This window comes from Apibacter sp. B3919, assembly GCF_026537405.1.
GTDB lineage: Bacteria > Bacteroidota > Bacteroidia > Flavobacteriales > Weeksellaceae > Apibacter.
The window spans coordinates 629,420-687,090 of sequence record NZ_JAFNMG010000001.1 but is presented as its reverse complement, the minus strand read 5'-3'; the positions used below and the strand labels follow the sequence as shown (position 1 = coordinate 687,090).

At 29.5% G+C, this 57,671-nt stretch carries 50 protein-coding genes and 2 tRNA genes (2 of these 52 running past the window's edge); 19 read left to right on the top strand and 33 right to left on the bottom strand.

The genetic code is table 11. The annotated features are described in order from the left end of the window. Both uvrA and rpiB read left to right on the top strand, forming a co-directional pair. Positions 1-2,789: the 3' portion of an excinuclease ABC subunit UvrA gene (gene uvrA / locus J3U20_RS03085; protein WP_160542360.1), read on the top strand. It extends 34 nt beyond the left edge of the window; only the last 2,789 of its 2,823 coding nucleotides appear in the window; its start codon lies off the left edge, out of view; the stop codon is at positions 2,787-2,789. Positions 2,790-3,191: 402 nt separating this feature from the next. After that, the gene (gene rpiB / locus J3U20_RS03080) at positions 3,192-3,653 is read left to right on the top strand and encodes a ribose 5-phosphate isomerase B (protein ID WP_105297045.1); all 462 of its coding nucleotides are present in this window, start codon (positions 3,192-3,194) and stop codon (positions 3,651-3,653) included. A gap of 142 nt (positions 3,654-3,795) precedes the next feature. Here the strand turns inward: rpiB and upp are convergent, their stop codons facing one another. The 8 genes from upp to J3U20_RS03040 all read right to left on the bottom strand — a co-directional run bounded on the left by upp (position 3,796) and on the right by J3U20_RS03040 (position 13,478). Continuing rightward, on the bottom strand, positions 3,796-4,455 hold the full coding sequence (upp, locus tag J3U20_RS03075) for a uracil phosphoribosyltransferase (RefSeq protein ID WP_160542359.1): 660 nt from the start codon (positions 4,453-4,455) through the stop codon (positions 3,796-3,798). A gap of 82 nt (positions 4,456-4,537) precedes the next feature. Beyond that, positions 4,538-5,209 (bottom strand): DUF4919 domain-containing protein, encoded by a 672-nt coding sequence (locus tag J3U20_RS03070; protein ID WP_160542358.1) that lies wholly within the window; start codon positions 5,207-5,209, stop codon positions 4,538-4,540. A gap of 336 nt (positions 5,210-5,545) precedes the next feature. Beyond that, the gene (locus tag J3U20_RS03065; RefSeq protein ID WP_160542357.1) at positions 5,546-6,748 is read right to left on the bottom strand and encodes an NAD(P)/FAD-dependent oxidoreductase; all 1,203 of its coding nucleotides are present in this window, start codon (positions 6,746-6,748) and stop codon (positions 5,546-5,548) included. An 85-nt stretch (positions 6,749-6,833) separates the two neighbouring features. Continuing rightward, a complete protein-coding gene (locus tag J3U20_RS03060; RefSeq protein ID WP_160542356.1) occupies positions 6,834-9,341 on the bottom strand; it encodes an exopolysaccharide transport family protein in 2,508 nt (835 codons plus the stop codon). Positions 9,342-9,360: 19 nt separating this feature from the next. Then, complete coding sequence (locus J3U20_RS03055) at positions 9,361-10,167, bottom strand: polysaccharide biosynthesis/export family protein (protein ID WP_160542355.1); 807 nt, start codon at positions 10,165-10,167, stop codon at positions 9,361-9,363. A 25-nt stretch (positions 10,168-10,192) separates the two neighbouring features. Then, positions 10,193-11,239: a polysaccharide biosynthesis protein gene (locus tag J3U20_RS03050; RefSeq protein WP_160542354.1), complete on the bottom strand. Its 1,047-nt coding sequence runs from the start codon at positions 11,237-11,239 to the stop codon at positions 10,193-10,195. Between the two features lie 6 nt (positions 11,240-11,245). After that, the gene (locus tag J3U20_RS03045) at positions 11,246-12,364 is read right to left on the bottom strand and encodes a DegT/DnrJ/EryC1/StrS family aminotransferase (protein WP_160542353.1); all 1,119 of its coding nucleotides are present in this window, start codon (positions 12,362-12,364) and stop codon (positions 11,246-11,248) included. Then, complete coding sequence (locus tag J3U20_RS03040) at positions 12,357-13,478, bottom strand: glycosyltransferase family 4 protein (RefSeq protein WP_160542352.1); 1,122 nt, start codon at positions 13,476-13,478, stop codon at positions 12,357-12,359. The genes J3U20_RS03045 and J3U20_RS03040 overlap by 8 nt, the downstream gene beginning before the upstream one ends. Positions 13,479-13,849: 371 nt before the next feature. Here J3U20_RS03040 and J3U20_RS03035 point away from each other — a divergent pair, with 371 nt between their 5' ends. Beyond that, positions 13,850-17,551, top strand: coding sequence for a T9SS type A sorting domain-containing protein (locus J3U20_RS03035; RefSeq protein WP_160542351.1), 3,702 nt, complete (start codon positions 13,850-13,852; stop codon positions 17,549-17,551). 134 nt (positions 17,552-17,685) lie between these two features. Here J3U20_RS03035 and J3U20_RS03030 read toward each other — a convergent pair whose 3' ends face one another. The 7 genes from J3U20_RS03030 to J3U20_RS03000 all read right to left on the bottom strand — a co-directional run bounded on the left by J3U20_RS03030 (position 17,686) and on the right by J3U20_RS03000 (position 25,073). Further along, positions 17,686-18,468 (bottom strand): glycosyltransferase family 2 protein, encoded by a 783-nt coding sequence (locus J3U20_RS03030; RefSeq protein WP_255448171.1) that lies wholly within the window; start codon positions 18,466-18,468, stop codon positions 17,686-17,688. Positions 18,469-18,571: 103 nt separating this feature from the next. Continuing rightward, positions 18,572-19,720, bottom strand: a complete 1,149-nt coding sequence (locus J3U20_RS03025) for an EpsG family protein (protein WP_160542350.1) — start codon at positions 19,718-19,720, stop codon at positions 18,572-18,574. A gap of 4 nt (positions 19,721-19,724) precedes the next feature. Beyond that, a complete protein-coding gene (locus J3U20_RS03020; protein WP_185150271.1) occupies positions 19,725-20,690 on the bottom strand; it encodes a glycosyltransferase family 2 protein in 966 nt (321 codons plus the stop codon). Positions 20,691-20,774: 84 nt separating this feature from the next. Then, positions 20,775-21,983 (bottom strand): 3-phosphoshikimate 1-carboxyvinyltransferase, encoded by a 1,209-nt coding sequence (locus J3U20_RS03015; RefSeq protein WP_160542349.1) that lies wholly within the window; start codon positions 21,981-21,983, stop codon positions 20,775-20,777. Beyond that, entirely contained in the window at positions 21,980-22,306 is a 327-nt protein-coding gene (locus J3U20_RS03010) for a nucleotide pyrophosphohydrolase (protein ID WP_160542348.1), read from the bottom strand. Before J3U20_RS03010 ends, J3U20_RS03015 begins: the two co-directional genes overlap by 4 nt. Positions 22,307-22,565: 259 nt before the next feature. Further along, positions 22,566-23,627 carry a hypothetical protein gene (locus J3U20_RS03005; protein WP_160542347.1) on the bottom strand — a complete coding sequence of 354 codons (1,062 nt, stop codon included), beginning with the start codon at positions 23,625-23,627 and terminating at the stop codon, positions 22,566-22,568. 6 nt (positions 23,628-23,633) lie between these two features. Then, a complete protein-coding gene (locus J3U20_RS03000) occupies positions 23,634-25,073 on the bottom strand; it encodes an MBOAT family O-acyltransferase (RefSeq protein ID WP_160542406.1) in 1,440 nt (479 codons plus the stop codon). A gap of 116 nt (positions 25,074-25,189) precedes the next feature. Between J3U20_RS03000 and xerD the strand changes: the two genes are divergently transcribed. Together xerD and J3U20_RS02990 are read left to right on the top strand one after the other, a co-directional pair. Further along, positions 25,190-26,098: a site-specific tyrosine recombinase XerD gene (gene xerD / locus J3U20_RS02995; protein ID WP_160542346.1), complete on the top strand. Its 909-nt coding sequence runs from the start codon at positions 25,190-25,192 to the stop codon at positions 26,096-26,098. A 33-nt stretch (positions 26,099-26,131) separates the two neighbouring features. Then, positions 26,132-26,620, top strand: a complete 489-nt coding sequence (locus J3U20_RS02990) for a YkgJ family cysteine cluster protein (RefSeq protein ID WP_160542345.1) — start codon at positions 26,132-26,134, stop codon at positions 26,618-26,620. Positions 26,621-26,622: 2 nt separating this feature from the next. Here J3U20_RS02990 and J3U20_RS02985 read toward each other — a convergent pair whose 3' ends face one another. Genes J3U20_RS02985 through J3U20_RS02975 form a run of 3 tightly spaced genes read right to left on the bottom strand, consistent with a single transcriptional unit; the run spans position 26,623 to position 30,074 of the window. Next, on the bottom strand, positions 26,623-27,054 hold the full coding sequence (locus J3U20_RS02985; RefSeq protein WP_160542344.1) for a hypothetical protein: 432 nt from the start codon (positions 27,052-27,054) through the stop codon (positions 26,623-26,625). A gap of 6 nt (positions 27,055-27,060) precedes the next feature. Next, on the bottom strand, positions 27,061-27,438 hold the full coding sequence (locus tag J3U20_RS02980) for a RidA family protein (protein WP_267434337.1): 378 nt from the start codon (positions 27,436-27,438) through the stop codon (positions 27,061-27,063). Between the two features lie 23 nt (positions 27,439-27,461). Beyond that, positions 27,462-30,074: a putative LPS assembly protein LptD gene (locus J3U20_RS02975; RefSeq protein ID WP_160542342.1), complete on the bottom strand. Its 2,613-nt coding sequence runs from the start codon at positions 30,072-30,074 to the stop codon at positions 27,462-27,464. Positions 30,075-30,096: 22 nt separating this feature from the next. On the opposite strand from J3U20_RS02975, the gene J3U20_RS02970 reads away from it, so the two are divergent. Further along, positions 30,097-31,383, top strand: coding sequence for an N-acetylmuramoyl-L-alanine amidase family protein (locus J3U20_RS02970; protein ID WP_160542341.1), 1,287 nt, complete (start codon positions 30,097-30,099; stop codon positions 31,381-31,383). Between the two features lie 111 nt (positions 31,384-31,494). Here the strand turns inward: J3U20_RS02970 and J3U20_RS02965 are convergent, their stop codons facing one another. Further along, a complete protein-coding gene (locus J3U20_RS02965) occupies positions 31,495-31,680 on the bottom strand; it encodes a hypothetical protein (RefSeq protein ID WP_160542340.1) in 186 nt (61 codons plus the stop codon). Positions 31,681-31,810: 130 nt separating this feature from the next. Here J3U20_RS02965 and J3U20_RS02960 point away from each other — a divergent pair, with 130 nt between their 5' ends. Further along, positions 31,811-32,653, top strand: a complete 843-nt coding sequence (locus J3U20_RS02960; protein WP_160542339.1) for a glycosyltransferase — start codon at positions 31,811-31,813, stop codon at positions 32,651-32,653. Positions 32,654-32,701: 48 nt separating this feature from the next. Here the strand turns inward: J3U20_RS02960 and asnB are convergent, their stop codons facing one another. From asnB to rlmH, 5 genes are all read right to left on the bottom strand, one after another. Then, positions 32,702-34,366 carry an asparagine synthase B gene (gene asnB / locus J3U20_RS02955; protein WP_160542338.1) on the bottom strand — a complete coding sequence of 555 codons (1,665 nt, stop codon included), beginning with the start codon at positions 34,364-34,366 and terminating at the stop codon, positions 32,702-32,704. A 228-nt stretch (positions 34,367-34,594) separates the two neighbouring features. After that, positions 34,595-35,539 (bottom strand): MBL fold metallo-hydrolase, encoded by a 945-nt coding sequence (locus J3U20_RS02950; RefSeq protein WP_160542337.1) that lies wholly within the window; start codon positions 35,537-35,539, stop codon positions 34,595-34,597. A gap of 166 nt (positions 35,540-35,705) precedes the next feature. Further along, complete coding sequence (rdgB, locus tag J3U20_RS02945; RefSeq protein WP_160542336.1) at positions 35,706-36,278, bottom strand: RdgB/HAM1 family non-canonical purine NTP pyrophosphatase; 573 nt, start codon at positions 36,276-36,278, stop codon at positions 35,706-35,708. Further along, positions 36,263-37,072 carry a CPBP family intramembrane glutamic endopeptidase gene (locus tag J3U20_RS02940; protein WP_160542335.1) on the bottom strand — a complete coding sequence of 270 codons (810 nt, stop codon included), beginning with the start codon at positions 37,070-37,072 and terminating at the stop codon, positions 36,263-36,265. Before J3U20_RS02940 ends, rdgB begins: the two co-directional genes overlap by 16 nt. Next, positions 37,065-37,538 carry a 23S rRNA (pseudouridine(1915)-N(3))-methyltransferase RlmH gene (gene rlmH / locus J3U20_RS02935; RefSeq protein ID WP_160542334.1) on the bottom strand — a complete coding sequence of 158 codons (474 nt, stop codon included), beginning with the start codon at positions 37,536-37,538 and terminating at the stop codon, positions 37,065-37,067. The genes J3U20_RS02940 and rlmH overlap by 8 nt, the downstream gene beginning before the upstream one ends. 490 nt (positions 37,539-38,028) lie before the next feature. Here rlmH and J3U20_RS02930 point away from each other — a divergent pair, with 490 nt between their 5' ends. From J3U20_RS02930 to J3U20_RS02915, 4 genes are all read left to right on the top strand, one after another. Then, on the top strand, positions 38,029-40,059 hold the full coding sequence (locus J3U20_RS02930; protein WP_160542333.1) for a dipeptidyl-peptidase 3 family protein: 2,031 nt from the start codon (positions 38,029-38,031) through the stop codon (positions 40,057-40,059). Positions 40,060-40,391: 332 nt separating this feature from the next. Then, on the top strand, positions 40,392-41,405 hold the full coding sequence (locus J3U20_RS02925; protein ID WP_160542332.1) for a sensor histidine kinase: 1,014 nt from the start codon (positions 40,392-40,394) through the stop codon (positions 41,403-41,405). Between the two features lie 6 nt (positions 41,406-41,411). Continuing rightward, on the top strand, positions 41,412-42,164 hold the full coding sequence (locus J3U20_RS02920; protein WP_160542331.1) for a LytR/AlgR family response regulator transcription factor: 753 nt from the start codon (positions 41,412-41,414) through the stop codon (positions 42,162-42,164). 170 nt (positions 42,165-42,334) lie between these two features. After that, positions 42,335-43,390: an alpha/beta hydrolase gene (locus J3U20_RS02915; protein WP_160542330.1), complete on the top strand. Its 1,056-nt coding sequence runs from the start codon at positions 42,335-42,337 to the stop codon at positions 43,388-43,390. Between the two features lie 182 nt (positions 43,391-43,572). Here the strand turns inward: J3U20_RS02915 and J3U20_RS02910 are convergent. From J3U20_RS02910 to J3U20_RS02895, 4 genes are all read right to left on the bottom strand, one after another. Then, a tRNA-Asp gene (locus tag J3U20_RS02910) sits at positions 43,573-43,646 on the bottom strand. Between the two features lie 53 nt (positions 43,647-43,699). Further along, a tRNA-Asp gene (locus J3U20_RS02905) sits at positions 43,700-43,773 on the bottom strand. A gap of 338 nt (positions 43,774-44,111) precedes the next feature. Further along, positions 44,112-44,741, bottom strand: coding sequence for a YceI family protein (locus tag J3U20_RS02900; protein WP_160549988.1), 630 nt, complete (start codon positions 44,739-44,741; stop codon positions 44,112-44,114). Between the two features lie 48 nt (positions 44,742-44,789). Next, entirely contained in the window at positions 44,790-45,053 is a 264-nt protein-coding gene (locus J3U20_RS02895) for a hypothetical protein (protein WP_160542328.1), read from the bottom strand. A gap of 213 nt (positions 45,054-45,266) precedes the next feature. On the opposite strand from J3U20_RS02895, the gene J3U20_RS02890 reads away from it, so the two are divergent. From J3U20_RS02890 to J3U20_RS02875, 4 genes are all read left to right on the top strand, one after another. Continuing rightward, complete coding sequence (locus J3U20_RS02890; RefSeq protein WP_160542327.1) at positions 45,267-45,821, top strand: TlpA disulfide reductase family protein; 555 nt, start codon at positions 45,267-45,269, stop codon at positions 45,819-45,821. A 24-nt stretch (positions 45,822-45,845) separates the two neighbouring features. Then, entirely contained in the window at positions 45,846-47,231 is a 1,386-nt protein-coding gene (gene glmM, locus J3U20_RS02885; protein WP_160542326.1) for a phosphoglucosamine mutase, read from the top strand. 226 nt (positions 47,232-47,457) lie between these two features. Then, positions 47,458-48,585, top strand: a complete 1,128-nt coding sequence (locus J3U20_RS02880) for a metallophosphoesterase (RefSeq protein WP_160542325.1) — start codon at positions 47,458-47,460, stop codon at positions 48,583-48,585. 142 nt (positions 48,586-48,727) lie between these two features. Beyond that, positions 48,728-49,423 (top strand): formyltransferase family protein, encoded by a 696-nt coding sequence (locus tag J3U20_RS02875; protein ID WP_160542324.1) that lies wholly within the window; start codon positions 48,728-48,730, stop codon positions 49,421-49,423. Between the two features lie 679 nt (positions 49,424-50,102). Here J3U20_RS02875 and rpsJ read toward each other — a convergent pair. From rpsJ to rpsL, 4 genes are read right to left on the bottom strand one after another with little or no spacing between them, the layout of a single operon-like run. After that, positions 50,103-50,408, bottom strand: a complete 306-nt coding sequence (gene rpsJ / locus J3U20_RS02870; RefSeq protein WP_055425679.1) for a 30S ribosomal protein S10 — start codon at positions 50,406-50,408, stop codon at positions 50,103-50,105. A gap of 11 nt (positions 50,409-50,419) precedes the next feature. Beyond that, complete coding sequence (gene fusA / locus J3U20_RS02865) at positions 50,420-52,549, bottom strand: elongation factor G (protein WP_105297011.1); 2,130 nt, start codon at positions 52,547-52,549, stop codon at positions 50,420-50,422. Positions 52,550-52,556: 7 nt separating this feature from the next. Further along, the gene (gene rpsG, locus J3U20_RS02860) at positions 52,557-53,033 is read right to left on the bottom strand and encodes a 30S ribosomal protein S7 (RefSeq protein ID WP_055425681.1); all 477 of its coding nucleotides are present in this window, start codon (positions 53,031-53,033) and stop codon (positions 52,557-52,559) included. Positions 53,034-53,058: 25 nt separating this feature from the next. Next, positions 53,059-53,439, bottom strand: a complete 381-nt coding sequence (rpsL, locus tag J3U20_RS02855) for a 30S ribosomal protein S12 (protein ID WP_055425682.1) — start codon at positions 53,437-53,439, stop codon at positions 53,059-53,061. A 237-nt stretch (positions 53,440-53,676) separates the two neighbouring features. On the opposite strand from rpsL, the gene J3U20_RS02850 reads away from it, so the two are divergent. The 4 genes from J3U20_RS02850 (at position 53,677) to bshA (ending at position 57,403) form a co-directional block, all read left to right on the top strand. After that, positions 53,677-54,591 (top strand): EamA family transporter, encoded by a 915-nt coding sequence (locus J3U20_RS02850; protein WP_160542323.1) that lies wholly within the window; start codon positions 53,677-53,679, stop codon positions 54,589-54,591. Between the two features lie 154 nt (positions 54,592-54,745). Continuing rightward, a complete protein-coding gene (locus tag J3U20_RS02845) occupies positions 54,746-55,396 on the top strand; it encodes a protein-L-isoaspartate(D-aspartate) O-methyltransferase (RefSeq protein ID WP_160542322.1) in 651 nt (216 codons plus the stop codon). Positions 55,397-55,647: 251 nt separating this feature from the next. Continuing rightward, the gene (locus J3U20_RS02840) at positions 55,648-56,277 is read left to right on the top strand and encodes an alpha/beta hydrolase (RefSeq protein ID WP_105297008.1); all 630 of its coding nucleotides are present in this window, start codon (positions 55,648-55,650) and stop codon (positions 56,275-56,277) included. A 1-nt stretch (position 56,278) separates the two neighbouring features. After that, entirely contained in the window at positions 56,279-57,403 is a 1,125-nt protein-coding gene (gene bshA, locus J3U20_RS02835) for an N-acetyl-alpha-D-glucosaminyl L-malate synthase BshA (protein WP_160542321.1), read from the top strand. A 30-nt stretch (positions 57,404-57,433) separates the two neighbouring features. On the opposite strand, the gene J3U20_RS02830 is transcribed toward bshA, so the two are convergent. Next, positions 57,434-57,671 carry the 3' end of a homoserine dehydrogenase gene (locus J3U20_RS02830; RefSeq protein WP_185150270.1) on the bottom strand. It continues 944 nt past the right edge of the window, so the window shows 238 of its 1,182 coding nt (coding positions 945-1,182); the start codon falls outside the window, past its right edge; the stop codon is at positions 57,434-57,436.

Here is a 57,671-nt window from a genome sequence, read left to right as displayed (position 1 = left end):
GAGAACATAACCTCAAAGATATTTCTCTTAAAATTCCCAGAAATCAATTAGTAGTAATTACCGGTTTAAGCGGAAGTGGAAAATCTTCCTTGGCTTTTGATACAATATATGCAGAAGGTCAAAGACGATATATTGAAACATTTTCAGCCTATGCACGTCAATTTTTGGGAACTTTAGATCGTCCGGATGTAGATAAAATAGATGGATTATCTCCCGTTATAGCTATTGAACAAAAAACCACATCGAAAAACCCACGTTCAACTGTAGGAACCGTAACAGAATTGTATGACTTTTTTCGATTGTTATATGCCCGAGCTTCGGACGCATATTCATACAAGACGGGGGAAAAAATGGTTACTTATTCGGAAGATCAAATTACTGATTTAATTTATAAGGATTTTTCAGGAGAAAAGGTGTTGGTTTTAGCGCCTTTAATTAGATCAAGAAAAGGACATTATAGAGAGTTGTTTGCAAATCTTGCTAAAAAGGGCTTTTTACAAGTTAGAGTTGATGGAGAATTATTGGATATTGTTCCGGATATGAAGTTAGACCGTTACAAAATTCACGATATTGAGGTTGTAATAGATAAGCTGATTATAGATACAAAAGAGAATACTCAACGGATCATACAGTCGATACGTTTAGCCATGCAATATGGAGAGGGTACCATAATGCTTTTGAAGCAAGGAGAGGAGCAGGGAAAATATTTTAGTCGTAATTTAATGTGTCCCAGTACCGGGATTTCTTACCAAATGCCGGAGCCAAATACTTTTTCTTTTAATTCTCCTAAAGGAGCGTGTGAGCACTGTAACGGATTAGGAAGAGTTAAGGAAATCAATATAAATAAGTTGGTGCCCAATCCCAAATTATCTTTTGACAAAAATGTTTTTCCAATTTTTGAAGAACTTAGTCATACCGGATGGATCTTATCTCAAATAGATGTTATCCTAAAAAAGAATGGTTTTACAATGTCTACTCCGTGGGAAAAACTTTCTGATCAAGCAAAAGATGAAATCCTCTATGGAATAAATGATAAGGTTACCTTAGATTTAGATTATGCTCAAATTAAGAAAACCTATAAAGTAAATTTTGAAGGAATCATTGATTATATAACTCGTTTGTCCACCGGAAAAGATGAAGAAGAATCTCAAAAATTTAAAACTCAGGTATTTGAAGACAGAATTTGTCCGGTTTGTGAGGGAGCACGCTTAAAAAAAGAAAGTTTATTTTTTAAGATTGATAACAAAAACATTTCGGAAATAGCCCGTTTTTCTTTACAAAAATTAAGTGAATGGATTCATGAACTGCCTTCAAAATTATCTGAAAATAACCAAATAATTGCTAAAGATTTAATTCAAGAAATTTCCAAGAGACTCAGTTTTTTAGTTGACGTTGGTTTAGATTATCTTAGTTTGGATCGGCCCTCGCAGACTTTATCCGGTGGAGAATCTCAAAGAATACGTTTGGCTACACAAATTGGTTCTCAATTGGTCAATGTTTTATACATTTTGGATGAGCCCAGCATTGGTCTACATCAACGCGATAATATTAAATTAATAGACTCTTTAAAAAAACTTAGAGATTTAGGAAACTCTGTTTTAGTAGTGGAACATGATAAAGATATGATCCTAAATGCAGACTATGTAATAGATATGGGACCGTTGGCCGGAAAGGGAGGAGGTGAGGTAGTTTGGGAAGGAAAACCACAAAATATATCAAAAGCAAATACATTAACTGCAAAATATATTAATGGAGAATTACAAATTCCCATACCCGAAGAACGAAGAAAAGGAAATGGAAATCATTTAAAATTAACAGGATGTACAGGAAATAACTTAAAAAATGTAACCCTCGATATACCTTTAGGGTCATTGGTTTGCATAACCGGAGTTTCCGGTAGTGGAAAATCTTCGTTAATAACTAATACATTATATCCTATATTAAACAAACATTTCTATCGTGCTGAAAAAGAACCTCTTCCTTATAAGAAAATAGAAGGCATAGAATTTTTAGACAAGATTGTGGATGTAGACCAATCGCCAATTGGTCGAACTCCAAGATCCAATCCTGCAACCTATACAGGAGTTTTTACAGATATACGAAACTTGTTTGCTCAATTGCCTGAATCAAAGATAAGAGGATATCAATTGCGCAGGTTTTCTTTTAATGTGAAAGGAGGAAGATGTGAAGTTTGTCAAGGTTCCGGATTGAAATTGATTGAAATGAATTTTTTACCGGATATATATGTTCATTGTGAAGCCTGTCATGGAAAACGATTTAACAGAGAAACATTAGAGGTAAGATACAAAGGTAAATCTATCTCAGATGTATTGGATATGACCATAGATGAAGCTGTAGATTTTTTCCAGCCAATCCCTAAAATTCATCGCATCATTAAAACCTTACAAGAAGTAGGTTTAGGTTATATTACTTTAGGACAGCAATCAACAACCCTATCGGGAGGGGAAGCTCAACGAGTTAAATTAGCTAAAGAATTAAGTAAAAAACAAACAGGAAATACCATTTATATATTGGATGAGCCAACTACAGGCTTACATTTTGAAGATATCAGAATTTTAATGGAAGTAATCAATCGTTTGGTAAATTTAGGTAATTCAATTATTATTATCGAGCATAACCTCGATGTTATTAAGGCAGCAGATTATATTATTGACATCGGATTAGAAGGGGGAGATAAAGGAGGTAAAATAATTGCACAAGGTACCCCGGAAGAAGTAGTTAAAAATAAAAGCAGTTATACTGCAAAATTTTTAAAGGATGAATTATAATTATTGCTAAATTATTTATAAACAAATTGTGAATTAATTGATCCGGCTACCCTGTTCATAATTTACCTATTTATCTTAATTTCTATCAAGATTTTTAAAATTTGCTTCCGTGAAATAAAGAAATTTTACTTTTCAATAGTATTAATTTTATTAACATTTATTTTTTTTCTTAAGATAATTTTAAGAAATCAATAAAAAATTTTCATCAGATTTTTACTTGATTTTTTTAATGTATTTAATTGTATTGTAATTTTTTACAAAATATTTTTTTGCTAACTTAAAGGTAAAATTATTTATAATTGTGAATAAAAATTAAAATTTCTGTTGGTAAACTGCTAAATAGTACTTATATTTGTTAAAGAAATCTTAATAAAGATTTAACTAAAACACACAAACAATATTATGAGTAAGAAAAAAATAGCAATAGGCTGCGATGAGGCAGCGTATGCTTTAAAAATTGTCTTAAAAGATCATTTAGAAAAATTAGGATATGAAGTCAAAGACTTTGGTGCTGAAAAAGGAGAGGTGGTTTTATATCCGGATGTTGCAGCTAAAGTAGCAAAGGCTGTAGCAGCAGGAGAATTTGAAAGAGCTGTGTTAACGTGTGGAACGGGTATAGGAATGGCAATAACAGCCAATAAAATACCGGGAGTTAGAGCAGCGGTTTGTCATGATCCCTTTTCTGCTGAAAGAGCAAGAAAAAGTAATAATGCACAAATTATTTGTTTTGGTGAACGAGTAATTGGTCATGAACTTGCGAAAAGTTTGTTGAATACTTGGTTAGAGTCAGAATTTAGCGGTGGCGGTTCTGCTCCAAAAGTTCAACGAATCTGTGATTACGAAGAAGAATATTTCAAAAAATAAATTTTGAAATTTTAAAAAAGATATTTTTATTTATTTTTAAATAGTTATTAATAATTATTCAATCAAAAAAAGAGTAAGTTAAATTAAACGTTACTCTTTTTTTTATTTTATTATTTTAGCTAAAAAAAACAATCCGCTTTATCTATTTGGATAATTTTTTTCCAAAAGCCAAATCACCGGCATCTCCTAATCCAGGTACGATGTATTTGTTTTCATCTAATTCATCATCAACAGACGCAATCCATAATTCTGAATTTTCAGGTAATTTAGTTTTAATGTAATCAATTCCCGGTTTGGAGCCTATGGCTGCAACAATATGTACTTTCTTGGGCTTTCCTTGACTTAATAAAACTTCATAAACATTTGCCAAAGATTCACCGGTAGCCAGCATAGGATCTGAAATTATTAATGTTTTATCTTGCAAAGAAGGAGTTGCCAAATATTCAACCACTATTTCAAATTCTTTATTACTGTTCGGATGATGTCTAAATGCGGATACAAATGTGGTTTCTGCTTGATCAAAAAAATTCATCATTCCTTGATGTAAAGGTAATCCCGCTCTCAAAATAGTACATAGTACAGGTTGCTGGATAATCAATTCTGTAGGCTTACTACCTAAAGGAGTAGTAATGTTAACAGTCTGGTATTCTAGCGTCTTACTTAGTTCGTAACCTAAAATTTCACCTATTCTTTCCAAATTTTTTCTAAATCTCATTCTGTCTTTCTGAATAGTAACATCTCTTAATTCTCCTACAAAATGATTTAAAATGGATTTAGATTTACTGAAATCGTGGACTATCATAAATATTATTTTTGTAAATATAAGTTATTTGCACTAAAAGTTTATAAACTAAGTGGTGATCCACAAAGAAGATTCAGTTATTCTATTTAACAGAAGGTTCTGTAAAAACCTCTATATAAATTTTATTTCTTTTATCTTTTTGATATTTCTGCTCTTTAGTCCAAATATCTAAGATAGTAGTTGAATTTAGCTTTTCAAAATTTCTACTATACATTTCAAGATTAATTCCTAAATAATTTAAAAGTGCAAATTCATCACTTAATGAAATAACTTTAAAAGCGGTTTCCTTATTCTTTCCATCTCCATAATCAGCAATAGCTCTCATTAATATTTCAGCTTGATTTTTTAATAGTTTTAATCTTTCTTCATTTTCATTATTTTCATTATAACATATAATTAGATTTAAAATCACCGTAAGATTAACCGGATCATTTTTTAGTAATTCTTCTCCTAAAATAACTGCTTTAGTATATTTTTTAGCTGCTATTTGTTTCATGAATTTTAAGTAATTGTTTTTTCCTTCTAAAAACTTAGTATAATATGAAGAATATAGTTTACCATAATAAAGATAATACGATTTAACTTTCTCATTATGGAAGGCAGACGTATTATTTAAGAATTCAGATATTAATTGATCATAATAATAGGACGAATTCTTATCCGTTACATTATCTTTTATCGTTTCAAAATTTATCGGTTGTGTAAATGACAAATTAAATACCAATAGGATTAAAATAGAATAGAAAGGTTTCATATAATTTGAGTATTAGTTAGTATAAAAATGAAATATAAATATAATTAGATTGTTACAAATTTATTTTTTAAGGATATAATGTTTTTATTTAAAATGAACGGAAACTTAAAATTCATAGTAGTTAAATTATTTTTTATTAATAAAAGAGCATATAAAATGGTAGCTTGTCGGCACTAACTGTTGTTTGGTATTTAAAATAATAAATAATTTATATGGTAATATCTTTCACATGTTTTAAATAGGTTTCTAATGAAATCATGGTTAAAATCTTTAAAATGCTTTTATAATAGTTAGTTCAAATTTTATTTTTTCAATTTACTAAATAAAATTTAAATTTCAATTATATGAATTAAGATGTTGGCTTATGATATATGCTTCGCTCCAACATGCTTGAAAATTAAATCCCCCCGTTAATGCATCAATATTTAAAACTTCACCCGCAAAATATAAATTAGGTATTAACTTAGATTGCATAGTGCGAAAATCAATTTCTTTCAAATCTACTCCTCCGGCTGTAACAAATTCATCTTTATGCGTATTTTTTCCATTAATGGATAATTGCGTATTGGTAAGTGATTCTGCTATTTTATTAATATCTTTTTTACTTAAATCGGCTAGATTTTTATCGTTAATTTGCAGATGTCCTAAAAGATTATTCCAAAATCGATGAGTTAAATGGTATAGTTTTACACTATAAATCGATTTTTTGGGATGATTTTCTTTTTCTTGAATTAATGCCTCTTTTACCTTATCAAAAGTTTCAGAAATCCAATTTACCCGTACAACAAATTTATAATTAAGATTATATAATTCTCGGGCACTCCATGCAGATAATTTTAATATGGCAGGTCCACTTATACCCCAATGAGTGATAAGTAATGGCCCGAATTCTTTGTATTTTAATAAAGGAATATGTATTTCTGCTTCAGGAAAAGAAATTCCTTGTAAATTGTGAATCAGTGGATCATCACATAAAAAGGTAAATAAGCTAGGGACAGGAGGAATGATGGTATGACCTATTTGATTTAGGATTTTCCACATTTTTAAGGAACTTCCCGTTGCAACTACTAAGGCATCAGCATAATATGTGGAATGAGTAGTAATTATTTCAAATTTATCATTTATTTTTTTAATGTTAATTACAGTTGAATTGTAATTAATTTCAATATTTTTTTTGGTTGCTTGCTCAATAAATGTATCTATAATGGTTTGAGAAGAATTAGTTTCGGGAAATACTCTATTATCATTTTCAATTTTTAAATTAACGCCTTTTTGAGCAAACCATTCAAATGTATCAGATGGTTGAAAATGATTAAATACACTTAAAAGTTCTTTGGACCCTCTAGGATAGAATTTTACCAGTTTTTTAGGTATAAAACAAGCGTTAGTAACATTACATCTTCCTCCGCCCGATATCTTTAATTTCTGAAGGGGGCTTTTAGCTTGTTCTAATATAATTGTTTCCCATTTATTGGAATTAATGTTGGATGCTAAAAAAAATCCGGAAGCTCCGCCTCCTATAATGATAAGCTTTTTCACTTAGGATTAATTATGTTATATACGAAAATTTTGAGGTATATATATTTATAATAAAGGTTGGAATATATTCCAACCTTTTTGATTATTATTTTTTAAATAAACGTTTTATTCGAGTAAATAATGAATTGTCATAGTTTTCATCTTCTTCAAAATACCCGTAGCCATAACCATAACCATATCCGTATCCGTAGCCATATCCATAACCATATCCTCCCGGATTAACGTAATCATTGAAAATAATTCCAATGTGGTTTACTTCATCATTATTATATTTCTCGTTAATTCCCTTTAAAAGCTGTTTATACGTATAATTGCAACGGGCAACATAAATTCTGGCATCAGAAAGAGATATTAGATCGTATGCATCAATAACTAAACCAACCGGTGGAGAATCTATAATGATATAATCATACATAGTTCTTAATTTTTTAATCAATTCTTCATTTTCCATACTAATCAATAATTCACCCGGATTTGGAGGTATAGGTCCTGCCGGAATAATATCTAAATTTTCATATTCTGTTTTTTTAATAATGTCTTCTAGTGAATTTGATCCGGAAAGATATCCTGATAATCCGACTTTATTACTAATTTTAAAGTCATCAAAAATTCTAGGTTTTCGCAAGTCCATTCCAACTAAAACCGTTTTTTTACCGCTTAAGGCTAAAACCGAAGCTAAGTTAATTGCTATAAAGGTTTTTCCTTCACTACCTATAGAAGAGGTTATTAAAAAAACTTTTCCCCCCTTCACATCCTTTTCATTATATAAAAACCTCAAATTGGATCTAATAGCTCGAAAACTTTCAGAAATACTCGATTTAGGGCGTGCCAATACAGCTAAATTATTTTCGGTATTTTTAGGTCCGATAGTACCAATAATTGGGATTTTAGTAACCGATTTTAAATCCGAAATTAATTTTATTTTATTATCTAATAGTTCAATTAAGAACAACAATATAAAAGGAATAACCAATGATATCCCTATATATTTATATTTATTTTTTTGAATGTTTGGAGTTATAGGAGCTTGTCCCGTATTTTTTGCTTTATCTAATACAGTTATATCAGAAATTGTAGTAGCTTTCCTCATTTCTGCCTCAGATAATTTATCCAAAAGAGTATTGTATATTCCGTCATTTAGTAAATAACCTCTTTGCGCATTGACAAATAATCGTTCTTTTTCCGGAAGAGATTCAATATCGAGTTCTAAATTACTTATTTGATTATTTACACTTTTTAAATTGGTAGCGAGATCTTTAGATGAATTATCTAGTATGGATATAACCTTATTTTTAGCATTATTAATTTTGTAATTTATTTCATTAATAGGTTCTGAATGGTCTCTATATATTAATAATAAATCTCTTTTTTCTTGTTCTAACGTTTGAACATTTTGCATCAAACCATCTATATTATTATCCGATATCCCTAAAATATCTCTATTCAAATAAGTGTTATTATTGAAAGATGATTTTTTAAAATTATTTAAAGCCTCAATTTTAGATTTTAATTCTTCTCTTTTAAGATCTAAACCTTGTATTTTAGATAAGATAACATTGGTACTAACATCAGATTTTGAAAAAATCTTATTATCCATTTGTACTTTCTGAAAGATAACCGTAGCACTATCTAATTTTCTTTTTGTTATTATGATTTGTTTTTTTATAAAATCAATGGTATTTAAATTAACTTTATTTTTATCTTCAAGTCTTCTTTTTATTAATTCATCTACCGATTTATTTAAGAAATTAATAGTTCCATTTAAACTTAATCCTTTCTTTGTCATAATCATGATGGATGGAAGGTCTTGATCAAAGTCTATAGAAACTAAAGATTTAATTTTGGATACAGAATAATTTATGGTCGATAAGTAAAAATAAAAACTGAGATCTGTGATGTTATCGCCAAATCTGCTACCGTATTCATTATTTTTAACAAACTTAAATTTTAAATTATTTGTTTGTACCCATGTATTTAAAGGAACAATGAGCTCTTTTACATATTTGTCTTTACGTATATAATAGTTTTCGTTCGCGTAAAGAAAACACGTTTCATTTAAATTATCAGGAAAAGTAAGTTTAAATTTATGATCAGGGAGTATATCTACTTTAATATCCGTATACAAAGATTGGGGATAATTTGTATCAACTACTATTTTGAAAGGAACATCCACATAGTCAATTTCCGTTGTTTTAAAATTACCTTTTAAATAATAATTTATGTATAAATTAAGCGATTTGACTAAATTTTCGTTATGAGTTCTGGAAGTCAGTAATTTTTTATAATATATACCTTGCGTAGCCCCTGAATTTCCTCCCCAAATAAAGTTTATGGATTGATTGGGAGCCAGAACGCTTGATGTACCGGAAGATATACTGACTGTAGTAGAAGATTGGTAAAATCGATCAGAAAATCGATTGACAAGAAAAGCTATGGTCCATCCAAATATAAAAGCGATTAAAAACCAATACCAATTTTTTATAAGCCTTCGAATAAATCTTTCAAGACTAAAAAAATTATTTTCGAGAAAATCGGAATTTTTATTTTTTTGTGTTTTATTTTGGTTAGTATTTTGCTGGTCAGTGGTATTCATGTTTCGATACTAAAATTTATTATAATGTTTTGAAAAATAAATACGTTGTAATTGCCTGAATACCTACAGATAGGAATTGGGTAACATCTCCAATAGTAGTACCTCCTCCTAAACCAGATATTTTCTCTTTTAATGGGTCTATAATAATTTGATCTCCAGATTGTAAATAAAAATAGGGAGAGTTTAGAATATCATCGCGGGTTATATCAAGCACAATGTTTTTTTTACCTTCCGGGTATTCTCTGATGATTCTAATATGGCGCCTGTCAGCGTATCTTGTTAAATCTCCCGATTTAGCTATCGCTTGTAATAAATCGACACGGTTAGACAACTCTGTTTTTTCTCCGGGTGATGCAATTTCGCCTACCATATAATATTTGATGGCTCCAATATTCATTCGAACTTCAGCTTTTCCATCATTATATAATACTTCATTTAGTTTAGACTGAACTAAATCTGTTATTTCATTTAAAGTTAACCCATATACATAAAATTCACCTAATCCATATATGGTTATATATCCATTGGCATCAACGATTAATCCACTAGTTCTTAATCTTCCATCTCCACTGTTAGCACCTCCTTTAAATGCCGTTGTATTTTCTTCACTTAAAAATCGGGAAGCGTTTTTATCCGAAGTGATAAGGGTCATTGCTAAAATATCATCTTTTTTTACCCTGTAGTTTTCATAGATTACTGGAACTAATCCATATTCATTATAATGTAGGTTTTCGCTCGGTTGAAGATATTTTAAATCTTTAACACCGATGCAAGAACATAAAAATAAAGCAAAAGAAATAATAAAAATAGCTTGATTAAATTTCATATAATAACTTAAACTGCAAAAATAGTTAATTTTTTAATATTTGCATAAGATTTGTAATTTCTGTTTCAATATTACTTATATCATAATTATTTAAAATTATTTTTTTATAAATAGATATATTATTTTCAATTCCTTCAAAAGGAAAATATAATTGTTCTTCAAATTTTTCAAAATTTGAAATTCTATTTAAATAAATAATTTTCGGCTTATAGTCGAGATTTAATTTTTGTAAAAATATGTTTAACAAGTCATCAATATTATAAGAATTCCCCATATCTAGAGTATATATACCGGAACGGTTAATAGGAGAGGCTATTTCAATTAATCCTCTGGAGGCTTGATATTTGGAAATAAAATATCGGTTCATGTTTTTATTTGTAATAGTAATAGGCAACTGATTTTCAATTTGATATTTAAAGATAGTGAAAACCGAGCCGCTACTATTGAAAACGTTTCCAAATCGAATAATTTTAATTTCTAAAGTGGTAGGAATTTCTTTTTTTATAATTTTTTTTAGAAGATTTAGTTCCGCAATTCTTTTAGATATTCCCATAATATTTATGGGTTGAACAGCTTTATCGGTTGAAATAAAAATAAACTGTTCGACATCATGATTAGTCAACGCAATATCCAATAAATTCAATGTAGCATCTATATTTACAGATTGAGACTCTTCTATGTTATTCTCTAAAATATCAATATGTTTATAAGCTGCGGCATGATAAATTATTTGAATAGAAAATAAAGAAAATAATTTTTTTAATAATTCTTTATTTCTAATATCTCCTAAAAATAACTGTAAACGATTATTGTCAATTTCATCTTTAAATTTTAACTTGATTTTAAAAATTGCATATTCAGAATGATCCAAGATTATAATTTTTTTACACGAACTTTCCAATAATCTTTGTATTAGTACGCTTCCTATAGAACCTCCTCCACCGGTAACTAAAATTACTTTTTGATTTAAATAATCATATTCTTTATTTGAATAATCTATTTTTTTATTAAATAATTCTTCAAAAGAAATTTTTTGATTTTGAATTTTGATTACATCTTCTTTGTTTGGCATTATTTTTTAAATATTTTTATCGATAATAGTAATAATCTTATTTAAATCTTCATCGTTCAAATTATCTCCGGAGGGTAGACACAGTCCGTTTTTGAAAAGCCTATTCTCAAAAAAAGAATCACCATAATATGAAAAATTTTTAAAAACTTTATGATTATTTAGTGGATTCCAAAGAAATCTTGATTCAATATTGTTTTTATCAAGCAAACTTTTAATTTTTTTATTTAATGAGGTTGGAAATATAAAAGAGCTTAACCAACGATTAGAAAAGCTGTGATTTAATTCTTTTTGATAGTCTATGGTGAATCGTTTTTCCAGATTTGAAAGATAATAATCGAAAATAAGTCTTCTTCTTTTTACTTTTTTTTCCAATTTATCAAATTGTGCACAACCTAAAGCGGCTAGAATATTACTTGTAGAGTAGTTATATCCTAATTCATTATGTTTATAATAATCGACTTTTTCTTTTGCTTGAAAAGCTAATTTTTCAGCATAGATGTAACTTTTTTTATTGGGTAATATTAGAGCTCCCCCTTGAGAGGTAGTTATAATTTTATTTCCATTAAATGAAATAATTCCATAGTTACCCATCGAGCCTAAAGGCTTATTATGGTAAAAGGAACCTAACGCCTCTGCTGCATCTTCAATGATTATGATGTTATTATCCTTGCATATATCAATTATTTTATCCATTTGTGCAGGCATTCCGTAAATATGTGCAATGATTAAAACTTTGGGTTTTATACCTTTTCTATTTAAATCTTCAATTGCGGAGTGAAGAAATTCAGGAGACATATTCCATGTTTCTTTTTCAGAACCTATAAATACAGGAATAGCTTTTTCATATAATATAGGAAAAGCAGTAGCAGCAAAAGTAAAATTAGAACATAAAACATAATCACCTTCTTTAATTTCGGTTACTTTTAGAGCAAGGTGAATGGAAGACGTTCCACTATTGGTTAATAAAATATTTTTTTTAAAATATTTAGATAATTTATTAGTAAAATCAATTGTGTAAGATCCAAAAGGTGAAATCCATCCACTTTTTAGAGCTTGAACTACATTTTCTATTTCTGAATGATCAATGTTGGGAGGAGATAAATATATTTTGGTGTTTTTATTCACGTTTTTTGTGTATAATTTTAGTTAATAATAAGGGGAGAAAAGAAAATATGATTCCCAATAATAAAATTATGATAAGTAGTAGATGAACATTAATATGTCTTAAAAAGTAAGCAACTAATATAACTATAGCATTTTCTGCAACTATAACTAACGTAACTTGTTTGTGAGATAAACCTAAACGTAAATATCTATGATGCATATGATTTTTATCTGCATTAAAAGGAGAGCGTTTTTTGTATATACGTATCATAAAAACACCTAACGTATCAATGATAGGAATAATTAAAATGGCAATAACAATTATTGGAGCTGTTTGAATCCAATATACCGGAGTACCGAATGGGTATTGCAATAAAAATAAATTTAGGAATTTAATACCCATAAATGAAAGTAAAAATCCTATAATCATAGATCCGGTATCACCCATAAATATTTTATACCTTTTGGAAAAATTATAATGGAGAAAGGCTAAAAGACTTCCTATAATGGTTAATGCTAAGACAATCATAGGATAATTAATTGATCCCAATCTCCAAAAAGTAATTATGAATGCACAACAAACTAAGATTGCGACACCTGAAGCTAAACCATCTATTCCGTCTATTAAATTGAAAGCATTTATTAAAAAAATAAAAATTAAAACGGTAAATAAAATACTAAACCAATAGGGTAGTAGATTAATACCGAATATGCCAAAGAAATGACCTATTCGAACGTTGGATCCCACAGAAATCATTAGAGCGGTAACAATTTGTGCATAAAATTTTTTATTAGGTGCAACAACTAAGATGTCATCCATTAATCCAATGAAGAATAGAACAATAATTCCGGAAAATAAAAAAATATAGGAAGAAAATAACTCATAAGCACATATGGAAGACATAATCGTAACAGAATAAAAAATTGAAATTCCACCTAAATTAGGAGTTTCCGTGTGATGAGAACTTCTTTCCTTAGGTCTTGCCATTAAATTTTTTTTATAAGAAACTCTAATAATTTTAGGAATAGTCAAATAGGTTAATAAGAATGAGCCTATAAAACCCAATATACATTTTAGATAGAAACTATCAATTCCCAAAAAATACTTAATATTTCTTATATCAACTTCTTCCATATTTACATTAAGTCGAATTAATAACTAACGTTATTGTACAATTATTATGAATCTAACAAAGATATATTTAAAAAGTTAATATTTATAAAGTTTTTTTGTTGAATTAAATAAATTTTTATTTATTATTTTCAAATAAAATGAATTAACTCAAATTCTTCTAAAAAAAATGAGTTGAAAGTTTTATATGGGATAATATTAAGTTTATCGTGAGATAAATTATTGTTTAAAAATAATTTAAATTTATAATACGGTATAAATTAAATATAATAATTGTTTTTAAATTTATAATATTTAATATTCTTTAAGTATACAAAATAAAATATTTCAAAATTAAATATATATTTGTATTCTAAATTTATTAAATAAATACTATGAGAAAAATTTACTGGCTTTTTATTTTTTTATTTTCAGTATTAAAAGCCCAGGTTAAAGTAATTGACCTAAGTACGGGACGTTTCGATGACGGCTCCGTTATGCCAATCGAGATTGAAGACCCGGATTGGAAATGTATTCGTCCGGATGGTTCAGAACACACCGCTCGGACAAGGCATACCTATTCGGGTTGGTATCTTCCACAATTTAAAGATAATACTTATAATGATAGATGGATTACAGGTGCGCCAGGTGATCCGGGGGAAGGATATTTTATTTATAAAAGTAAATCCTTTGTGGTACCTAAAGGTTCAAAAGCGAACTTAGAAATAAGGACATTAGCTTTTATGAGGCAATGGACCTATGTTGTTAAAGAAAATCCCAATGGAATAGATCAAGAATTTCAAATAACTCAAACTACCTGGATGAATGATGGAGCTAAAGGATGGTTCAATTCTAGGAACCCATTGGCTGAAGAAGTATTAAAATCGGGAACTTATCACATAAAAGTGAAGGTGTATGTGAATAGTAGTAGAGCTAGGCAATCTATAAACGTAGCATCAAAAGTTTATATTTCTCCACCTAACGAAAAAAATTATACTTTAGCACCCAATAGTTATATTTTTGATATAGATAAAGCTAAAAAAGAAAATTTGGGAGGTATTTTTATACCGGTAAAGAAAGCTTATACTATGTGGGAGACTAATGAAAATTTAAAAGAGCCTATCCCATTAGGTAAATTATCTGCTTCTGTATATTGGGAAGATAAACCAGGATTAGTTCGTTCCGCTAAAATAGAAGGAGAAGGAGAAGACTCCAATATAAAAGTAATGATAGATAAGGCGCGAGGAAAAGGAAATGCGTTAATAGCTTTTCATGTAGGACCTAATGGAAATCATTTGGATCCAATATTTTGGAGTTGGCATATATGGGTAACCGATGATCCCTCAAATGGAGCTCAATTTGGTCATAAAATTCCTTTAAGTAACGGAAAATTTGGTGATTATCAAGAAAAAAATTTGGAAGGAAAAACTTTTGAGATGAAATTTATGGATCGTAATCTCGGAGCATTGAGTGCTAATTTAGTAGGTCATGGTTGGACTAAAACAGGAGGCTTAATGTATCAATGGGGACGAAAAGATCCTATCCCCCCGTTAACATACAAAGATGGTAGTAAATATGAAGTATCAGGAAGTGTATCTTCAAATCCTGTAACATACTTAGATTATGATAATAGTAATAAAAAATTTGTTGTTTTTAGAGAGAATTTAAGCAATTATACTTTCCCGGAAGATATGAAATTCAATATTGGATATTCAATTAAAAATCCGCTAACATATATTAATCGTGTATATAAAGGTAATAGTAATAATAATTATACTCATTGGTTTACCAGTGTAAGGAAATTTGATGAATTTACAAAAGAAAGTTTTAATCTATGGGGAGATAATACATCTGGTAAGTTTAAAAATTCTTTCACCTATCAATTAAAATCACCATTTGATCCTTGTCCACATGGATGGCGAGTTCCATCATATACAGCTCAATCAGGTTCAGTTTCAGATAATTCTCCTTGGGGGCGTCAAAGAATTGATCTTCCGGGTGTAACAGGGAATCATCAATATGGTACAGATTTTTTTAAAAGAAATGGGAATGATTTGTATAAAGGTGTGAAAATTTATCCTGGATTTGGTATGGATTTTACTGATGAAACACGCAGAAGTATAGGAAAAATTCCAATGACGGGTAAATTTTTTAAATATACAGAGGATGGAAGAGCTCTGTTTCAAGATGAATATAATCAAGGGTATTTGTTAAGTGCTACCATGGGGGAAGACGCTAATATTAGAAGTCTAATTGCTACGGCAGATCCAGTTGAATTATTGGATGGGGAAAATAAAATAAGAGGTAGATCAAGATTTGATTCTCATACAGAACATGGAGAAGCAGGAGCTATACGTTGTATTCAGGATCCTAATTTATTTAAAATTAGTGATTTTTCCACTCAATATATAGAATCTGATTATATTGATTATTATACAGGAATAAATAATCCCAATACTTATATTATTAAAGAGGGAGAAGATAAAGAAATACCTGTTAATAAAGCTTATGCTATGTATAATCAATATTTGACAGACCATGAGTGGCCACAAGGTAAACAATCAGTTAATGTTTATTGGACAACTAATAAGCAGTTAATTGATAAAATATATTTAGTGGGAAAAGGTGAAAATGCTAAAATTTATGTAAAAATAAACTCCGGGCAATTTGGAAATGCTGTAGTTTCTCTACATATAGGCTCAAGAGGTAATTCATTAGATCCTGTAATTTGGAGTTGGCAAGTTTGGGTACCTAATGGCGATCCAGAACAAAATACCTATACTTATGTAACTGAAAAAGTGTTAACGGAAATTTCTCCACAAATAGTCAATCCAACTAATTCAGGTTTACCTCCACTTACAACGGAATTTATGGATAGAAATTTGGGAGCTATAGAAGCTTTTCCAACTAATTTAGATCAATCTCCCAATGATAATAGTTTAATAGCTAAGGCAAAGTTATCGGGAGGAATGCATTACCAATGGGGGCGAAAAGATCCAATACCTACCTTCGAAGCTGATCAAACAAAAATTTATTTAGGATCAACTGTTAATGGAAGTTTGAATTATTCAGAAACATTAACTGAATCTGCGTATAATAATAATTATATTCAAAAATATTCAGAATATAGCAACAAGGCCGATTTAAAATCTAATGATAGTCAACATCAGAAAATAAGCAAAATTTTGAAGTATTCGGTAAATAATCCTATCGATTACTTATATAATGATGATAAAAATTTAATAGATTGGATATCTGATAAAAATGGCGTTGCAGCTGATCGTTGGGGACATGGAGAAGAAAAGTCTCCATTTGATCCATGTCCGGATGGATGGAGAGTACCGGATTTCACTTTTATTAGACACATGCGTGGTAAAAAAGATTATAATCAAGGTTTTTCTCCTTGGTATAATGGCCACTACACTTATAAAACAGTTGAAGGAATAGAGCAGTCTTTACAATCTTTAAATAATTATGGAGGAAAACCATATAATCTTAATGGAAAATGGGGAATAATTTTTGATGATCCTGATTATAAAATTGGGGGATATTTAACTACAGGAATACGAGGTGCAGATAATTCTCCAAGTATTTATAAGTCAAATGAAGCACTTGGATTATGGTCTTCAACTATGTATATAGAGGTTAATCAGATAAAGGCATTTAATGCTAGAGCAGAATATAAAAAAGGAAACGATAATTATTTTGTATTTTCTTCAGCAGATAGATTAAATGCTTATGCTGCTATGAATGTACGTTGTGCTCGCGATATTCCAAGATATGATGGAACTGTAGGAAAAGGTAGTTTTCCGATTTCCCAAAAACAATCAAATTTTGAAAATGAAAATAAAGACCAGTTAATAAAATCTCTAATACAAATATATCCCAATCCTACTTCTGGTTTATTTACCATCTATTTAGAAGATAAAATAAATGGTGTATTACAGATAATGAATTTAAATGGAAATATAGTATATACTAAAGAAATAAAAGAAAAAGAAATCCATGTGGATATTCAGGGACAACCTGCCGGTATTTATATAGTTAAAATTCAAGCGAATCAAAATATAATTACTAAAAAAATAATTAAAAATTAAATTTAGATATTTTAATAAAATGACATCTCCCTACTATTTTTAGTAGGGAGATTTTATTATTTAAAATTTTAATAGTTAAAATTATTCATTTACTAATCAAATAATTGTGTGTATTTTAGGTATATAAAAGTATATTACATATTGTGATCATTAAGTGCAATACTAAATTTATTATATTTTTTTAACCCATTAAAAGCCCAATGTCCGGTATAAAATAAAGATTTATATAATGGTAGATTTAAAAAATTATGATAAACTAAAAATTGGAGTTTTAACATTAACCACTTATTTCTTGAATAAGAGTTATGTCTTATTCTATAAATCACCATAGGCAAAGTTAATGCTCGTATGTTTTTTATTTTTTTAGATAAGTTTAGGATCATTGCATAATCCTCTCTTCTATAAACATTTGGAAAAAAAATTTTTCCTATTCTTTTAGAATCATATATTAAAGTTGAAATAAATACAGGGCAATTATATAACAGACGATTATAGTTAATAGAATCTTCAGCAATAAAATCAGTAAGTCTGGGATTTAAATTTTCATCAACCCTTTTATAAGAGGTGTATACAGCTTCCTCATTATTTCTTTTTAAGTAATTGATTCTTTCCTCTAAAGCATTAGGTAGCCATATATCGTCACTATCAATATAAGCTATATATCTTCCTTGAGCATTATTTAAACCATGATTTCGAGCAAGAGCTGCTCCGGAGTTTTCTTTTAATGCAATAAGTTTAATTCTTTTATCGTCATATTTTTTTATTATTTCAATAGATTGATCAGTACTAGCGTCATCAACAATCAACCATTCCCAATCGTTATAGGTTTGATTTAAAACGGACTCGATGGTATCAACAATATAATCGGCAGAGTTGTAATTTGCTGTAATAATTGAAACGGATGGCATATTATCCATTAGATAATTATTTATTAATTAATAATTTTATAAGTAGCCGATGGCTCTAATATAATTTAAACTTAAAAGATCAAATATTTTGATAAAAAATTTATCGCCTAAATTAATTTTCGTTAATGAATTCATATGGAATAAAATATTTTATATCAACATTTTCACTAAATATAGTAGACATTTTATCGAATCCTAAAGCAACAGAATTAGTCCAAAATCTCCAACTCATCAAATAAATATATACAACTAAAAAATAATATATCATAATTCGATAGCTATTTTTAGAATATTTTATGATCATCGCTATAAGTATAGTCCAAAAATCACCGTATACAGTAGGAAGTCTTATTGAAAATATTGAATTTTCTCGTAAAGAATAGTATAAGAAATAATAGGTTACTACTAAATTTCTAATCATTTTATAATTAGGATTAGTAGTTGTATTACATATATATTTATCGTTTACTAATAAAATAGTTATAAAAATTAGTTTTACAATATCATTTAATCCCCATCCTGTTCCTTCCAAACTTCGATAAGAATAAAATCCTCCTGTAGCTTCAGATATAAGATCAGATGAAATATTGGAAAATAAATTTTCAAAAATTAAATAAGGTTTAAAAGGAGATATAATTATAGCAAAAATTATGATTAAAAAACAGGAAAAAGTTGAAAGATTTAATCTAGTTATCCAATAGGCCGGTATAAATATTAAAGATGTTTTATGAAAATAATATCCAATAAAAACACAAATTAAAAATTTTAATAATTTTCTTTGTTCAATATATTGATAGGAATATAAACAAAATGCTATCGACACTGCTTGTCTAATATGCCCGGAATCACTAAAAAAATAACTGGGCATAAAAAAATACATTAGCGATAACATAGGGTAAGGAGAATATTTATAATAGGTATATGTTTTTAAAGAAACTGAAATAAGTCCAAAAATGAATAATAATGCAAAGAAGGGCATTTTAAAATACCCCAAAATTTTTGATATTATCACATAAGTTACTTCAATATCTGCATTAAAAACTTTGTCCCATTTTACATATTTATTGATACCCATATATAGCTTAAAATAGGGCCAATAATCGGCACCTTGGGCAACACGTATTCCACACAGAAATATTAAAAGTGAGGAAATAACAATATAAGGTACTTTTATTTTAGCCTTAGTACCATTATTGAATATTTCAATATATGAGAAAAAAGTTATTACAAATAAAATAATATAATAGACAGGATGAAGCATTAAATTATAATTTAATTAATTGTAATACATAAAATACTATTTTTTTTAAACTTAATGAACATAGATAATTTTTTTTAAATCTGTTATAAGTAAAAATTTGCTTTTTGGTTATATGTTCACTTGTTATTATTTTTCTGAGTTTAGCAAACATTTGGTTTCTACTAGTTGAATTTTTTACATACGCATAATAGGCTAAAAAACAATAAAATCCTTGAAAGATAATAAACTTATGCCAATCTTGAAGGTTTTTAACGTATACACTTTTAATAAAATCACGCTTGACCATATCTATTGCATCAAATATATTTATACCTTTAATTGTATAGTTTCTGGTTATTGAACCTTTCCTGACTAGATATTGATAAAAATATTTATTAGATTTAGCAATAGTTCGGGCTTTTAAAAATAATCGAGGAATCGTAGCTACATCTTCAAAATGCATATTTTTAGGAAAAGAGATGTCGTTAAAAAGTTCCCTTTTAAAAATTTTATTACATGCAAAACAAGACATTTCCCCAAATATTGTGAAATCTTGTGTAAGATCAATCCTTTCAGGAAGTTGGTGTAATTCAGGTAATTTTTTTAATATTTTGCCTTGATCATTTATATTTTGAAGACTACATAAAACTATGTCTGCTGAATGTTTTTTGGCTAGATTGATCATTTCATGTAGCATATCTTTTTCAATCCAATCGTCACTGTCAACAAATGCCAAAAACTCTCCGGATGAATGTTTTATCCCGGTATTTCTAGCTTCGCTTAACCCTTTATTATTTTGAACAATAGTTTTTATATTATCATATTTTAACGCATATTCGTCAATGATTAATTGTGAATTATCTGTAGATCCATCGTTAATAATAATTATTTCTATTTCTTTACATGTTTGATTTATAAGCGAATCTAAACATTTACGAAGATAGGGTTCAACATTATATACAGGTACAATTACAGAAACTTTATAAATCATAGATATATAAAAAAACCAAAGGTACTATTTTAATTTTATATTAAATATTTTATATAAAAGCATTCAAATATTGAAATGTATTAATTATTTAGATTGTATGTGATTTTTTATTCCATAAAATTTCATATCATTCCAGAATTCCACATAGGATTTTACAACTACATCCGGATTTTTGATTTCTAAAGGAAACAGTAATTTTAAAGGAGCAAAACTCATTGCCATTCGATGATCATTATAAGTTTCAATTTTTTGATTAGCATTAAAAGAATTGACATTAAGAAGAGTAAAAGAATTATCAGTAATTTCTACCTTACCTCCGCATTTTTCTATTTCATTTTTTAGTGCAACTAAACGATCGGTTTCTTTGATCTTCAAAGTTTCAAGTCCCGTAATTTTTATAGGAATACGTAGACCAAAGGCAGTTAAAGCTACCGTTTGCGCAATATCAGGACAATCATTCATGTCCAATTCTATAAAATTAGGATATTCAAAATTGGGTTGCTTACATAAGGTTATTTCGTTTGTATTAAAGGTAGTATTAATGCCAAAAAATTTTTGATAAATATCCACTGCTCTTCTATCTGCCTGTAATGAATCTTCAAATAAATATTTTAACTTAATAGTTAAATTTTCGCTTAAAGCACATATAGAATAATGATAAGACGCAGAGGACCAATCACTTTCAATTATAAATGGTTGATTTTTTATCTCACTGACCGGGTATATTGTAATTTTATTTTGGTTAAACAAGGTTTTAATTCCTATTTTATTCAAAATCTGGAGAGTCATAGTAATGTAAGGTTTTGAAGTAATTTTACCTTCTAACTCTATAACTAAACCTTTTTCTAATTTAGTTCCTATCAAGCATAAAGCAGTTATATATTGACTACTTATATTAGACGGTAAATTAATAATATTACTTTTAATTCCTTTCCCCTTTATCTCTAACGGAGGATATCCTTCATTTTCAACATATGAAATATTTGCTCCTAACTGATTTAACGCATCCACTAAAATTTTTATAGGGCGTTCTTTCATTCGATGAGAACCGGTAAGGATAGTTTCCCTATTTTCTTGAATTGAAAAAAATGCAGTTAAAAACCTCATAGCTGTACCGGCATGATGTATATCAATGCAATGCTCTTTAGAAGAAAGAGCTTCTTTCATCATTTGGCTATCTTGGCTTTTCGACAGGTTTTGTAGTTGTAGAGAATTATTGAACAATGAATTAAGTAGTAATACACGATTTGTTATACTTTTTGAACCGGAAAGATTGATTGAAATTTCCCTCATTGTAATTTTTTATTGTTATGATGTCTTTCACTGTCGCGTTGAGTAGTCGACTTTAATTTTTTTTGAAAAGCTTTTTCCAAATCAATTCCAGTTTGATTGGCTAAACAAGCTACAACGAAAATAACATCAGCTAATTCTTCACCTAGATCTTTGTTTTTATCGGACTCTTTTTCAGATTGTTCTCCGTATCTTCTGGATATAATTCTGGCAACTTCTCCCACTTCTTCAGTGAGTTGAGCCATGTTGGTTAATTCGTTAAAATACCTTACGCCATATGATTGAATCCATTGGTCAACTTGTAATTGTAAATCTTTTAAACTCATTTTATATATATAGAAACTATAGAAATTATAAAATTTTTTACTTTATCTTTATTATGAACATTATTTTTTATTTATCAATTATTCTTAACTAATAGAGCTCGGATGATAAGATAAAAATGTACTATTATAAATTATTTAATATCATTATTAATAAAATGTATATCTATATTGTACTTTCAATTAATTTTATTATTTCTAGAAAATCACAAAAAAATTAATTTCTTAAATTATTTTCGAAAGCTAATTTAATTATATTTTGTTAATGTTTATTGAGAACCTTACTCAAAATAGGATCTAAATCGTTTGCTAATTTTTTAGAGAATAGTTCAGCGCCATTGGCATTTAGATGTAACGAATTAAAAAAATAGCTTTTATTAAATGACATAGAGTCTTCTGAATAGTTGAAAAAAGGAATGTTATATTTACTTGAAATATCTTTATATATTTTAATTACTTGATTCCTGTTTTTAACAAATTTTTGTCCTTCAATGTATTCAGGAGTATATACTAAAATAATATATATATTTTTACTTTTCAATTCATTAATAATTTTTTCAAATAATAAAATACCCTTTTTATTTATTGAAACTTCGATATTTTTTTCAGAAAATAAGGCTTTTTCTAAGTCATTATTCCAATGTGAATCGATAGGGAGGAAACCTTTAATTCTTCCAACAGGAATTTTAACAACATCATCATTAATTGATAGTAATTTTTCAGTATCCTTTGTATTTTTTTCGTTTATTTTTAAATAAAATTTATTAAAAAATGAGTTGCAAAAATTGTTTCCTATTTCAAATATTTTTTTAGCATAAAATGAATCTATATATCTTATTAATGGAAAGTTATAATCATAAAAAGTAAAATGAGGGAATTTAAAGACAGACATTTGCTCTTTAATTTCTTTATGTTCGGGCCAAAATAAATAGGGTGAAAATTGATCCGGTTGATAAATTCCTTCAGGATTACTAAAAAACAAATCATCTAAAGAATAGATTACAACTTTTGGAATTTTATTGAATTTTAAAAATTCTAAATGTCTTAAATTTTGCAACCAAACATGTTGTCCGGCCATTCCTAAATTATAAGAAGTAGTATTAAATTTATTTTCTAAAATAATAGGATCGATATGATTCAGAGCTCTCGAAGAACCATAAATTACGATATCTGAATTTATTTTGCCTTTATAAATATCTTCCCAAACGGAAAAATCACCTATTCCTGATTCTCTGATTTTTTTTGATACGATATAATCTATAATATAAGAAAAAAATATTATAGGTATAAAAAAAACAATAAATTTATAGATGAATTTTATCATTAGCAATTAAAACTGAAAATATATGAATTCTTGAGAATTTTTTTGCCCAAAAATAATTAATAAGATTATTATAAAATAATAAAAGCTCCATCGAAAAATAGTTTTAGATTTATAAAACAATTTTTCAATAGCATAATTATTCTCCCTACCTAACCATTCCACCCCCATAAAAAATATTAAAAGTGGAAAAATAAATATATTCAATGAATTTAAATTCGGTAAACTAAGGAAGACAATCATTCTATTTATATAACTAAATGCTTGATTCAAAGACTCTGCCCTAAAAAAAATCCAAGCAAATGAAGATAGTAAAAATGTAAATAGTATTTTAAAAGTTTCATTAAAACTGGGTAAAATTTTACCTTTTGCAACAATATCTAAATTTTTTCTGTTAGTTTTAAGAACAATAGATGGCATAATAAATAGAGCATTTAATCCTCCCCATACTAGAAAAGTCCAATTTGCTCCATGCCAAAAACCGCTAACTAAAAAGATTATAAAAGTGTTTCTAATTCTCTTAATTACTCCACCTTTACTTCCACCTAGAGGAATATACAGATAATCTTTAAACCATGATGATAAAGAAATGTGCCACCTTCTCCAAAATTCAGCTATACTTCTTGAGAAATAGGGATAATTAAAATTCTTAATCAACTTAATACCAAGAAGCTTTCCTGAACCCAAAGCTATGTCAGAATACCCTGAAAAATCACCATAAATTTGAAATGAAAACAAAATAGCACCTAAAAAAAGAGTTCCACCCGATTGACTCTCATAGGAATTAAAAATTAAATTGACTGCTTTAGCACAATTGTCAGCAATTACTATCTTTTTAAATAACCCCCATAAAATTTGTTTTAAACCGCTTACAGCAAGTTCATAATTGAATTTTCTTTGTCTTTCAATTTGAGGGAGTAAGTGAGTGGCTCTTTCTATTGGTCCGGCAACCAGGAGTGGAAAAAAGCTTACGAATAAGGCATATTCAATCCAATTATGCGTAGGTTTGATTTTTTTGTTGTAAATATCAAATACATAAGATAAGCCATGAAAAGTATAGAATGAAATGCCGACCGGTAAAACTATATTTAAAGTTGAATAATGAGCAGTAAAACCCAATTTTTGAATTAAATCAGCAAAAGATTCAATAAAAAAATTATAATATTTGAAAAAACCTAAAAAACCTAAATTAATAGATACACTAACTATTAACCATATTTTTTTTTTTGTTTGTGTATTTGACTCGTAAATTTTGAGTCCACTAGTAAAATCAAGTATCGTTGAAAAAGCAAGTAAAAATAAAAATTTCCAATCCCAACAAGAATAAAAATAATAGCTTGCAAGTAAAACAAATAAATTTTGAACCTTTAAATTTTTATTTAAAATAGACCAATAAATAATAAAAATAGTTGGGAGGAAAATTGCGTATTCAAAAGAGTTGAAAAACATTTTTCTATATTTATACATCAAAATTACAAAAATGTATTAAAATAAGGATAATTAAATTGATTATTTAGGTTGATTATTTATTAAACATATTTTTATAAAATTTTAATTTTGTTACCATGGAGTGGAACTTAGCAATAAATAATTTTCAAGAATATTTATTATTAGAAAAAGGCCTTTCTCAAAATACACAATTAGCTTATATAAGAGATATTAAAAAACTAATAAAATTTACCGAACATGATACGTCCATTACCCCATATACTATAGATAGATTTTTAATTCAAGATTTTATTTATGATTTTGCAAAAAAATCTTCCTCAGCCAAGTCTCAAGCACGAGTAATATCATCATTAAAATCTTTTTTTAAATTTTTGCAAATAGAAGAAAAAAGGCAAGATAATCCGGCAGAATTGCTCGAAAGTCCTAAAATTGGACTGTATCTTCCCGACGTGCTAAGCCATGAAGAAGTATTAACTATAATACAGTCAATAGACTTATCCCAATCAGAAGGAGAGAGAAACCGTACCATTATTGAAACATTATATGGATGTGGCCTTCGTGTTTCAGAATTAATTAATTTACGACTTTCCGATTTATATTTAGATGAAAATTTTATTAGAGTTATCGGAAAAGGGAATAAACAAAGATTAGTACCTGTATCGGATTGGACGATTAAATATATAAATCTTTATAAAGACTCAATTCGTATTCATTTAACTCCAAAACCTAAATGTGAAGATATACTTTTTCTAAATAGAAGAGGAGGGCAGCTAACACGTGAAATGATTTTTATAATAATAAAAAATATTGCAGAAAAGGCCGGAATCAAAAAGAAAGTTTCCCCCCATACATTCAGGCATTCTTTTGCAACGGTGTTACTGAAAAATGGTGCCGATTTACGTTCAATTCAGCAAATGCTGGGACATGAAAGTATTACCACAACAGAAATATATACCCATTTAGATAATCAACAACTAAGAGATACGATAGAAAAATATCATCCTTTTTCAATTAAAAAGGGCTAATATTTTAAATTAAATAATATACATAAAAGTTTAATGAATTTAGATAAATATAAAAACGAAGCATTAAAAAAAGCTTCAGAACACAAAAAATATTTAGAAAAACTCAAAAATAAGAAGCCCAAAAAATTGGATCAAGAATTAATCGAAATTCATGATAAAGTTTTCTCACATATAGAATGCCTACAATGTGCTAATTGTTGCAAAACTACCGGACCTTTGTTTTTGGAAAAAGACATTGAAAGAATATCTAAATATTTACGAATGAAACCGATTGATTTTATAGATCAATATTTGTATAAAGATGAAGATAATGACTGGATATTTAAACAATTGCCTTGTCCCTTTTTAGACAGTTCCAATTATTGTTCCATCTATGAAGTACGTCCAAAAGCATGTAAAGAATATCCCCATACGGATCGTAAAAAATTCTATCAGATAAATAAATTAACGTTAAAAAATACAGTCATATGTCCGGCTGCTTATGAAGTAGTGGAGCTGTTGATGAAAACTATACGAATGTAGAATTACTTGTTTTTTTGTGAATCTATTATTTTTTTATTTTGTAACCATTCCACTATTTTAGCCCCCAGCCAAGAGAATGGAAAAAATATAAAAAACATACTTATTATATACCAGGTGGGATGTCCTTTAAATGTAAAAACAGAAATAATAGCAGTTAATAAAAGTATAAATCCGATCAACATAGCATAAGCAGTTTTTGCTGTTTTTACTAATAAAGCGCAAACTATTCCACCTAATAGAGAACCAATCCCGGAAGAAATTAATAAAGCTATAAAGAATTCGCCTTTAGCAGTACGAACAATGGATCTCCAATATTCTATAGGAAGACCTTTATAATTATAAGGTATCCAATAAGAATTTATCATAACAGAAAGAGTAATTATTGTAATGGCTACTATAAGCCCGGATATAACTGCAAGAGTATTTCTTATCATTTCGTTTTATAATTCTGTAGCAATAACTGAAATTTCAATTAAAACATTTTTGGGTAAGGCTGAGACTTGTACACATTCACGGGCCGGATATGCATCAGAAAAATAAGAAGCATATATTTCATTAACCGTGGCAAAATCAGATAAATTTTGAAGAAAGATGGTAGTTTTAACCAAATTATTCCAATTTAAATTAGCTTCACTTAAAATTGCTTCAATATTTTTCATAACTTGATGAGTTTGATCATCAATGGAAGCAGGAATTTCTCCGGTTTGCGGATTTACCGGTATTTGTCCCGAAACAAATAAAAAGTTGTTAACCTTAATCGCTTGAGAATAAGGTCCAATAGCTGCAGGAGCTTTTTCAGTATTTATTATTTTTTTAATCATGAATTAAATATACAAATTTTTTAAAAACTTGCATTGTCATTGAAATTTTTAGCCTCGTATTTTACCGCATCTTTTAATATGGCTGCTTTTACTCCTATATAAAAACTCCATGTCTTGTTATAACTTGAAGAAATGGGAACCCAATTAAAATTAATATTAAAACTTCTCAAATCTCTCATAAATCCTAGTCGAGTGTATCCGAATTCTTTACTTTCCAAATCGTAATTAGTAGATGCAGTAATTTTCCAATATGGAGAAGGGGAGATTTCTCCCGAAAGATTTACCGTAGCAGTAACATTAGTATTTCTATTATACTCTTTCGTAGAAGCATAATTCAATCCTACGTCCAATTTCCAAGGCATATCGAAATGGGCGTAATTTTCATCATCAAAGTAGTATTTTTCATATCTAACCGTTCCTTGCTTCTTATATTTAATTACTTTTTTTTCACCGAATAATGATTCATCCAAAGAAAAGTTCAATCCCATCGTATAACTGGCAATAGTGAAATATCCAAACTTATCAATAGCATGACCTACTGTTGATTCGGGAGTATCAAATACTATTTTATAAGGATTTACCCTCATGGCATAATTAACACGTAATTTAGAATTAAATAAAGAAGATGAACCCGAAGCATTAATAGGACTCCATTTCAAAGAATCTGCAGCAAAATTATAAGATGTATTGATATTTAAAGATTCGAATATTTTTATCTTTTTAAAACCGCTGGATTCTTTTTTATTTCTAACCTTCATTTCAAGATTGTTAGCAAGGGAAATATTTATGGCACTGTTTTCATAATTGGAAGGATTACCCATGACATTTCCTTCAAAATAAGAATATTTTACTTTTTTTCCATCTTTATCCGTATACGTACCGTAATATCCCCAAGAATCTTTAGAGAAGTCAGGCATAAAACCATAGCTGATCGTAGGAGATATCATATGACGAATTGCCTGAATCATACTTCCTTTTTTAAAGTTGGCGATACCATACAAAGTCGTTGTTAAATTAAGGGACCCGTCAAAAGTTCGGAAAGTTTTAAATCCATCTTTATTAAATGTTTCAACCTTATCCGAAGAAGCATTATAGTCCCTTCTTATAGTCTTTGTAGTCCAGATTTCTCGATAATTACCATTGATACCTAATTGAAAATAATTAAAAAGCGTGGAAGTAGTACCAAAACTGGTGGAATTTTTCATTCCGTTGTTAGAGTTTTTAAACATTTTTGACGTAAACATATCGTCAGTAGTCGTATTCAATGAATTTTGAAGATTCATTTTATAATCCATATAGATATTGTGCCAAATGGTTTTCTTAGGTCCTGATTTAGGTTTAAAAGGATAAATTTGAGGCATCGTAACCGTTACATTAGGAAGTACCATGGTTACATCACCGGTTGAAATATTTTGCGAAGCAGAGGTATTAAGTGAAATAGTTAAGGGATTATTATTAAATCTTTTAACCAAAGAAATTGATGATGAAGTCTGATTATTATTTACATTACCATGTAAAGCATTTTGATTATATATGCTGTTGTTATAGTAATTCTGACTCATAAAATTTACCGATGCGTTAAAGGACAAATTTGGATTAGCTTTGGCATCTTGTAAATGAGACCAGGTAATACGATAATTTTCAATTTCTGAATAATCATCCAGTCCTTTGGTACTGTTTATATTTTTTTCATAAATAAAATTTAAATTACCGGAATATTTGTAACGATTCAAATATCTTAATCGATTATCGATCATCCAGCTTCCTTTAGTATAAAATCCAAAACGGCTTTCTAAGTCCAAATATTCACCAATGGGAACATAAATTCCCCATCTTTCCAAATAAAATCCTTTATTTTGCCGTTCACCGAACGTTCCGATTAAAATTCCCGCTTGTCTGTTGCTGCCCGTTGAAGGCAAATATAAAAAGGGTAAAATGAATGGAGTCGGGACTTGCTCAATATACATCGTGGTAGGTCCTGCAATGATGGTTTTTTGATTTTTACCGGTAATAACTTTCATTTTATTGGTCGATAAACCATAATCAGGAATAGAATCTTTTTTTGCTTTAAAATATTCATCCGTAGTCATAAATCCCCCCCTCATATAATATTCTTCATCATTCATTCTTTTGGCTTTTTTAGCAATAATTGCCATTTCATCTTCTTCCGTTCGAATATTAAAAGCCGTACCCTGTTTGGTATTCATATTAAATTGGGCTTCTGTATATTCATACTCTTTTCCTCCTTGAATAAATTTTATATTATCAATAATTCTTCCTAAACTGTCAACTTTTCCACGAGCTAAAATGTCTCCGGTATTCCAATCCATAACAATATAATCTGCCTTAATGGTCATATCCTGATAGCTGACTTGTGCATTATGGATCAGATAGGTTAATTTTTTTGAAAAAACATTACGAATTTCATCCCCTTTAGTATCCACAATATTTTCAAGCTTTTCTTTATTGACTGGTATAGAATCAGTAGGGATTTTTACAGTGTCAGAAAGGGTTTTAACTCTTTTTTCCTGTGCTAAGAGAATGTTAAAAATTAGAAAAAATAAATAAAGTATATTATATTTGAAACTTGAATTGATCAAAGCATATAAATTCAGAAAAAATTTTGCTGTCAAAATTAATCAAAAAAAAGAATTAATGAGAGTTTTAACAATATTTAACTTAAAAAATATACTACTAATAACTTTAATTTTTTTCACCGGCTCTTTATCTTCACAAAAAAAAGATTTTACCTTAGTTTTGGATGCCGGACATGGCGGGCATGATAATGGTGCTAGAGGAGCCTATGCCAATGAAAAAGATGTAAATCTTTCATTGGTTTTAAAAGTTGGAGCCATGATTGAAAATAATAATAAAGATGTAGAAGTTATTTATACTCGAAAGACAGATGAATTTATTCCATTAATGACCCGCGCAGATATTGCCAATAAAGGAAAAGCCAACTTATTTATTTCCATACACTGCAATTCAAGCCCTAAAAGTGCCCCGTACGGTACGGAAACCTTTGTTCTGGGAGCTCATCGAAATAGAGATAATTTTGATGTTGCAAAAAGGGAAAATGAAGTTATTTATATGGAAAAAGATTATCAAACGACTTATGAAGGATTCAACCCCTCATCCCCCGAATCGGTAATAGGCCTCACATTGATGCAAAACATATACTTAGAAAACAGTTTAAAAATGGCCAGCTATGTGGAAAATAATTTTAAAAAAGAAAATCGATTTTCCAGAGGAGTAAAACAAGCCGGTTTTTTGGTGTTAGTTCAAACAGCCATGCCTTCAGTATTAATTGAAACCGGTTTCATCTCTAATCCTCAAGAAGGACAATATTTAGCTTCAGAAGATGGACAAAATACTATAGCTAAAGATATTTACGAAGCTTTTTTAAGCTATAAAAAAGAATACGATAAAAAATCAGAGAAAAAAGCGGAGGAAGAAATTCAACAAGTTGTTGAAAATCCGGTGGACAGTAACTTATCACTAAAGGTACAATTCTTAGCATCATTCAACAGATACAGTCCTAATTCCTTGCAACTTAGAGGTATGAAAAATGTTGAAATTGTAAAATCAAACGGTAAGTATATATATTATGCAGGAAGTACCAATTTACGATCTGAAAGTGAAGCGACATTAAAAATTGCCAAAGAAGCCGGGTTTACAGATGCTTCTATAGTTGAATTTAATGAAAAAGAAGTGGTAACCGGTCTATACTATACCATTGAATTATTTGTATCACCTAAAAAATACAGAGAAAGAGATGCTATTTTCAGGGGATTAAATAATGTAATAAGACAAAAAACGGATAACAATTTATACATATATACCAGCGGGAAAGTAAGTAGTTACGATTCAGCCAAAAAATTATTGGAAATCTATAAAAAAATAGGATTTTCAGATGCTATCATTTCGAAAACTTTATCGTAATTTAAATCAGTATATTAAATAAGATATAAATTTTTTCTACTCATAAATTCATGACATGAGTTAAAAAATATCCATTATAAAAGATTTCTAAAGTTTCCCAATAGATCCCGTTTATTGAGCTAATTGATAACTATTTAAATTTATAACGTTGATCAGATTTCTTAAAAACCAAGCCTTGTCAAATGGTTCATTCAACCCATTATTTAAATAAAGCTCGGTTCCAATTATCCTTATTTTACCAATTGCACAATCTAAAAGATAGTATAAAGTATATGAATCAATTGTAAAAATATTCATACTTATATTGTGTTTAAAACTAATAAAATTAAGGGTCACTAAAACAGATAATTTATCGTCATGCTAATGATCTTAATTTTATTTTGTTGGAATATAAAATTCAATCCCATAAAAAAATTACTTTTGTAATATGAAAGAAAATCCTATTTTATCTATAATTGTTCCGGTTTTTAATTCAGGAATTTATTTGAAGGAAACTATTAAAAGTATTGAAGAGGTAAATTTTTCATATCCTTATGAAGTCATATTAGTAAATGACGGATCAACAGATTCGGAGACTTTAAAAATATTGGAAGATTACAAAGAAAAATATACAATTATAAATCAAGAAAATGGAGGAGTAGCCAGGGCAAGAAATACGGGTATTGAAAATGCAAAAGGTCAATATATATTACCTTTCGATTCGGACGATATAATGAATGGAAATTATTATGATCAAGCTTTACATAAGATTATTTATGATCCAACTATTGACATTCTCTATGGAGATTATATAATTTTCGGAAGTGAGAACAGGTACAATAAATCAGGAAAATATAATCGTTTACGCTTAATAAATAGCGGATGTTTTTTACCCAATTCAAGTATCTATAAAAAAAAGGTATGGGAGGATAATGGAGGCTATGATGTAACTTTATCGTATGCAGAAGATTGGGATTTCTGGTCAAGATCTGCAGTAAAAAATTATAGCTTTTATTATTTCAATCAACCCTTATACAAATATAGAAGAATCCATGACGGAAAATCATTAAGTCAAAGCAAAGTAACTAATTATAATGAAGCCATTAAAACTTTAAAAAGTAAAATTCCGGCTTCTGTATTTAATCAAGAAACCATAAGTGATTATGTTGTGCAATCCGTTAGAGAAAATAGAAAATTAAAGATAAAACTCTTTTTACGCATTTTTTTTCCAAAAATATTTAATTATCTAAAAAAGAAAAACTTATTTCCAAATGGGATAGTAGTAGAATAGAATGGCTTTTATTATGAATAATAAAAGCCATGAAAGAGAAATTTTGACCTAAATAGCATCAGTATGCACCGTTTTTACGGCTCTACCTGATGGATCAGGGTTATTTTTAAATGCTTCATCCCATTCTAAAGCCACGGCAGAACTACAGGCTACAGAAGGTACAGAAGGAACCGTTTGTGCTGCTGCCTGAGAAGGGAAATGATCTTCAAATATGCTTCTGAACCAATATTCTTCTTTTGACATTGGTGGATTAATTGGAAAGCGTTCGGATGCTCTTTCCATTTGTTTATCAGAAACTTTTTTATCAGCCGTTTCTTTCAATGTATCAATCCAGGAATAACCCACTCCGTCTGAAAATTGTTCTTTTTGTCTCCAAGCAACTTCTTCAGGTAAATAATCTTCAAATGCCTCTCTTAAAATATGCTTTTCAATTTTTCCGTTTCCGCACATTTTATCTTTAGGATTTAAAGTCATGGCAATATCCATAAACTCTCTGTCCAAGAAAGGAACCCGCCCTTCAACGCCCCAAGCCATTAAGGATTTATTGGCACGAAGACAGTCGTAAAGGTGGAGTTTATCTAATTTTCTGACGGTTTCTTCATGAAATGCTTGAGCATCAGGTGCTTTGTGGAAATATAAATATCCGCCGAAAAGTTCATCGGATCCTTCTCCCGATAATACCATTTTTACTCCCATAGATTTTATATATCTGGCTAATAAGTACATGGGGGTAGAAGCCCGAACCGTTGTAACATCGTAGGTTTCAATATGATAAATGACATCACTGATCGCATCTAAAGCTTCTTCAATGGTAAAATGAATTTCATGATGTACGGTCCCGATATGGTCTGCCACTTTTCTGGCAGCCAACAAATCCGGAGCACCTTTTAGTCCGACAGCAAAAGAATGCAGTTGAGGCCACCAAGCATCCGAATTATTGTTATCTTCCACTCTTTTACTTGCATATTTTTTTGCAATAGCTGAAATAATGGATGAGTCTAATCCACCGGATAGAAGAACCCCGTAAGGAACATCAGACATCAACTGTCTGTGTACAGAATCTTCTAATCCTTTTCTTAATTTTTGAATGTCAGAAATGTTGTCTTTCACAGAATCAAAATTCATCCAATCTCTATGATACCAAGTTTTTATTTCACCGTCCGGACTATATAAGTATTTTCCGGGTTCAAATTCTTTGATATCCGGACAAACTCCTTCCAACGATTTGAGTTCACTGGCTACATAAAATTGCCCTTTTTCATCATATCCCATATATAAAGGAATGATTCCCATATGATCCCTGCCAACTAAATAAGCATCTTTTTCTTGATCATATAAAACGAAGGCATAAATTCCTGTAATATCTTCAAATAATTTAACCCCTTTTTCTTTATATAAAGCTAAAATAACTTCACAGTCAGATAAAGTTTGGAAATCGTATTTTCCTTCAAATTTCTTTCTAATTTCTTTATGATTGTAAATTTCACCGTTTACGGCTAATATCAATTTTTTATCGCTGCTATATAAGGGTTGACCACCGGAAGCAATATCAACGATGGATAATCTTTCATGAGCAAGGATTGCATTTTTATCGCAATGGATTCCTGACCAATCCGGACCTCTATGACGAATTTTTTTTGCCATTTTTAAAGCCTGAGGCCTTAATGTTTCACCGGCTTCTTTTAAATCGAAAATTCCTACAAATCCACACATTTTTTTTGTTTATTAATTTTTGTAAAATTAAAGTAAATTAGCTTAAATGTAAATATAATTTGTAATTTTTATTTTTAAAATAAATTTATTTATTGTTTTTAATTTATTTTATAAACTTTTTGAAGGTAAAACACAAAAATAAGTTTAGATTGAGAATGTGAAATGTTTGAAATAATAAAATGTAAAAATTTTTTTCAGAAAGATGTAAAAGGTTCTTATTTTTATCAACTATTTCAAAATGATACGCTCTCCTTGTTTAGGAAATATATAATTGATAGAATATGGATTATTGTTTACTAATTGTTCCTTAATTATTTGTTCATGATTTCCTTTAGGTTTGATATGGGTAACAATAATTGTTAGCTTTTTCATATTTTTTTTTCCTACTAATTGAGCTAATTTTTTCATTTCTTCATTTAGTAAGTTGGGCGTTAAATGACCAAACAATAATTCATCAGGTTGAGAATTAGGAAAAGAAACTTCAATCAGAAAGGTTTTTAATTTTCCTGATTTAATTTTAGGAGCCATAAGGTTCCAGATCTTATTGAGATTATCGGATTTTTCAATTCTGTCTGCTCCGGTATCGCCAAAATATAAAACTGCTTTGGTATTATTTTCCACTAATATGGCGGAGCTTTTAAGAGGTTTTACATGACTTAATTCATAAACCGTACCCGTTAAATGGGTATTAAGAATAGGGAATGCATTTCCTATTTCTGTGTATACATATTGATATTTATTTAGAATCGGACTTTCGCCTTCATTGGCAAAATTGATCCAAGCAGCATTGGTAAAATATTTATTTTTTAAAACTTCAATGGTTTCTTTACTTGCATAAATTGGCTTGGAGGAATCTTCGGGAGAGTTAATCAACATTCCTGATAAATGGTCTAAATGGCCATGAGATATAAAATATCCTTTGATGTTATCTTTTAATACATTTTCAATTGTAGTATTGGTAAAGGTTCCTTTTTCAATTGCCTTATCAATACCACTATAAATAGTTCCGGCATCCAGAGCTAAATAATTGGATGTTTTTTCTTCAGCAATTAGATAAGAAGAAAGATTACTTTCGTCACTTCCTCCGTAAACTCCTAATGGAACGATCTCTAAATTCTGAGCCGAGGTAATTATAGAAATCGTTAGAAATATTATTAAAAAAAATTTTTTCATGATCCTACTTTTTTAAATCAAATTATAATTGATATATTTTTTCAGAAGTATCGCTCATTTTTCATGAATTGAAATATTAACGTATGCTAAGAAAATGAAATTCAGTAATTGCTTAAATTAAAGTAAAAAAAATAACGGATCATTTATAGTATAAATATAAAGTTAACTAATATAACTTTAAAAAATTGGTAAATCTTCGTAAAGCAATAGCTCTGTGACTTATCATATTTTTTTCTTTAGGTGAAAATTCTGCGAAACTTTTCAAATATCCGTCAGGAATGAATATCGGATCATATCCGAACCCACCATCACCCTTGATTAAAGTAGTAATAGTTCCAAAAATTTTACCTTCAAAATATTTAACTTCCTCATTATTTACCCAACAGATTACGCTTATAAAATATGCTTTTCTATTGGTACTATTTTGCATACTTTTTAGCACTTTAGAAATATTATCTTTAAAAGATCCGGTGCCTGCATAACGCGCAGAATAGATTCCGGGTTCTCCATTTAATGCTTCAACTACTAATCCGCTGTCATCAGCAAAACAAGGTATATGAGTTAAATCATATCCGAATTTAGCTTTAATAAAAGCATTTTCACGGAAAGTGGTCCCTGTTTCTTCAATTTCGCCTTCAAAATTATAATCAGCAAAGGTTTTAAGTTGAAAATTTTCGGGTAAAATTTCAATTATTTCAGCTTTTTTATGTTCGTTTTGTGTAGCTAATAGGATTTCCATGATTGATTTTTTGTTAATTTCATATAAATGCATCCAAATATAGCTATTATAATAATACCAACAATAAACAGAGTAAAATTACTAAAACCTAATTCGGGTGATTCCAATGATTTATATCGTATAAAAAATATAAAACCTATCGTATTATTAATGCAATGAAGCAGTGTGCAGGTAAGCAGGGATCCTGTTTTATAGAATGTAATTCCCAAGACAATTCCGGCTAAAATTCCACCAACTGCTTGCCAAGGAAATATATGGATTCCACCAAAAATTAAGGCTGATATTAATATAGCTTTTTGCGGTTTAATTTGATTATTGAGCATTCCCTTTAAAATAAATCCCCTAAAAAATAATTCTTCAAAAATTGGAGCAACGATACATACCGATATAAAGGTAATTATGGGATAATTACCCGCATTACCCAATAAGGCATACGACATGGTTTTATACATTTTTTCGAATATTCCGCCTTGAGTAGGTATTAATCCGGTTAAAAATTCTGAAACTAGATATTGTCCAAAAAATAACAAAAGGGCAATTGGGAAGAGTTTACTATTCTTTAGAGAGTAACTGATTGTAAAACGTTCTTTTCTGGGTTTCAATCCCACCAAATAATAGACTAAATAAACAATTAGATAATTTCCAATGGTTAGAATCGGGGTAAAAACGTAGGGATTGGTATGTAGTTTTTTAGCTAGAATTGAAAATAGAGGACTTAGTATCAAAGCTCCCAAAAAAAATAAAATAAGAGCTAAAACTATGTCATACCATTTTAATTTAAGATAATTATTCATTGTGATAAGGTTTTCCTTGTAAAATACTAAAGCCTCGATATAATTGTTCAACGAAAAACAAACGCACCATCTGATGCGTAAACGTCATTTTGGATAAAGCTAGTTTTTGAGGATTTAGATTATAAATTTTGTCAGAAAATCCATAAGCTCCTCCGATACAAAAAACTAAATGTTTAACAGAATTATTCATTTGCTTTTCCAGAAATGAAGAAAATTCAGTCGAAGTAAACTCTTTGCCTTTTTCATCTAAAATTATGAGTGTATCTCCCGAATCCAAAAAAGAAAGAATGGACTCTGCTTCCGCATTTTTTAATTCATTTTCTGATAGATTTTTGGAATTTTTTACATCCGGCAATTCTTTACGTTCAAATTTTATGAAAGCGGGTAAGCGTTTTTCTAAATTTTCCATTAGAGATACTAATTCTTTAGAATTGGTTTTGCCAATCGATAATAATGTAATTTTCATGCCACATTAATAACTGCAAAAATAGAAGATTATTTATAAATAAAGTCTTCATTTTGTTAAGCCTGTATTTAATAAAAAAATTTAGTAATAATATACTTACTCACTTCCATATAATATAAGTTTTAAACGTTTAAAAAATTAAATTCAGTTAATGAATACTCGTTTGTAATATATTTTTCTTGATTGAGATAATAACTTTCATTTTTAAAATAGCTTTCGTCCTAAATTTAGAAGAGTATACCGGTTTTTACCCGTTTAGAAAATTTAGATATAAATCCCAATTGTAGTGGTAAATAGTTTTATGGAAGGTTCTTATATCAGTTTTATTAAAAAGTAATATTCTTTAAAGGTTAATATATAACGTATTGAGTATTATTTTTTTAATTATAAACTTATCCCATTCATTTTATAATAAATTTGAGAACTATACTCTCCTTATCATATAGTTTTTTATCTTTGTTAACATAATTAACATATAAACATTATAAAGATGAAAATTAATATTGTTGCGGGTATTCTTGCTGCCTCAATAATTTTGGGGTCTTGTGAATCAAAACATTCAGAGCAAACCGAAAAAATTAGTGAAGAAGATTTTAATTATAAAGTCGATCGTTTTGCCGATATTGAAGTTTTAAGATATCGAATACCTGAATGGGATAAGTTGTCTTTAAATGAAAAAAAATTGGTCTATTATCTTTCTCAAGCCGGATTAGCAGGTAGAGATATCCTTTGGGACCAAAACTATAAATATAATTTGAAAATAAGAAAAGCATTAGAATCCATCTATCAAAATTATAAAGGAGATAAAACCTCTAAAGATTGGAACCATTTTGAAGTATATTTAAAAAGGGTTTGGTTTTCAAATGGGATTCATCATCATTATTCTAACGATAAAATTATGCCTGAATTTACCCAAGCATATTTTGAGGAGCTAATGAAAGAAACTCAAACCTCATTGGATTCTCAGATCGTTTCCATTTTATTCAATGAAAAAGATTCTAAAAAAGTAAATCTTGATGAATCCAAAGGGTTAATTTCAGGATCTGCAGTAAATTTTTATGGAGAAGGAATTACCGAAAAGGAAGTGGAGAAATATTATTCAGCTAAAAAAAGTCCGGATGCTTCTCGTCCCTTATCTTTTGGTTTAAACTCCCAATTAGTTAAAGACAGTAAAGGTACTTTAGAAGAAAAGATTTGGAAAAGCGGGGGAATGTACGGTTCAGCTATTGATCAAATAATCTATTGGTTGGATAAGGCTGTTACCGTAGCTGAAAATAAAGAACAGGGAGATGCCTTGAAACTTTTAATTGAATATTACAGAACAGGAGATTTAAAAACTTGGGATGATTATAACATAGCATGGCTTAAAGCAACTAAAGGAAATATAGATTATATAAACGGATTTGTAGAGGTGTATAATGATCCGCTTGGTCACAAAGGATCCTATGAGAATATTGTTCAAATCAAAGATTTTGACATGTCGGCAAAAATGGAAGTTATATCCAAAAATGCACAATGGTTTGAAGATCATTCTCCTTTAATGCCGGAACATAAAAAGAAAAATGTAGTAGGGATATCGTATAAAACAGTTAATGTAGCATCAGAAGCGGGAGATTCTTCACCCAGTACTCCGATTGGAGTAAATTTACCTAATGCGGATTGGATCCGTGCGGAATATGGCTCAAAGTCGGTTTCTTTAGGAAATATTATAGACGCTTATAATTTAGCCGGAGGAAGTGAAAAGTTAAAGGAATTTGCATACAGCCAAGAAGAAATAGAATTATCAGAAAAATACGGAGAATTAGCAGATAAACTGCATACAGCTTTACATGAAGTTGTGGGTCATGCTTCTGGACAAATTAATCAAGGAGTCGGAACCCCTAAAGAAACTTTAAAAAGTTATGCATCTACAATGGAAGAGGGAAGAGCAGATTTAGTAGGATTGTATTATTTATATGATCCGGAATTACAAAAGCTTGGATTAGTAGATGACTGGAAAAAAGTAGGAATGACAGCCTATAATGATTATATACGAAACGGATTAATGACTCAATTAGTTAGAATTGAACCGGGAAGAGATATAGAAGAAGCACATATGAGAAATCGTCAATGGGTTAGTGCGTGGGCGTATGAAAAAGGTAAAAAAGATAATGTAATTGAAAAAGTGGTTAAAGATGGTAAAACCTATTTTAAAATTAATGATTACGAAAAGCTTCATAATTTATTTGGAGAATTATTGAAAGAAACTCAAAGAATTAAATCTGAAGGAGATTATAATGCTGCAAAAAATTTAGTGGAAACGTATGGAGTTAAAGTGGATAAAGAATTGCATGCAGAAGTTTTAAAAAGAAATTCTAAATTTAATACTGCAGCATATAAAGGTTTCATCAATCCTATTTTAGTTCCTAAAACTAATGATCAAGGAGAAATAACTGATATTGAAGTTACTTATCCGGAATCATTTGCAGTTGAAATGTTGTTCTACTCTAAAAATTATGGATTCCTTCCTCTTGAAAACTAAAAATTAAAATACTTACCATACAAAACGACTTTACTTACAGACTGTAAGTAAAGTCGTTTTATTTTATGATAAGCTTTATTACATACACTTATTTATAAAATGGAAATCCTATTTAATTTTCAGACAAATTATTTATAAAGTTTTCCTTTTTATTAGTATAATATTCGGATTAGAGATAAAATATTTTTAAAATAATTTATCCTAAAATAAAATTCATTCTTAGATTTGCTAAATATATCTTATTCCGGTTTTTTTTTATATAAATTACCTAAATGAAAATTTGATTACTATTTATACAAGTTAACAAGTGTAATGATTATTATTTATAAATCATGCCTAAATATGCTACTCTAAATACTCCCAGTAATTTATTAATATTCAGTTTAATTTGCACTTTATTTATTCTTTATCCTGAAATTACATGGATACCTTATGAAATGAAAATTTTATCTCAAGATAAACGTTTAAGATTTACGATATTCTTTTTTTTTCGTTATGGTTATTATGTTTCCATTTTGTGTTATTTAATTTGTTGGAATTTAAATAATTGTCTAAAAAAAACAATTAAATTCAGATTAGTATATACTTTATGTATATCGGGAATCGCTTTTAGTTTTTATGGACTAATTACATTTATTATATATTGTAAGGTTAAGCATTTTGGAAGTTTAGTATTATTCCAGTTTTTCTTTATTTCAATGTTGGCTATATGTATTGGTTATATTTCACGGTTATACCAAGAGCGTAGGAAAAAAGAACATGAAATTGAATTACTTAAATTAGAAAATCTGCAAAGCAGATACGATGCATTAATGAATCAAATAAATCCGCATTTTTTTTTCAACTCCTTAAACGGGTTAACATCATTAATTAGAAAAAAAGAAGAAAAGGCAACACTAACCTATATAAATAAATTATCGGATGTTTTTAGATATATTCTACAAAATAATAAAAAAGGATTAGTAAGTATACAAGAAGAATTAAAATTTTTGGAAGCCTTTCGTTATTTAACGGAAATACGTTTTGCCAATAAATTAGAATATACAATACAAGTACGTAAACAATCATTACATAAAAAATTACCCTATTTATCTTTAATGCCTCTTCTTGACAACATTATTGTACATAATCGGATCGATAGTGACCATAAAATGCTAATATCCATATATATAAATCAAACAAATGAATTAGTAATTTCAAATCCCATATATCCAAAATTAACCGTTCAGGTAACCAACGGTACAGGTTTAAATAACTTGGATAAAAGGTTTTATTTATTATGCAATCAACATATAAGAACAAAAATACATGAATCCCGATTTTATGTCTATTTGCCACTTAAATAAGCTGTGATGAACGTATTAATAGTTGAAGATGAAACAGCTGCATATGAAACACTTGAAGCATTATTGAAAGAGATTGATTCAACTATAAAAATAGTTGGTGTCACAGAAAGTGTTGATCAGACTATACATTGGCTTACCAATAATCCTGAACCTGATTTAATCTTTCTGGATATTCAGCTTTCAGACGGAATTTCATTTTTAATTTTTGAACGATTAACTATAGAAATACCCATTATTTTTACGACAGCCTATAATGAATTTGCCATTCAAGCTTTTAAGCAAAATAGTATTGATTATTTACTAAAACCCATTAAACAAGAAGAACTAGAAAATGCTTTACATAAATATAAAAGAAATACTCAGAATACTGTTTTTAAGTATTTATCAAGACTTTCCCGGTTAGCTCCTAATCCCAATTATATAAATAAATTGTTACTTCCTTACAAAGATCAATTAGTGCCCGTCAAAATTTCAGATATTTCCTATTTCTACAACACAGATAAAAACACAAAGGTAACCTTGAAAAATGGTAGAACATATCCTATTTCCAAAACTTTAGAGCAGATTTATCTTAAATTAAATCCTAAAGATTTTTACAGAGCCAATAAACAATATATTATATCCCGAAGCAGTATTGAAAATATAACGATTTGGTTTGATAACCGGTTGTATATTACACTTGATGTAAAAATTCCTGAACGAATGTATATCAGTAAAAATAAAGCTGCTGAATTTAAAGAATGGTTGGTAAAAGACTAACAATTTCCTTTTCTAGACAATAAATTGATTTCCGCCGATTGGATATACATTTTAATTTTATTCGTTTTTATGCCCAATATTTCGCTTTAAGTCCAATAAAAAACTCAGATAAATTGGTATTTATGAAACTTTGTGGAACACGATAATATTAACAATTATTATATGACATAATGAAAACAGTTTTTTTAATGACAAGTGTACTTTTGCTAGTATTGGTTTATGGTCAAAAAAAAGATGATAAGTTTGAAGAAAAGCCTATACTAATTAAAGAACAGGGGGCATTTTCGGCAGGAGGTAAAATTAGTAAGAGCGAAGGAGTATTTGATCCTAATAAGCCCTGGTTCGAGCCACAAGGAGGACAAACAAGACATTGTGATCATGCCGATGTATGGTATCAAATTCCTGTTCATCCTAAGCATACGTCCATGGTTTTTCTACATGGGTATGGGCAATCCAGACGAAGCTGGCAAACGACAGCAGACGGGCGAGAGGGATTTTCCAATATATTTTTAAGAAAGGGGTATAGTATATACCTGGTAGATCAACCCGGAAGGGGAGAAGCAGGACAAACATGTAAGCCCCTAGCTATTTCAACAGCACCTGATGATCAAACCTGGTTTACACAATTTCGGATAGGAAAATATCCAAATTATTATGAGGGAGTACAATTTCCAAAAGATAGTATATCAATCGATCAATTTTTTAGAATGATGACACCCAATACAGGCAGTATAGATGAGGAAACTCTTGTAAACTCATTATCAGAAGTATTGAATAAATCGGGAGATGCTATTCTTTTTACACATTCAGCCGGAGGATTGCCCGGATGGAAAACAGCTATACAGAATGAAAAGGTAAAAGCAATTATTGCCATTGAACCGGGTGCGTTTAGTTTTCCCGAAGGGAAAGTTCCTGTAGGAAATAGGGGAGGGAGTATACCCATGAATCAATTTATGAAATTAACCCGTATACCTATACTCATATATTATGGAGATTTTATTCCCAAAGAAAAAACTACTGCTTATTCGCAAAATTTTTGGAGAGAAGTACTGATTTCTGCTAAAGAATGGGCGAAATTAGTAAATGAAAGCGGTGGAGATGTCACTGTTATTCATTTGCCGGACATTGGAATAAATGGAAATACGCATTTTATTATGTCAGACCTTAATAATCTTGAAATTGCGGATCATATACAAAAGTGGTTAAAAGAAAAAAAATTAAATTAATGCTTTACTATAGTAATTAGTATAATAGGGTAGATATCCATGCAAAAAACTCTTATAATAATTAAATTCTAAACAAAAATAAGATATTTAGAGATCTGTATTAAGAGTCTTCATAGTTAAATACTAATAAATAAAAAAGGAGATTAATAGGAATTAATATGAAAATGAAGTTTAAATTTTAGCGATCCGGACGGGACTCGAACCCGCGACCACCTGCGTGACAGGCAGGTATTCTAACCAACTGAACTACCGGATCAGGGTAGATTGCATAGTGTGCAATAAAAAAATAAAGAAATTTATGTTTCTTAGCGATCCGGACGGGACTCGAACCCGCGACCACCTGCGTGACAGGCAGGTATTCTAACCAACTGAACTACCGGATCTTTTCTGAAGACTTATTTTTAATAATTTCAGTGGTGCAAAGATAAACTCATTTTTCAATTTCACAAACTTTTTTGATTGAAAAATTCATATTTTTTGCTACAAATAACGATTTTTAAAGTAATTAATCTCATTTAATACTATTAAATCTATGAATTTCAATAAAATAATAAATGAAATAAACACTAATTTTTTTAAATTTAATTCTTTATCGATTAATAGGTACTGAATCAATCATATAATGTATCTAAAAATTAATTACGTATTGATTGTTTAATTGTGATTGATACTATTATAGGTTTAACTTGTCGCAAACAAACTTAATTGTAAATAACAAGTATTATTTAGAAATAAAAATCATTAAATCAACTTCTGTCCAAGTTTTACCTTCATGCAGATCAAAACAAGCTCTATGCAAGCTGGTATATGCTTTTTCAGAATTAAAATCTTTTAATATGTCGATTGAACCTTGAATCATCATCGTTTTTTTGTCCAGTTTATATGAAAATTCTTTGGTTATTGTTTTTCCATTTAAAGTTAAGGAGATCTTCACCTTATTGTTTTCAAATTTCCCAAATGATCCATAAATTTCAGGAGAGGATAATCTTTTAAAAAAAAATAAAGTTAAGTTTCCATCTCTGGAAGTGTCACCGGTAGAAACCGTTGTTCCATCAATATAAAATTTTGCTCCTTCCAATGATTCATCCAACGGTTTATCTTCTTTCGTGTTGATTAAAGAAATATTATTAAAACTACCACTTACAGGTACTTTTTTGGGAGTTTTATAAGCCGTCCATACTAATTCTTTTTTGAAACCGGATTCTTTTCCTTGAGGTTTAATTTGTTGTGTTGTAGTTTCAACGCTTTTTACTTCAGAAGTCAAGGTAGATTTATTACTCTTATTATCTCCGCAAGAAAACAAAATAAGTTGAACGGATAAAATTAAACTAATATATTTATTATATAACATCATAAAAGCTTTAATTGTTAGTATAAAATTATTTAAAAAATCAAATAATTAATTACCTTTTTTTATAACAGTTTTCGTAGGATGCAATGAATCTTGGGTAAGATTTTTTTTCGATAGGGAATCTTTTGTAGATTCAATTTTTAAAGAATCAATAACAATAGAAGATTTTTTTAAGGTATCATTTGATTGTGATTGTGAATTTACATTTTGTTCAATATCGGCAGGAATAATATTTTTATTACCGCTAGAATATTTATCACATGAAATCAATCCACAAGTAAGGATTGCTATAACATAAAAATTTTTTTTCATAAACATTTAATTTTATCAAATATAAAAAAAATAGCAATTACGGTCTATTTTATTTATAAAAATAAAGAGTAGTATTCTGCGATATAATTTATAAACAATACGTGTAAAAACACTTTAAAAAAATATGTTTCTTTTTACGTAAACTATATGATTGATTTTATAAAATAAAAATTTGAACTTTTAAATGATTACTTTTGTAAATAAAATAGTTAAATGAAAAAAATATATGTAGTACTATTCAGCCTTGCTTTACTAGTTTCCTGTAAAGAAAAAAATACTGGTAAAGAGCAGAGTTCAAAACAAACTCATGAAACTACTGTAGATCATTCCGAAATTGAAGTAAGTAATCAAGAAACTAAAATAATCAAATCCGATTTTTCAAAAATTCAAAGTTTATTAAATACAAAGAGTGATACTATATATATTACCAATTACTGGGCAACTTGGTGTCCTCCTTGTGTTAAAGAAATACCTGATTTTGTGGCTCTTCAAGAGAAATACACCCATGAAAAAGTAAAGTTTATCTTTGTAAGCATCGATCAAATAGATACCGAAAGTACATTACAATCATTTGTGCAAAAAAATAAAATGAAAAACGTATACAATATATCCTCTAAAGAAATGAGAGACCATATTGGTACGATTAGTCCTGATCTAGAAGGGGGTATACCGGTAACAGTTATACAAAAAGGAAATAAAAAAGAAGGATTTTTAGGAAATCTTTCCAAAGAGTTCATTTTAAGTAAAATTGAAGAATATTCAAAATAATTATAAGAATAAAAGAAAATATCTATGCCGTTAATTAAAAGTATATCCGGAATTCGAGGGACAATAGGGGGTAAAATAGGAGAAAATCTTACACCGATTGATACCGTAAAATTTGCTTCGGCTTATGGAACTTGGTTAAAAAGAAAATTAAATAAAGAAAAAATTAAAGTAGTACTTGGGAGAGATGCACGGATTTCCGGTCAAATGATCTCCGAGTTAGTTTCATCCACTTTACAGGGAGTAGGAATAGATGTTGTTGATTTAGGACTTTCGACAACTCCAACGGTGGAAATTATGGTTCCATATTTACAAGCAGACGGAGGAATTATTTTAACGGCAAGTCATAATCCTAAACAATGGAATGCGTTAAAACTATTGAATGCTAAAGGTGAATTTATATCCGATAAAGAAGGTAAAGAATTATTAAACATAGCTGATACGGAAGATTTTGATTTTGTTGAAGTGGATTATTTAGGATCGTATGTAAAAGAAGAAAAAGCAATAGAGCATCATATAAACAAAATATTGGAACTGCCTTTAGTGAACGTTGACTTAATTAAAAAAGCAGGATTTAAAGTGGTGGTTGATGCCGTAAATTCTACAGGAGGTATATCGGTTCTTCCCTTATTAGAAAAATTAGGAGTTGAAGTAGTCGAAATGTATTGTACACCCAACGGCCATTTTCCACATAATCCCGAACCGTTGGAAGTTAATTTAGGCGAAATAATGAAAAGAGTTCCTAAAGAACAAGCGGATTTAGGAATAGTTGTGGATCCGGATGTAGATCGCTTAGCATTTATATGCGAAGATGGAACCATGTTTGGAGAAGAATATACATTAGTTGCTGTTGCAGATTACGTTTTAAGTAAAACTCCTTCAGCTACGGTTTCTAATTTATCATCTTCACGGGCATTACGAGATATTTCAGAAAAATACAATCAAGAATATCATGCTTCGGCAGTTGGAGAAGTTAATGTAGTAACAAAGATGAAGGATATCAACGCGCGTATCGGAGGCGAAGGTAATGGAGGTATTATATATCCGGAATTACACTATGGTCGTGATTCTTTAGTTGGAATTGCCCTTTTTCTATCCTATCTTGCTGAAAGAAAGATTACAATAAAACAACTTAGAAATACGTATCCTTCCTATTTTATGGGAAAGAAAAAAATTGATTTAAGTCCGGAAATTAATACAGATGTTATTTTACAAAAACTAACCGAAAAATATAAAAATGAAGATATAAAAACTTATGATGGATTGAAAATCGATTTTTCCGATAATTGGGTACACTTAAGAAAATCAAATACAGAACCTATCATCCGTATATATACTGAAGCTCCTACACAACAAGAAGCCGATCAATTGGCAAATAGGTTTATAGAAGAAATAAAGCAGGTATCTGACTAAGATAATGATTATCCAGGTGATTAAAAAATTAAAGTAGAAATCCATTTTTAAATAAAATAGACTAAACAAAACGTCTAATTTATACTGATTTATATAATTTTTTAATCTATTAAAATCATTTAATCTGCATTAGTTAAGTATAGTAAAATAGGTTTGATCTATAAAAATTAAATTTGATTGAAATGGAAGTTAGCTATCTTTATAAAAATTAGAAAAAAAAGATTCTATGAAAAAAATTTTTTTATTTTCGTTTACCATATTTTTATACTTTTTAGCTAACTTTTATATTTTTTATCATATATATTCCTTATTATCTGAACAATCAATTATACTAAAAAGCATTTTTTTCTTACTGGTATTTTTTCTTCCCTCATCTTTTATATTATTTTTACTTTTCTCAAAAAAATTATCTTTAGCATCTGCAACGATTTTATATAAAATTTCTACAAGTTGGCCGGTTGTTCTTTTATACTCTTTTTTACTTTTTCTTGTTTATGATGGATTGCTTTTATTAAATAAGTTTGGTGAATTTATACCTGAAAGTTTCTTTAATAACAATTATGGTATTATCTTGATTTTATGCTTAGTGGTTTGTATAGGTTTCTATGGATATAGAAATTATTTTAATAAAAGGAGAATTTATTTAAAATTAACAACCAATAAAAAGTTAATTAAACCTTTAAAAATTGTAATGATCAGCGACCTTCATTTGGGTTATGCCATTCAAGGAAATGAACTGAAAAGCTGGATTAATAAAATTAATAAGGAACAACCTGACTTAGTTCTTATAGTAGGAGATATCATTGACACTAATGTTAAGCCTTTACAGCATTTTTTATTGGAAAAGCATTTTAAAAAAATAAAATCCCGTTTAGGTATTTACAGTTGTTTAGGAAATCATGAATATATAAGTGGAATTACTGAAAGTATAGATTTTATTAAAAATGCCGGTATTCATTTACTTAGAGACTCTTCAATTTTAATTGAAAATAGTTTTTATATTGTGGGAAGAGATGATCGTACCAATAGCTCTAGAAAGCTTCTTAATGAATTAATTAAAGATCTTGATTCCTCTAAACCTATAATCGTTTTAGATCACCAGCCCTATCATCTGGAAGAATCCGAGCTTAATCAAATAGACGTACAATTTTCAGGACATACCCATCAAGGACAAGTTTGGCCGATTTCTTTAATTACTAAATCCATATTCGAAAAATCTCACGGTTATCTAAAAAAGGGAAAAACTCATATCTATGTAAGTTCAGGAATCGGAATTTGGGGAGGAAGATTCAGAATAGGAACCAATTCTGAATATGTGGTAGTAGATTTTTTACAAGATTCAACCCAAAATTAATTTTAAATTTAAGTGTTATTTTTAAAGTTTTAAACAATAGAACGTCCTTTTCCCGTTCATTATATAATTATTTATATAATGCTTTAAAATAACACACTTTTGTAAATCTCATTTGAAATAGTTAATTTTTAAAATATTTATTATGAATAAAAAAATAGCTGTTATTTGTTATGACCATCCCACAAGGAAAACACAAGAAGTATTGTTGCGATTAAAAGGGAAAGGATATCATAAAGTTGATGTATATGCAATACCATTTGTTCCTAGAAAACCTATACAAGCACTTATTACACATCGTCCCACCGAATTACTTCTTACCCTGGAAAATGAACAGTTAGCTAAAAATTTAGACTATACCTATATAAAAAAAGAAATAGGAGAGTTGGATAACTGTTTTACAGAAAATTCCTATCATTCTATCTTAATAGCGGGAGCAGGTTTATTGCCCGAACAATTAGTTACCAATCATAAAATTATAAATTCTCATCCGGGATATCTTCCCTTTGTTCGGGGTTTAGATGCTCTGAAATGGGCGGTATATGAAGATTTACCGATAGGAGTAACAGTTCATTATGTAAACAAAGAAGCAGATGCGGGGCTTTTAATTATTCAAGAAAAAATAGAAATAGCTACAGAAGATACGTTTCAAACTATATGCTTTAAACTTTGGAATTTAGAAATGCAGCTGTTGGTAGATTCTATTGAAAAGGTCGATACCATTAAAGATTTTATTTCCTTACCAACGGATGTGACAGAGCCTCATCGAAGAATGCCTCGAGTTAAAGAAGAAAAATTATATTTAAAATTTGAAGAATATAAAAATAAAAATATAAAATAAGCAGGCTTAAAAAAGCCTGCATCACTAAATAGAATTTAACATGTTATTGAATTTAAATTAAATGAGTTTACAAATTTAATTGGTGAATTTATACATATACTTATAATTAGTCTTTAAATTTTCTGATTCTATTCTTTTTTATCTTATAATTCATTCATAATTAAAATTCTAAACCATTCAAAATATTCAATAATATTTTAATTAATTTTTATAGCAACAATCGCAGTAAATTACTGATTGTGATCTTGAAAAATATATATTTGGATTTATAAAAAATATAAATCCGAATTCTTTTAAAAAATATCTTAGAAAGTTAGATAGATATACTAAGCTAGTTAATTTTACTATTGAAAATGGAATTATAAATGTGCTGAAAGTTACAATTGGCAATAAGTTAGAATGACTAATACTACTTTTTTCAGTTGAGAACAATATACTTTTAAAAAAATAAGCCAAATTATTTTTCATAATAGATTTATTTATGCTTTTATTAAACACTAATTTCGTGCCAAAATTTATATAATAATAAAGTAAATACTTAAAATATATTCCGAATACTGTATAAATACATATTAAATTTAAGTGGTAATGTGCGTTTTTGTTATACTATATAAAAGAAAAAAACCTTCTGAATTTATAATTCAGAAGGTTTTTTATATCTAAAGTTTCGTTTAAAAACTTATACTTTAATCTCTACTTCAACACCGCTAGGAAGCTCTAATTTCATTAATGCATCAACAGTTTTAGAAGAAGAACTGTAGATATCCATTAATCTTTTATGAGAGTTTAATTGGAATTGTTCACGAGATTTTTTGTTAACGTGTGGAGAACGCAATACGGTAAAAATTCTCTTATGAGTAGGTAATGGAATAGGACCATTAACTACAGCACCGGTTGCTTTCACGGTTTTTACGATTTTTTCAGCTGATTTATCAACTAAATTATAATCGTAAGATTTAAGTTTTATTCTTATTTTTTGACTCATTGTTTTAAAAATTAAACGTTTGTACCCTTAGCTTTAGCAATTACTTCATCAGCTATATTCTGAGGAGCTGCTTCATAGTGGTCAAATTCCATAGTTGAAGTAGCACGTCCTGAAGATAAAGTTCTTAAGGAAGTTACGTATCCGAACATTTCAGATAATGGAACAAATGCTTTAATAACTTTGGCATTATTTCTGTCATCCATTCCGCTTACTGTTGCTCTACGACGGTTTAAGTCTCCTACAATGTCCCCCATATATTCTTCCGGAGTTAAAACTTCCAATTTCATAATAGGTTCCATAATAACCGGTTTTGCTTTCTTAGCTGCTTCTTTGAATCCAAGTTTAGCTGCCAATTCGAAAGATAACTGGTCAGAGTCAACCGCATGGTAAGATCCGTCTTTCAATGTGATCTTCATACCGTCAATCTCATATCCTGCTAAAGGACCATTTTTCATAGCTTCTTTGAAACCTTTTTCAACAGATGGTATAAATTCTCTAGGAATGTTACCACCTTTGATTTCGTTTACGAATTCTAATCCGGTTTTTCCTTCATCAGCAGGTCCGATTTGGAATACAATATCAGCAAACTTACCACGACCACCGGTTTGTTTTTTGTAAACTTCTCTGTGATCAGCAGATCCCATTAAAGCTTCTTTATACTCAACCTGAGGTTGTCCTTGATTTACTTCAACTTTAAATTCTCTTCTTAAACGGTCTACAATGATGTCAAGGTGAAGCTCACCCATTCCTGAAATTACAGTTTGTCCTGAAGCTTCATCTGTTTTTACTTGGAAAGTTGGATCTTCTTCCGCTAATTTTGATAAAGCCATACCCAATTTATCAACATCCGCTTTAGTTTTAGGTTCTACAGCGATACCGATAACCGGATCAGGGAATACCATGCTTTCCAAAATAATCGGAGATTTTTCATCACAAAGTGTATCTCCTGTTTTAATATCTTTAAATCCAACTGCTGCACCAATATCTCCGGCTTCGATATATTCGATAGGATTTTGTTTATTGGCATGCATTTGATAGATTCTGGAAATTCTTTCTTTATCTCCGGATCGAGTGTTTAATACATAAGATCCGGCATCTAAATGACCGGAATAAGCTCTAAAGAAAGCTAAACGACCAACATAAGGATCGGTAGCAATTTTAAACGCTAAAGCTGCAAACGGTTCTTTTGCATCCGGTTTTCTTGCGATCGGTTCATCAGTTTTAGGATCTGTACCTTCAATAGCTTCTTTGTCCAGTGGAGAAGGAAGATAACGGCAAACAGCATCTAACATAAACTGAACTCCTTTATTTTTGAATGATGATCCGCAAACCATAGGTATAATGCTGATATCTATAGTTGCTTTACGAAGCGCTTCGTGGATTTCTTCTTCCGAAATTGAATCCGGATCTTCAAAGAATTTTTCCATTAAAGTTTCATCGTACTCAGCAACTGCTTCGATAAGGTTTTGGCGATATTCCATTACCTCCTCTTTCATATCTTCAGGGATATCTACAATATCAAAAGTAGAACCGAAGTTATCATTATGCCATACAATAGCACGGTTTTTAACTAAGTCAACTACCCCTTTGAAATCTTCTTCAGATCCGATAGGTAATACGATAGGAACCGCATTAGATCCTAACATTTCTTTAACCTGACGGCATACATTAAGGAAGTCAGAACCTTGTCTGTCCATTTTGTTTACAAATCCCATTCTTGGAACTTTGTAATTATCCGCAAGTCTCCAGTTAGTTTCAGATTGAGGCTCAACACCGTCAACCGCACTAAATAAGAAAACTAATCCGTCTAATACCCTTAATGAACGGTTCACCTCAACAGTAAAGTCAACGTGTCCCGGAGTGTCGATAATATTAAAGTGGTAAGACTGTGTATCCGGTAGTTTTTTACCGTCATCAGTTAATGGGAAATTCCAATTACATGTAGTAGCTGCAGAAGTAATAGTGATTCCTCTTTCAGCTTCTTGAACCATCCAGTCCATCGTTGAAGCTCCATCATGAACTTCTCCGATTTTATGGTTTACTCCGGTATAAAATAAAATTCTTTCCGTTGTAGTTGTCTTTCCTGCATCAATGTGAGCAGCAATACCTATATTACGTGTATATTTTAAATCTCTAGACATATTTTCTTTAGAATTTGAAATGTGAGAATGCTTTATTAGCTTCAGCCATACGATGCGTATCGGTTTTCTTTTTAACTGCAGCACCTTCCTCTTTAGCAGCGGCAATAATTTCAGCAGCTAACTTTTGAGACATGGACTTTTCATTTCTATCTCTTGAATATTTTATTAACCATTTCATCGCCATAGAAATTTTTCTATCCGGACGAATAGGCATTGGAATCTGGAAGTTAGCTCCCCCAACTCTTCTGCTACGTACTTCAACGTGTGGCATTACGTTTTCTAAAGCATCTTTCCAAATTTCCAGAGATGTTTTTTCCTGATTTTCTTTTTTAGTTTCTACGATTTCCAACGCATCGTAAAAAATTTTAAAAGCTATGCTTTTTTTACCGTCTTTCATTAAGTTATTAACGAAACGAGTTACTAACTGATCGTTAAACTTAGGATCCGGTAAAAGCGGACGTTTTTTTGCTTTCGTTTTTCTCATTTTACCTGAATAATTTCGTTATTACTTATTTTTTCTCTTTAGGTCGTTTAGCTCCGTATTTACTTCTTCTTTGTAAACGTCCTTGAACACCAGCTGTGTCTAAAGCACCTCTGACAATGTGATAACGAACACCAGGTAAATCTTTTACCCTTCCGCCTCTCACCAATACTATCGAGTGCTCTTGCAGATTATGTCCTTCTCCCGGGATGTACGCATTGACCTCTTTACCATTAGTTAAACGAACTCTGGCTACTTTTCTAAGCGCTGAATTCGGTTTCTTAGGTGTAGTGGTATATACACGAGTACATACTCCACGTCTTTGTGGACAAGAATCTAAAGCAGCCGATTTACTCTTCTTGGTAAGTGTGGCTCTTCCTTTTCTTACTAATTGTTGAATAGTTGGCATTTATGCTCTTTTAATTTTTAAGTTTGCAAATGTAGTGCTTTTTATTTATAAATGCAAAAAATAATACGCCCATAATCCACTGATTCATATGATTATTTATTTAAAATTTTATCTTTCTAAATGATAATAGTTTAATCTAAATTTAAAAAAAATCATGAATTGAATGAATTTTTCGTCAAGTATCTGAATTTAAGTTTTTAACTTTGAACCTGCTTAAAATTATATAAATACAAATAAATGAACGTGAACTACTTAAAATCGCTATTTTTTGTGGCGTTTGCAGCAGCTTCTTATGGAGTATTGGCAACTTTTGTTCGTCTGTCTTATAACGACGGTTATACTACTGCGGAGGTTACCTTTTCTCAAGCGGTCCTCGGCTTGCTAGGTCTTATCATACTTCATGGTTTTACTAAAAATAAACAGGTAAGTAAAGAAAAAAAATACACATTAAAAGATAAAGTATATTTAGTTTTGTGTGGAACATCTTTTGGTCTTACCAGCACCTTTTATTATTTAGCTGTTCATTACGGAATCCCAGTATCCATATGCATAGTTTTACTTATGCAAGCGGTATGGATGGGTGCATTAGTGGATTTTATTGTAAATCGTAAGAAACCTACACTTGTTGAAATTGTAGCCATTATAACCATTCTTTTGGGTACTTTATTAGCAACCAATCTTATCAATGAATCTCACGTTCATTTGAATGCAACAGGTGTAATTTTTGGAATTTTAGCAGCACTATCCTATACTTTTTCAATGTTTACGTCCAATAAAGTAGCCTTATCTATGCCCTCTACTTTGCGGTCTGTTTATCTGCTAGTAGGAGCCACCCTTATGGTTTCATTAATATGGGCTCATGCGCTGATAACTGAACCGTTCCATTTTTCAATATTTTATAAATGGGGTATTATATTAGCTGTTTTCGGCACTATTCTTCCTCCATTTTTATTTACCAAAGGTATGCCGGTGGTGGGAATCGGAATAGGAAGTATAATCGCTTCCTTGGAACTTCCGGTTTCTGTTATGATGGCTAAATTTGTGCTTAGCGAAAAAGTAACTTCCCTGCAATGGGTGGGCATTGTACTTATCCTTATCGCTATTGTTTTACTTAATTTAACTTTTATCCTTCCTAAAAGATTAAAAAAATAAAAAATTCAAAAAAAATACTAATAAGATAAAAATAAGGAACTTTTTAAATTACAATAATTTTCATGTAAAAAATATTTTTTATCGCTTGCTTTTCGCCTTTATGCGTCCCGGTAAATATTGTTTCTCATTGATATTTTAAATAACTTGCAAGACAATGAAACAGGATACATTAAAACATAAAGGAAAGAGAAATAAACTAATTAATTTACTTAAGCAAAAAGGAATAAATGATGAAATTGTATTAAACGCCCTAAATAAAATTCCTCGTCATCTCTTTATAGATTCAATATTTGAAGATCTGGCTTATGAAGACAGAGCTTTTCCAATATTATCCAATCAAACGATTTCCCATCCATTTACAGTAGCTTTTCAAACTCAATTATTACACGTTCAGAAAGGAGAAAAAGTTTTAGAAATCGGAACGGGTTCCGGATATCAAACTTCTGTTTTAGTAGCTTTAGGAGCACAAGTCTTTACCATTGAAAGACAAAAAGAATTATTTGAATTCTCCAAAAGAATCCTTAAAAAAATTAATTTCGTTCCTAAACATCAAATTTTTGGCGATGGATATTTAGGTCTTCCTTCTTTTGCTCCTTTTGATAAAATTATAGTGACAGCGGGGGTTCCCACCATGCCTAAAAAGTTATTGGAGCAATTAGCAGTTGGAGGGGTCATGGTTATTCCTATAGGAGAAAAAGAGCAAAAAATGTATACCGTTCTAAAATTAGATGAAAATACATTTGAGACTATGGAGTTTGGAGATTATCAATTTGTTCCTATGTTAGAAAATAGAGTGATTGAATAAAAAATCGATTGGTTTCAATTAATAATTTTAAACCGTATCTATTTTACTAAAAAGCATTATGTTTTAATAATTTGAAAAAATATAATCTAATCTAATTTTCTAACTAATAATTGATCTAAAAAAAATCATTTTCAAGATACTCACCAAGAAGCATAAATTTCAAAAGAAACGTATAGATAACGTTAGATAGCTTGATTCTCTAAAATGTATTATACAAAAAAGAGTATCTTTGTTTTACTAAAATTCTAAATATGGTCCATTATTTATTAAGAGAACCTAAGTCAGCTACCGAGACGCCTTCATTAATACTTTTACTGCATGGATATGGAAGTAATGAGCAAGATTTGTTCAGTTTTGCAGAAGAATTACCCGATGATGCCTACGTGATTAGTTTACGAGCCATACGAGAAATTAGCATGGGTGGATATGCCTGGTACGATTTAGATTTTACTTCAGGAGCCAAAATGATTAATTCCGACCAGGCCATTGAATCGCAAAAAATTATTATGAAATTTTTGGATCAAATCCAAACTAAATATCCTTTCGATACTAATTCCATAACCTTGTTAGGTTTTAGTCAAGGAGCAATCCTTTCCTTTTCATTAGCATTACACCATCCTAAAAGGTTTAAAAAAATAGCCTGTTTAAGTGGATATCCGGATCCGGAATTATTGAAAGACGTAAACATGGGGGATGATTTTTCACAATTGGAATTTTTCTTTTCACATGGAAAAGAAGATCCTATTATTCCCATTCAATGGTCTCGTCAATTCAAATCAATATGTGAAGAATTAGATTTAGATTATGAATATCATGAATACAATGAAGGTCATGGCATAAATTCTGAAAACTATTATGATCTTTTAAATTTTTTGCAATAAGATGAAAATTGGAATTGTTTGTTATCCTACGTTCGGTGGGAGCGGGATAGTTGCCACCCAATTAGGAATGGAGATGGCCGCATTAGGTAATGAAGCTCATTTTATAAGTTATAGCATTCCGGCAAAGCTGGATGTCACCTTGCCTAATGTATATTTTCATCAAGTTTGCGTTAAACAATATCCTTTATTTGAATATCAACCCTTTTCCTTAGCATTGTCTACAATCATTGTAAATGTTGCAGAAACTTACGGATTAGATTTGCTGCATGTGCATTATGCAATACCTCATGCTTATGCAGCCTATTTTGCCAAGCAAATTTTAAAAGAGAAGGGTGTTGACTTACCGGTAATCACTACCTTACACGGTACAGATATTACTTTGGTAGGAAGTCATCCCATTTATAAATCCGGTGTCGAATTTTCGATCAATAAATCCGATTATATAACCTCTGTTTCCCAAAGTTTAAAACAAGATACTTTTGAGGCATTTACTATTAAAAAAGACATTGAAGTAATTCCGAATTTTATTGATAATTCTGTTAAAATATCAAGCCCGTGTATCCGAAAGAATTTTGCTGCTGAAGATGAAAAATTACTTATTCATGTATCTAACTTGAGAAAAATTAAACGCATTGATGATGTAATGTCGATTTTCAATCTGGTACAAAAAGAAGTTAAATCAAAACTTTTGATTGTTGGAGAAGGACCGGAGACAGAAACCATTGAGCATTTAACTAAAGTGTATCATTTGGAGGATAAAATTAAAACGTTGGGAAAAATGGTTGATGTATCTTCAATTTTAAGTATTGCAGATCTATTTTTATTACCTTCTGAACAAGAAAGTTTCGGATTGGCAGCCTTAGAAGCAATGGCCTGTGGCATACCTGTTATTTCAAGTAATGCCGGGGGAATTACGGAAGTTAATAAAGACGGTTTTTCAGGATTTGTATCTCCTGTTGGTGACATCCCTTCCATGGCAAAGAATGCCATTAGGCTGCTGAAAGATGAAAAAATGCTTTCACTTTTCAAAAAACAAGCGAAAGATCAAGCTTTACTTTTTGATAATTCTAAGATAATTCCTATATATAAAGAATTGTATGACCGAGCATTGGGCAATCATAACTAAATAGTTGAATTTACATACTTATCAACCCAATCAGCTGAAAAAAATAACATTTATATTCGGGTCTTTAATCCATGAAGAATGCGCTAATTTATGTAAACAGATGAAGCCTATAAAATAATTACCTGAAAGGCTGCTGTATTGTTCTTCGATGGACTCAAAATCATCAAAACCGGAAAATTGATCGTGATATCTTACATAAACCTTATAAATTTTAGTATCGACTAATTGTAATTGTTTATTTAGATGAATATATTTCTTGTTTTCATAT

What these genes read in the sequence shown, in the direction of transcription:
- rpiB (WP_105297045.1), top strand. Translation starts at nt 3,192, where the DNA reads ATGAGTAAGAAAAAAATAGCAATAGGCTGCGATGAGGCAGCGTATGCT.
- upp (WP_160542359.1), bottom strand. Translation starts at nt 4,455, where the DNA reads ATGATAGTCCACGATTTCAGTAAATCTAAATCCATTTTAAATCATTTT.
- J3U20_RS03070 (WP_160542358.1), bottom strand. Translation starts at nt 5,209, where the DNA reads ATGAAACCTTTCTATTCTATTTTAATCCTATTGGTATTTAATTTGTCA.
- J3U20_RS03060 (WP_160542356.1), bottom strand. Translation starts at nt 9,341, where the DNA reads ATGAATACCACTGACCAGCAAAATACTAACCAAAATAAAACACAAAAA.
- J3U20_RS03055 (WP_160542355.1), bottom strand. Translation starts at nt 10,167, where the DNA reads ATGAAATTTAATCAAGCTATTTTTATTATTTCTTTTGCTTTATTTTTA.
- J3U20_RS03050 (WP_160542354.1), bottom strand. Translation starts at nt 11,239, where the DNA reads ATGCCAAACAAAGAAGATGTAATCAAAATTCAAAATCAAAAAATTTCT.
- J3U20_RS03040 (WP_160542352.1), bottom strand. Translation starts at nt 13,478, where the DNA reads ATGGAAGAAGTTGATATAAGAAATATTAAGTATTTTTTGGGAATTGAT.
- J3U20_RS03035 (WP_160542351.1), top strand. Translation starts at nt 13,850, where the DNA reads ATGAGAAAAATTTACTGGCTTTTTATTTTTTTATTTTCAGTATTAAAA.
- J3U20_RS03030 (WP_255448171.1), bottom strand. Translation starts at nt 18,468, where the DNA reads ATGGATAATATGCCATCCGTTTCAATTATTACAGCAAATTACAACTCT.
- J3U20_RS03025 (WP_160542350.1), bottom strand. Translation starts at nt 19,720, where the DNA reads ATGCTTCATCCTGTCTATTATATTATTTTATTTGTAATAACTTTTTTC.
- J3U20_RS03020 (WP_185150271.1), bottom strand. Translation starts at nt 20,690, where the DNA reads ATGATTTATAAAGTTTCTGTAATTGTACCTGTATATAATGTTGAACCC.
- J3U20_RS03015 (WP_160542349.1), bottom strand. Translation starts at nt 21,983, where the DNA reads ATGAGGGAAATTTCAATCAATCTTTCCGGTTCAAAAAGTATAACAAAT.
- J3U20_RS03010 (WP_160542348.1), bottom strand. Translation starts at nt 22,306, where the DNA reads ATGAGTTTAAAAGATTTACAATTACAAGTTGACCAATGGATTCAATCA.
- J3U20_RS03005 (WP_160542347.1), bottom strand. Translation starts at nt 23,627, where the DNA reads ATGATAAAATTCATCTATAAATTTATTGTTTTTTTTATACCTATAATA.
- J3U20_RS03000 (WP_160542406.1), bottom strand. Translation starts at nt 25,073, where the DNA reads ATGTTTTTCAACTCTTTTGAATACGCAATTTTCCTCCCAACTATTTTT.
- xerD (WP_160542346.1), top strand. Translation starts at nt 25,190, where the DNA reads ATGGAGTGGAACTTAGCAATAAATAATTTTCAAGAATATTTATTATTA.
- J3U20_RS02990 (WP_160542345.1), top strand. Translation starts at nt 26,132, where the DNA reads ATGAATTTAGATAAATATAAAAACGAAGCATTAAAAAAAGCTTCAGAA.
- J3U20_RS02985 (WP_160542344.1), bottom strand. Translation starts at nt 27,054, where the DNA reads ATGATAAGAAATACTCTTGCAGTTATATCCGGGCTTATAGTAGCCATT.
- J3U20_RS02970 (WP_160542341.1), top strand. Translation starts at nt 30,097, where the DNA reads ATGAGAGTTTTAACAATATTTAACTTAAAAAATATACTACTAATAACT.
- J3U20_RS02965 (WP_160542340.1), bottom strand. Translation starts at nt 31,680, where the DNA reads ATGAATATTTTTACAATTGATTCATATACTTTATACTATCTTTTAGAT.
- J3U20_RS02960 (WP_160542339.1), top strand. Translation starts at nt 31,811, where the DNA reads ATGAAAGAAAATCCTATTTTATCTATAATTGTTCCGGTTTTTAATTCA.
- asnB (WP_160542338.1), bottom strand. Translation starts at nt 34,366, where the DNA reads ATGTGTGGATTTGTAGGAATTTTCGATTTAAAAGAAGCCGGTGAAACA.
- J3U20_RS02950 (WP_160542337.1), bottom strand. Translation starts at nt 35,539, where the DNA reads ATGAAAAAATTTTTTTTAATAATATTTCTAACGATTTCTATAATTACC.
- rdgB (WP_160542336.1), bottom strand. Translation starts at nt 36,278, where the DNA reads ATGGAAATCCTATTAGCTACACAAAACGAACATAAAAAAGCTGAAATA.
- J3U20_RS02940 (WP_160542335.1), bottom strand. Translation starts at nt 37,072, where the DNA reads ATGAATAATTATCTTAAATTAAAATGGTATGACATAGTTTTAGCTCTT.
- rlmH (WP_160542334.1), bottom strand. Translation starts at nt 37,538, where the DNA reads ATGAAAATTACATTATTATCGATTGGCAAAACCAATTCTAAAGAATTA.
- J3U20_RS02930 (WP_160542333.1), top strand. Translation starts at nt 38,029, where the DNA reads ATGAAAATTAATATTGTTGCGGGTATTCTTGCTGCCTCAATAATTTTG.
- J3U20_RS02925 (WP_160542332.1), top strand. Translation starts at nt 40,392, where the DNA reads ATGCCTAAATATGCTACTCTAAATACTCCCAGTAATTTATTAATATTC.
- J3U20_RS02920 (WP_160542331.1), top strand. Translation starts at nt 41,412, where the DNA reads ATGAACGTATTAATAGTTGAAGATGAAACAGCTGCATATGAAACACTT.
- J3U20_RS02915 (WP_160542330.1), top strand. Translation starts at nt 42,335, where the DNA reads ATGAAAACAGTTTTTTTAATGACAAGTGTACTTTTGCTAGTATTGGTT.
- J3U20_RS02900 (WP_160549988.1), bottom strand. Translation starts at nt 44,741, where the DNA reads ATGTTATATAATAAATATATTAGTTTAATTTTATCCGTTCAACTTATT.
- J3U20_RS02895 (WP_160542328.1), bottom strand. Translation starts at nt 45,053, where the DNA reads ATGAAAAAAAATTTTTATGTTATAGCAATCCTTACTTGTGGATTGATT.
- J3U20_RS02890 (WP_160542327.1), top strand. Translation starts at nt 45,267, where the DNA reads ATGAAAAAAATATATGTAGTACTATTCAGCCTTGCTTTACTAGTTTCC.
- glmM (WP_160542326.1), top strand. Translation starts at nt 45,846, where the DNA reads ATGCCGTTAATTAAAAGTATATCCGGAATTCGAGGGACAATAGGGGGT.
- J3U20_RS02880 (WP_160542325.1), top strand. Translation starts at nt 47,458, where the DNA reads ATGAAAAAAATTTTTTTATTTTCGTTTACCATATTTTTATACTTTTTA.
- J3U20_RS02875 (WP_160542324.1), top strand. Translation starts at nt 48,728, where the DNA reads ATGAATAAAAAAATAGCTGTTATTTGTTATGACCATCCCACAAGGAAA.
- rpsJ (WP_055425679.1), bottom strand. Translation starts at nt 50,408, where the DNA reads ATGAGTCAAAAAATAAGAATAAAACTTAAATCTTACGATTATAATTTA.
- fusA (WP_105297011.1), bottom strand. Translation starts at nt 52,549, where the DNA reads ATGTCTAGAGATTTAAAATATACACGTAATATAGGTATTGCTGCTCAC.
- rpsG (WP_055425681.1), bottom strand. Translation starts at nt 53,033, where the DNA reads ATGAGAAAAACGAAAGCAAAAAAACGTCCGCTTTTACCGGATCCTAAG.
- rpsL (WP_055425682.1), bottom strand. Translation starts at nt 53,439, where the DNA reads ATGCCAACTATTCAACAATTAGTAAGAAAAGGAAGAGCCACACTTACC.
- J3U20_RS02850 (WP_160542323.1), top strand. Translation starts at nt 53,677, where the DNA reads ATGAACGTGAACTACTTAAAATCGCTATTTTTTGTGGCGTTTGCAGCA.
- J3U20_RS02845 (WP_160542322.1), top strand. Translation starts at nt 54,746, where the DNA reads ATGAAACAGGATACATTAAAACATAAAGGAAAGAGAAATAAACTAATT.
- J3U20_RS02840 (WP_105297008.1), top strand. Translation starts at nt 55,648, where the DNA reads ATGGTCCATTATTTATTAAGAGAACCTAAGTCAGCTACCGAGACGCCT.
- bshA (WP_160542321.1), top strand. Translation starts at nt 56,279, where the DNA reads ATGAAAATTGGAATTGTTTGTTATCCTACGTTCGGTGGGAGCGGGATA.